The following is a 56,878-nucleotide window of genomic DNA, read 5'->3' on the forward strand; positions in this document are numbered from 1 at the left end:
AAGATTAAAACTCAAAGGAATTGACGGGGACCCGCACAAGCGGTGGATGATGTGGATTAATTCGATGCAACGCGAAAAACCTTACCTACCCTTGACATGGTCGGAATCCTGCTGAGAGGCGGGAGTGCTCGAAAGAGAACCGATACACAGGTGCTGCATGGCTGTCGTCAGCTCGTGTCGTGAGATGTTGGGTTAAGTCCCGCAACGAGCGCAACCCTTGTCCTTAGTTGCTACGCAAGAGCACTCTAAGGAGACTGCCGGTGACAAACCGGAGGAAGGTGGGGATGACGTCAAGTCCTCATGGCCCTTATGGGTAGGGCTTCACACGTCATACAATGGTCGGAACAGAGGGTTGCCAACCCGCGAGGGGGAGCTAATCCCAGAAAACCGATCGTAGTCCGGATTGCACTCTGCAACTCGAGTGCATGAAGCTGGAATCGCTAGTAATCGCGGATCAGCATGCCGCGGTGAATACGTTCCCGGGTCTTGTACACACCGCCCGTCACACCATGGGAGTGGGTTTTACCAGAAGTGGCTAGTCTAACCGCAAGGAGGACGGTCACCACGGTAGGATTCATGACTGGGGTGAAGTCGTAACAAGGTAGCCGTATCGGAAGGTGCGGCTGGATCACCTCCTTTCCAGAGCTATCTCGCGAAGTTGAGCGCTCACGCTTATCGGCTGTAAATTAAAGACAGACTCAGGGGTCTGTAGCTCAGTCGGTTAGAGCACCGTCTTGATAAGGCGGGGGTCGTTGGTTCGAATCCAACCAGACCCACCATTGTCTGACGTGTCGGTGATCGTTAGCGCTTTAGCGCTTACGCGTACCCCAAGCCGACAGGCTAACACCTGAGATTCTCTGTACATGGGGGCATAGCTCAGCTGGGAGAGCACCTGCTTTGCAAGCAGGGGGTCGTCGGTTCGATCCCGTCTGCCTCCACCAATCTTCAATGGGAAGCGTTTGGATCACACGAAAGTGACGTGTGAGACGAGCATTTGCCATTGGCGATTGAGCCAGTCAGAGTGATATGAGTAACACCATATCGGCTGTCGTTCTTTAACAATCTGGAAGAAGCAAGTAATTTGGATAGCGGAAGCGTCTTGAGATGGACGTGAAAGTTATCCGGGTTGTGATTGTATCGATGTATCTCAAGATGATTCGAACTTCATGTTCGACTCGATTTTGGAATACGGCACAACGCGAGAACTCAACCTGTAACGAGACAGACTCGTTATAGGGTCAAGCGAACAAGTGCATGTGGTGGATGCCTTGGCGATCACAGGCGATGAAGGACGCGGTAGCCTGCGAAAAGCTACGGGGAGCTGGCAAACGAGCTTTGATCCGTAGATGTCCGAATGGGGAAACCCGGCCCTTTTGGGTCATCCTGGACTGAATACATAGGTCCAGTGAAGCGAACGCGGTGAACTGAAACATCTAAGTAACCGCAGGAAAAGAAATCAACCGAGATTCCCAAAGTAGTGGCGAGCGAAATGGGATGAGCCTTGTACTCTTTATTTGTATTGTTAGCCGAACGCTCTGGAAAGTGCGGCCATAGCAGGTGATAGCCCTGTAGGCGAAAACAGTATGAAAGAACTAGGTGTACGACAAGTAGGGCGGGACACGTGAAATCCTGTCTGAAGATGGGGGGACCATCCTCCAAGGCTAAATACTCGTGATCGACCGATAGTGAACCAGTACCGTGAGGGAAAGGCGAAAAGAACCCCGGGAGGGGAGTGAAATAGATCCTGAAACCGCATGCATACAAACAGTCGGAGCCTCGCAAGGGGTGACGGCGTACCTTTTGTATAATGGGTCAGCGACTTACGTTCAGTAGCAAGCTTAACCGTATAGGGCAGGCGTAGCGAAAGCGAGTCCGAATAGGGCGTTCAGTTGCTGGGCGTAGACCCGAAACCAAGTGATCTATCCATGGCCAGGATGAAGGTGCGGTAACACGTACTGGAGGTCCGAACCCACTAACGTTGAAAAGTTAGGGGATGAGCTGTGGATAGGGGTGAAAGGCTAAACAAACTTGGAAATAGCTGGTTCTCTCCGAAAACTATTTAGGTAGTGCCTCGTGTCTCACCTTCGGGGGTAGAGCACTGTCATGGTTGGGGGGTCTATTGCAGATTACCCCGCCATAGCAAACTCCGAATACCGAAGAGTGCAATCACGGGAGACAGACATCGGGTGCTAACGTCCGGTGTCAAGAGGGAAACAACCCAGACCGCCAGCTAAGGTCCCCAAATATAGCTAAGTGGGAAACGAAGTGGGAAGGCTAAAACAGTCAGGAGGTTGGCTTAGAAGCAGCCACCCTTTAAAGAAAGCGTAATAGCTCACTGATCGAGTCGTCCTGCGCGGAAGATGTAACGGGGCTAAGCTATATACCGAAGCTGCGGATGCGAGCTTTGCTCGCATGGTAGGAGAGCGTTCCGTAAGCCTGCGAAGGTGCGTTGAAAAGCGTGCTGGAGGTATCGGAAGTGCGAATGCTGACATGAGTAGCGATAAAGGGGGTGAAAGGCCCCCTCGCCGTAAGCCCAAGGTTTCCTACGCAACGTTCATCGGCGTAGGGTGAGTCGGCCCCTAAGGCGAGGCAGAAATGCGTAGCTGATGGGAAGCAGGTCAATATTCCTGCACCATTGTTAGATGCGATGGGGGGACGGATCGCGGAAGGTTGTCCGGGTGTTGGAAGTCCCGGTCGCTGCATTGGAGAAGGCGCTTAGGCAAATCCGGGCGCGGAATTCAAGGGTGTGGCGCGAGCTTCTTAGGAAGCGAAGCAATTGGAAGTGGTTCCAAGAAAAGCCTCTAAGCTTCAGTCTAACGATGACCGTACCGCAAACCGACACAGGTGGGCGAGATGAGTATTCTAAGGCGCTTGAGAGAACTCGGGAGAAGGAACTCGGCAAATTGGTACCGTAACTTCGGGATAAGGTACGCCCTTGTAGCTTGATGCCCCTGCGGGCAAAGGGTGAAGGGGTTGCAATAAACTGGTGGCTGCGACTGTTTAATAAAAACACAGCACTCTGCAAACACGAAAGTGGACGTATAGGGTGTGACGCCTGCCCGGTGCCGGAAGATTAAATGATGGGGTGCAAGCTCTTGATTGAAGTCCCGGTAAACGGCGGCCGTAACTATAACGGTCCTAAGGTAGCGAAATTCCTTGTCGGGTAAGTTCCGACCTGCACGAATGGCGTAACGATGGCCACACTGTCTCCTCCCGAGACTCAGCGAAGTTGAAGTGTTTGTGATGATGCAATCTACCCGCGGCTAGACGGAAAGACCCCATGAACCTTTACTGTAGCTTTGCATTGGACTTTGAACCGATCTGTGTAGGATAGGTGGGAGGCTATGAAACCGGAACGCTAGTTTCGGTGGAGCCGTCCTTGAAATACCACCCTGGTTTGTTTGAGGTTCTAACCTTGGCCCGTGATCCGGGTCGGGGACAGTGCATGGTAGGCAGTTTGACTGGGGCGGTCTCCTCCCAAAGCGTAACGGAGGAGTACGAAGGTACGCTAGGTACGGTCGGAAATCGTGCTGATAGTGCAATGGCATAAGCGTGCTTAACTGCGAGACCGACAAGTCGAGCAGGTGCGAAAGCAGGTCATAGTGATCCGGTGGTTCTGTATGGAAGGGCCATCGCTCAACGGATAAAAGGTACTCTGGGGATAACAGGCTGATACCGCCCAAGAGTTCATATCGACGGCGGTGTTTGGCACCTCGATGTCGGCTCATCTCATCCTGGGGCTGTAGCCGGTCCCAAGGGTATGGCTGTTCGCCATTTAAAGAGGTACGTGAGCTGGGTTTAAAACGTCGTGAGACAGTTTGGTCCCTATCTGCCGTGGGCGTTGGATATTTGAAGGGGGCTGCTCCTAGTACGAGAGGACCGGAGTGGACGAACCTCTGGTGTACCGGTTGTCACGCCAGTGGCATCGCCGGGTAGCTATGTTCGGAAGAGATAACCGCTGAAAGCATCTAAGCGGGAAACTCGCCTTAAGATGAGATATCCCTGGGGACTGGATCCCCTTGAAGGGTCGTTCGAGACCAGGACGTTGATAGGTCAGGTGTGTAAGCGCAGTAATGCGTTCAGCTAACTGATACTAATTGCCCGTAAGGCTTGATCCTATAACAAGTCTGTCTCGCGCTGATTACAGCGCGTCGGACGGGTTGGATTCTCGTGTGTGATACACACAACCTAAATTACTGCTTCTTCCCAGATTGGTTCTGTTGGCCACGCCAGCAGAACAACCCTCTTTGCCTGATGACCATAGCGAGTCGGTCCCACCCCTTCCCATCCCGAACAGGACCGTGAAACGACTCTACGCCGATGATAGTGCGGATTCCCGTGTGAAAGTAGGTAATCGTCAGGCTCCCTAAGCCAGAAACCCCCGCCCGTAAAGGCGGGGGTTTTTGCATTGGCGCGGCCAAAATGCAGGCCGGCCGAGCAAGGGGCAGCGTGGTCGGAGCGGGCGTGCCGAAGGTGTCATCAGGTCGACAGTCGGCCCGATCAAACACCTGGCCACTCTCCGCTGCATCCTCACTCGCAACCGTCGGTCGCTTCGGTTCTCTCGAGCGCAACGCGGTGCCCCATACCGCCTCCTTCTTCCTCACCCGTCAGAATCAGATCGTGATCCGCAAGATCGGGAAGAACCTCCCCGGGACGACGCTCGATTCCTTTTCACCGATTTTTTCAGCCCCGAGCGTCAGATAGAACGGAACAGCATTGGGATCCGCTTCGATCACGAAGCTTCTGATCCCTCTCGCAGCGGCTTCCCTTCGGATCTCCACCCACAGCGCACGCGCGACACCCCGGCCCATGTGATCGGGATGGACGAATAGCCATCCGGGCGTCGGTCGATCCGAATCCGATGACACCCTGACCCAGAACCCGATGATCGCCTTTCCGGATTCCGCGACGTAGCCGATCGACGCTTCGATCGTCCCGGGCGAAATCGTGAGATCGCTTTGCCACAAGTCGAGCCATTCGTTCGGATAGCCCCAATGAGCCTTTGAAAGACGGGCCAATCTCGTGAGTTCGTCCGCATCTGCGGGACGGGCAGTACGTACGGTAAATGGATGGCGCATCGGGTTTCCCAACGTTGCAATCCTTCGGCCAGCATCGTTGTTGGTGCCTGGTCCGGATCGCATCGGCTCACCTTCCGGCTTCGCCGCTTGCTCGCTCATCCGGATGGCGAGCGACACCGTTCAAAGGTATCCGCTCGGCCAGAACTACATAACCTGCGACGCATGCCCGGCGACGACGCGCCAGCCGCTGCCCGATCGACGCCACAGGCGCGTATAGGCAAACGTGCCGTCGAACGCCGCGTCATCGAAACGGCCGGCAAGTGTCGCCTTCGTCGTGGTCAGGATCATCTCGCCGATCGCGCGCGCATGCGTTTCATCGAAATCGAGTCTGTCGAGACGCAGAAGTTTCGCGCGATGCGCGGACAGATCGTCCTCCTTCGAGATGACCTGTCCGGTCGGGACGGTGAACACCAGATCCTCGTCCAGCAACGCATCGAGCGCTTCGACATCGTTGGCCAGCATCGCAGCCCGAAGCGCAGTTTCGTAGGGTTCGATGACTGTCCGGATTGCATCCATATCAGGGCCTCTCATCATCTTTGAAGGTTTGTGGTTCCGCTCATCGGCGGCGACCCGTAGCAGCACGCAACGCGTTCCGGATACAGCGGCGACGGAAAGTGCCTACCGCGCGTTCGACAGCGATTGACGCCGGACCAGCATCACGAGGCAGATACCGATCGATGCGATGATGTTGACGGCCGGATAGAACGCGACCGCGATACTCCACGTGCTCAGTGCCAGCAACGCCAGCGCGTACTTGAGCACGCACAGCGCGAAATAGGCGAGGCTCTCGCTCCACGGATCGCGGAGCGTCTTGCGGACGGTCGGGCCGAGACCGGCAAGTTCGATCAGCGTGACCAGGCAGATCGAGACCGTCGGATCGTCGGTCAGCATCCACAGCGGAATGGCCGAAAGGGCTGCGCACAGAAAAAACCAGTCGATGCCGGTCCAGCCGCGTTCGCCGCGAAAAATGCTGGCGACCAACGTCAGGAAGCACGTGACGGCGATCGCAGCTGTGCACCACGCGGACGGCCCCGCACCCGCGACGAACTGGCCGGCGGCCGCGATCGCCGTGACGACCGACCACACGAGCCACGTGAACAGATGCGGACGAACGGTGCGCCGGTAGATCGCGAGCGCGTACGGAATCGCTGCCAGCAAAGACACGGCAGTTCCGATAACGCCAAAGAACGAAGCGGCACCCTGATCGACACTCACCATCGACGCAACCTTGTTCGTACAGGCCGACCAGTATGTGGTCGGAAGGGCCGGGGCGCAATGTCGCGCCGGGCAGCGCCGCGGGCAGTCGCGCGGCGCATCGCACCGGAATGCCGATGCCGGCGACCGATGCGGTCAAACGCAAACAAACGCAAACAAACGGCACAGGGATCGTGACGCAGCTGGAGCACCCATTGCACGACGGCCGAATGAATGGAAATAACCTTGCATCGGAGCAGGGGCGGTGGTGGTTTGTCGGTCGCTTGCCGTCATGCATCGGTCAGGGACAGCCGCGCCGGAGCTTCGCATCGTTATCAGCGTCGTGTGACGGGCGCTCTGCATCCGCTGCGTACGACCTGCATCATCCGCGTGCGATTCAGGGATCCGGATTCGCCGCATGCACGTCGCGCCGGAACGCGCCGGGGCTCGTGCCCGTCCATTTCCGGAACGCGCGATGAAATGCGCTCGGCTCGGTGAAGCCGAGCTCGGCCGCGACCTCCGCGACGCTGAGCACGTGCCCGCGCAGCAGCGACTGGGCCAGCGCGCCGCGCAGTTCGTCCTTGATTGCCGCGAAGCTTTGCCCCTCGCTGCGCAGACGCCGCCGCAGTGTCGCGGGCGTCGTGCCGAGGCGGACGGCCAGCGTGTCGAAGTCGGGCCACTCGGCGGCCGGCAGCACCTTCAGGTGCGTGCGGGCCTTCGCGACCCAGCCCGTGTCGTGCCGGTAGCGGACCAGCAGGTTGCCGGGCGCGCCGCGCAGGAAGGTCTTCAGCGCCTGTGCGGAGCGGATCGTCGGCAACGCGAGATAGGCGGCGTTGAATGCGAGCCGGCTGTCAGGGCGGTCGAAATGCACGGGCACGCCGAAGAACTGGTGATAGTCGCTGCGCTGGTCGGGGCTCGGGCACGCGAAATCGATGCGCTGCAACGGGATGCGCCGGCCGGTCAGCCAGCACGCGACACCGAGCAGGATCAGCCAGAAGGTCCGGTACGCGAATGCAGGATACGGCGTGCCCGACTGCGTCAGCACGATCTGCGCCTGCCCGTCGGCTACGACGAGCTCGCCGTGCGGCTCGTCCAGCACCACGCGCAGGAACTGCAGCGCCCGCCGCAGCGCCTTTTCGAGCGTGCCGGCGTGCAGCACCGCGTGGCACAGCAGCGTGAAGCTGCCTTGCCGCATCGGGCGGGCGGCGAGCCCGAAGAATTCGTCGTCGATCGTGCCGGCGATCGCGAGCCACAGGCGGCCGTACTGTTGCGGCGTGACGGGGTCGCGCACGGCGGCCGGCAGGCCGGCGGCGCGCAGCACGGGCGCGGTCGGGATGCGCTGCCGGCGCAGGCACGCGAGCGCGTCGTCGACGAAATCCGGCGAAATCATCTGCGGCCCCATTTTCCTGCGTCCTCCAGACATGGCAAAAACGATCACGATTCTAGATTCTGTTTGTCATTGATTGCAATGTGACGGCTGTCTACTATCGATGTATCCCCCGTCGCGCCCCTGGCTCGCCGGCGGTCATAACGCACAGGAGACACGCATGCCTGATGGAGCAACCGCCCGGGCGGTGCCGGCTTACGCCGACGCCGCGGCCCGGTTCAGTATCGAGACCGCCGCCGCGCATCTGCACGGCGACCTGGAGCGCGGCCTGAACGCGTGCGTCGAATGCTGCGACCGGCACGCATCGGCGGACGCGATCGCGCTCGACTGGATCGACGCCGGCGGGCAGCACCGCCGCTTCACGTTCGCGCAGATGCAGGCGCTGTCGGCACGCGTCGCGAACCTGCTGGTCGCGCAGGGCGTGAAGCCGGGCGACGTGGTGGCCGGCCTGTTGCCGCGCACACCCGAGCTCGTCGCGACGATCCTCGGCACGTGGCGCGCGGGCGCCGTCTACCAGCCGCTGTTTACCGCGTTCGGCCCGAAGGCGATCGAGCATCGTTTGCGGATGAGCGACGCGCGCCTGGTCGTGACCAACGTCGCGAATCGCGCGAAGCTCGACGAGATCGCCGATTGCCCGCCGGTCGCGACGGTGCGCGAGCCGGGCGACGCGCTGCCGGAACGCGACATCGATTTCCGCGCGGCGCTCGACGCGCAGTCCGACTCGTTCGAACCGGTGCTGCGCAAGGGCACGGACCTGTTCATGATGATGTCGACGTCGGGCACGACGGGCCTGCCGAAGGGCGTGCCGGTGCCGCTGCGTGCGCTGCTCGCGTTCGGCGCGTACATGCGCGACGCGGTCGACCTGCGCGAAGGCGACCGGTTCTGGAACATCGCCGATCCGGGCTGGGCGTACGGCCTCTATTACGCGATCACGGGCCCGCTGCTGCTCGGTCACGCGACGACGCTCTACGAGGGCGGCTTCACGGTCGACAGCACGTATGACGTGATTGAACGGCTCGGCATCACGAGCCTCGCCGGCTCGCCGACCGCGTACCGGATGCTGATGGCGGCCGGTCCGGAAGCGGCGGTGCGCGTGAAGGGCAGGCTGCGCGTGGTCAGCAGCGCGGGCGAACCGCTGAATCCGGAAGTCGTGCGCTGGTTCGACGCGGCGCTCGGCGCGCCGATCTACGATCACTACGGCCAGACCGAACTCGGGATGGTCGTGAACAATCATCACGGGCTCGCGCACGTCGTGCACGCCGGTTCGGCCGGCTTCGCGATGCCCGGTTATCGCGTCGCGGTGCTCGACGAAGCGAGCCGCGAGCTCGGCCCAGGCGAGCCCGGCAACCTCGCGATCGACATCGCGCGCTCGCCGTTGCTGTGGTTCCACGGCTACTGGCAGCAGGACACGCCGGCGATCGCAGGCGGCTACTACCGGACCGGCGACAACGTCGAGCTCGAGCCGGACGGCACCGTGAGTTTCATCGGCCGCGCGGACGACGTGATCACGTCGTCCGGCTACCGGATCGGCCCGTTCGACGTGGAAAGCGCGCTGATCGAGCATCCGGCCGTCAGCGAAGCTGCCGTGATCGGCGTGCCCGATCCGGAGCGCACGGAGATCGTCAAGGCGTTCGTCGTGCTGTCGAAGGGCTTCGACGGCACGCCGGCGCTGGCCGAGGAATTGAGCCTGCACGTGAAGCGGCGGCTGTCCGCCCACGCCTATCCTCGCGCGATCGACTTCGTCGACGCGCTGCCGAAAACCCCGAGCGGCAAGATCCAGCGCTTCGTACTGCGCAAGATGGAAGCCGAGAAGGCCGCTCAACCCTGAATACGGATTGCTAATGAATATCAAGGATCGCGTTTTTCTGATTACGGGCGCCAGTTCGGGCCTCGGCGCCGCGGTGGCGCGCATGGTCGTTGCGGAAGGCGGCAAGGCCGTGCTGCTGGATGTCAATGACGATGCCGGCGCGGGCCTCGCGCACGAACTTGGCGCGGCCGCGCGCTTCGTGAAGACCGACGTAACGAGCGAAGCCGACGGGCAGGCGGCCGTCGCCGCCGCGCGCGACGCGTTCGGCCGCATCGACGCGCTCGTCAACTGCGCGGGCGTCGCGCCGGGCGAGAAGGTCGTCGGCCGCGACGGTCCGCACTCGCTGGACCGCTTCGCGCGCGCGGTGTCGATCAATCTCGTCGGCACGTTCAACATGATCCGGCTGGCCGCCGAAGCGATGTCGAAGCAGGACGCCGACGCGGAAGGCGAGCGCGGCGTGATCGTCAACACCGCGTCGGTCGCGGCGTTCGACGGGCAGATCGGGCAGGCCGCGTATGCGGCGTCGAAGAGCGGCGTGGTGGGCATGACGCTGCCGATCGCGCGCGAACTCGCACGGTTCGGCATTCGTGTCGTGACGGTCGCGCCCGGCATCTTCGCGACGCCGATGATGGCCGGCATGCCGCAGGACGTGCAGGACGCGCTCGGCAAGAGCGTGCCATTCCCGCCGCGGCTCGGCCGCCCGGAAGAATTTGCGGCGCTGGTGCGCCACATCGCCGAGAACACGATGCTGAACGGCGAAGTCATCCGTCTCGATGGCGCGTTGCGCATGGCACCGCGCTGACACTGGAGGAAGCGAATCATGACGACTCAGGATCCGATCGTAATCGTTGGCACGGCGCGTACGCCGATGGGTGGTTTTCAGGGCGACCTGGCGGCGGCCAGCGCGAGCGATCTCGGCGCGGTGGCGATTCGCGCGGCGCTCGAGCGCGCGAACGTGCCGGCCGAGCGCATCGATGAAATCGTGTTCGGTTGTGTGCTGCCGGCCGGACAGGGCCAGGCGCCGGCGCGGCAGGCCGCGCTGAAGGCCGGGCTGCCGCTTGCGGCGGGTGCAACCACGGTCAACAAGATGTGCGGCTCCGGGATGAAGGCCGCGATGTTCGCGCACGATCTGCTGCTGGCGGGTTCGGCGGGCGTGGCCGTCGCGGGCGGGATGGAAAGCATGACGAATGCGCCGTACCTGCTGCCGAAAGCGCGCGCGGGGATGCGGATGGGCCACGGCCAGGTGCTCGACCACATGTTCCTCGACGGGCTCGAGGACGCGTATGAAAAAGGCCGCCTGATGGGCACGTTCGCCGAAGATTGCGCGCAGGCGTACCAGTTCACGCGCGAGGCGCAGGATGCGTTCGCGATCGCGTCGCTGACGCGTGCGCAACGCGCGATCGCCGAAGGGCATTTCGTGTCGGAGATCGCACCGGTGACCGTGAAGGCCGGCAAGACCGAAGCGGTCGTGTCGATCGACGAGCAGCCGGGCAACGCGAAGCTCGACAAGATCCCGACGCTGAAGCCGGCGTTCCGCGACGGCGGTACGGTGACGGCCGCGAACGCGTCGTCGATCTCGGACGGTGCTGCCGCGCTCGTGATGATGCGCCGCTCGGAAGCGGAACGCCTCGGCCTCACGCCGAAGGCCGTGATCGTCGGGCATTCGACTTATGCGGACAAGCCGGGCCTGTTCGCGACCGCGCCGATCGGTGCGCTGCGCAAGCTGTCGGAGAAAACCGGCTGGAACCTGCGCGACGTCGATCTGTTCGAGATCAACGAAGCGTTCGCGGTGGTGCCGATGGCCGCGATGCGCGATCTCGACCTGCCGCACGAGAAGGTCAACGTGCACGGCGGCGCGTGCGCGCTCGGGCATCCGATCGGCGCATCGGGTGCGCGCGTGATGGTGACGCTGCTGGCCGCGCTCGAAACGTATGGCCTGAAGCGCGGCATCGCATCGCTGTGCATCGGCGGCGGCGAGGCGACGGCCATCGCGATCGAGCGCATCGCGTAACGCATCGCACGCACGCTGCGACGCGGGCGACGGGTATTGCGCAGGGAGCACCTGCGCGTTACCCGTCGCCCGTTTTTCATTCGGCGGATCGCGCGGTCGCGCTACGGCTTCGCGTTCGGCGATACCGCGGCGCACGCGCGAATCACGAGCTGCACGACCTGTTCGGTCTTCTCGTCGAAGGCCTTCCGCGTGAACGCACGCTTGCCGCTCAACGCGCGGATCTGCGCATCGAAATCCGCATAGTGCTGCGTGGTGGCCCAGATCAGGTACATCAGCGCATGCGCATCGATCGGCGCGAGCAGCCCGCGCGCGATCCAGCCGTCGATCACCTTCACGCGCGTGTCGAACCACGGCTTCACGCGTTCCGACAGGATGTCCTGCATGTGGGCCGCACCGTGGATGATCTCGTTGGCCCAGACCTTCGAGCCGAGCGGGCGCCGCCGCGACAGATCCATCTTCGCACGCACGTAGCCGCCGATCGCTTCCACCGGATCGTCGCCGGCCTCGAACGTGCCGGCCGCGCGATGCCAGTCCTCGAACAGGTCGTCGAGCACGCGGCGGTACAGCGCGAGCTTGGTCGGGAAGTAGTAATGCAGGTTCGCCTTCGGCAGGCCGGCGCGTTCCGCGATCATCGCGGTGCTCGCGCCGTCGAGCCCGCGTTCCGCGAATACGGCTTCCGCGCAGGCGAGCAGATGCGCTTCGTTGGACTCGCGGATGTGCGCCTTGCGTCGCCGCAAAGGCGCGGACGTTTCGTCGTTGTCGGTCGCTTCGGCTGCCGCCTCGTCATGTCTCATCGTTGCCCTCGCGCGGCGGGCATGCCGCGTTGGGCTTCATTCTAGCCGCTGATCCACGTCGAACGCACGCGTGCGCACGCCACGCGTCGGCCGCGATGCTGCGTTGCGATGGCACGTTTCTCGCTCTATCGAGTCACGCAAGAAAGACATTGCCTTGGTCATTTTGATCGTCTAAAACCTGTCCAATCGGACAGGATTCGACGAGCGACGGAAGGCGGTTCCGGCGATTCGTCGGACGAACTTCGCGCACGACCGGGACATGCACCGCGTATGGGCGCGTATGCCCCGAAACAGGCATTGCATGCACCGGCATCGACCGGGCTGACGACATCACCGACCCCACAGGAGCGATGCGAATGAACGCGGTATCGGAAGCAGTGAAGCGGCCGGTCTTCGACCCGTCGATCAAGGTTGACGGCAAGCGGTTGTGGGACAGCCTGATGGAAGTCGCGAAGATCGGCGCGACGCCGAAGGGCGGTGTGTGCCGTCTCGCGCTGACCGATCTCGACAAGGCCGGCCGCGACCTGATCGTCGGCTGGGCGAAGGCCACCGGCTGCACGGTGACGGTCGATACGATGGGCAACGTGTTCATGCGCCGCGCGGGCCGCGTGGCCGACGCGGCGCCGGTCGTCACCGGCTCGCACGCGGATTCGCAGCCGACGGGCGGCCGCTTCGACGGCATCTACGGCGTGCTCGGCGGCCTCGAGGTGATTCGCAGCCTCAACGATCACGGGATCGAGACCGAGCATCCGGTCGAGGTCGTGATCTGGACCAACGAGGAGGGCTCGCGCTTCGCGCCCGCGATGGTCGCGTCCGGCGTGTTCGCGGGTGTGTTCCCGCTCGAATACGGGCTGTCGCGCAAGGACGTCGACGGCAAGACGATCGGCGAGGAACTGGCGCGCATCGGCTACGCGGGCGACGTGCCGTGCGGCGGGCGCAAGCTGCACGCGGCGTTCGAACTGCATATCGAGCAGGGGCCGATACTCGAAGCGGAATGCAAGACGATCGGTGTCGTGACCGATGCGCAGGGGCAGCGCTGGTACGAGATCACGTTCACCGGGCAGGAAGCGCATGCGGGGCCGACACCGATGCCGCGTCGTCGCGACGCGCTGCTCGGCGCGTCGCGCGTGGTCGATCTCGTCAACCGGATCGGCCTCGAGCATGCGCCGTTCGGCTGCGCGACGGTCGGCATGATGCAGGTCTACCCGAACTCGCGCAACGTGATTCCCGGCCGCGTGTTCTTCACCGTCGATTTCCGTCATCCGGACGACGCCGTGCTCGCGAAGATGGATGCCGCGCTGCGTGATGGCGTCGCGCGCATCGCGGCCGGCATCGGGCTCGAAACGGAACTCGAGCAGATTTTCTACTACAAGCCCGTCGCGTTCGATCCGGCATGCGTGGAGGCCGTGCGCGGCGCGGCCGATCGCTTCGGCTACTCGCACCGCGACATCGTGTCGGGCGCGGGGCACGACGCATGCTATCTGGCGCAGGTCGCGCCGACGTCGATGGTGTTCGTGCCGTGTGTCGACGGCATCAGCCACAACGAGATCGAGGACGCGACGCCCGCGTGGATCGAGGCCGGCGCGAACGTGCTGCTGCACGCGATGCTGTCGCGCGCATGCGAGCCGGCTTCATGACGAATCGACCTTAGCAGCCGGCAGGCTGCGCATCGCCTGACCGAAGGATTCCTCAGCGTGACCGCCCCGACTGTGCATTCGCAGCCGGCGGGGACGGCTTTGTCTCCACCCAGTCGAAGGAACGCGTATGACCACCAAGCCAACTGGCGATATCGCCGCGCATCGCCTGTCGTCCACGCAACTCTCGTGCGAATTCGCCGATATCGCGCCGCTGCTCGATCCGACTGCCGCGGCGGCCGCTGCCAGCCGCTGCCACTACTGCTACGACGCGCCGTGCGTGCAGGCATGCCCGACGCAGATCGATATCCCGAGCTTCATCCGCAAGATCGGCAACGGCAACCTGAAAGGCGCCGCGACCGACATCCTTTCCGCGAACCCGCTCGGCGGGATGTGTGCGCGGGTATGCCCGACCGAGATCCTGTGCGAAGGCGCATGCGTGCGTAACCACCAGGATGCGCAGCCGGTCGCGATCGGCGCGCTGCAGCGGCACGCGACCGACTGGGCGATGGCAACCGGTGCGGTGCGCTTCACGCGCGCGCCCGATACGGGTCGCCAGGTTGCGGTGGTCGGCGCGGGGCCGGCCGGGCTCGCGTGCGCGCACCGGCTCGCACTGGCCGGGCACCGCGTGACGCTGTTCGACGCGCGCCCGAAAGCCGGTGGTCTGAACGAATACGGGATCGCCGCGTACAAGACCGTTGACGATTTCGCGCAGCGCGAAGTCGAGTGGCTGCTGTCGGTCGGTGGCATCACGCTGAAGACGGGCGTCGCGCTTGGACGCGACATGACGCTCGACACGCTGCGCGAGCAGCACGACGCGGTGTTTCTCGCGATGGGCCTCGGCGGCGTGCGCGCGCTCGCGATCGATGGCGAGCAACTGGCCGGCGTGATGAACGCGGTCGACTTCATCGAGCAGGTGCGGCAGGCCGACGGGCTGGAGAACGTGCCGGTCGGGCGGCGCGTGGTCGTGATCGGCGGTGGCAATACGGCCATCGATGCGGCCGTGCAGAGCCGCAAGCTCGGCGCCGGGCGCGTGACGATGGTCTACCGGCGCGGCGTGGACGCGATGAGTGCGACGTGGGCCGAACGCGAGTTCGCGCAGAAGAGCGGCGTCACGCTCGTCACGCACGCGAAGCCCGTGCGCATGGCGGGCGCGAACGGGCAGGTGACGGGCGTCGAGTTCGAAGCGGCATCGGGCGAGCGCTTTACCGTCGATGCGGACATGGTGCTGAAGGCGATCGGCCAGACGCTGGTGCCCGACGGCATCGCCGCCGCATTGCTGACGGCCGACGGCACGCGCATCGCGGTGGACGCGGACGGGCGCACCGCACTGCCCGACGTGTGGGCCGGCGGCGATTGCGCGGCAACGGGCGGCATCGACCTCACGGTGCAGGCCGTGCAGGACGGCAAGCGTGCGGCCGCATCGATCGACGCGGCGCTCGCATTGCGCGACGCGAAGGCGGCCTGAACGCACGGCGCACGCAACGCACCACGAGCACAACGATAGCGACCCCACTCTCACGGAGCCGAACATGGCCGACCTTCGCTGCACCATCGCGGGCATCACTTCGCCGAATCCCTTCTGGCTCGCGTCCGCGCCGCCGACCGACAAGGCCTACAACGTCAACCGCGCGTTCGAGGCGGGCTGGGGCGGCGTCGTCTGGAAGACGCTCGGGCTCGATCCGCACGTCGTCAACGTCAGTTCGCGCTACGGCGCCGTGCAGTGGAACGGCCAGCGCATCGCGGGGCTGAACAACATCGAGCTGATCACCGACCGCCCGCTCGACGTGAACCTGAGAGAGATCGCGCAGGTAAAGCGCGACTGGCCGGACCGCGCGCTGATCGTGTCGCTGATGGTGCCGTGCAACGAGCGCGACTGGAAATGGATCCTGCCGCTCGTCGAGGATACGGGCGCCGACGCGGTCGAGCTGAACTTCGGCTGCCCGCACGGGATGAGCGAACGCGGGATGGGCGCGGCCGTCGGGCAAGTGCCCGAATACGTCGAGATGGTCACGCGCTGGGTCAAGGAGGGCACGAAGCTGCCGTGCCTCGTGAAGCTCACGCCGAACATCAGCGACATCCGGATGGGGTCGCGCGCCGCATACAAGGGCGGTGCGGACGGCGTGTCGCTGATCAACACGATCAATTCGATCGTCGCGGTCGATCTCGATCACATGGCGCCGATGCCGACCGTCGACGGCAAGGGCACGCACGGCGGCTATTGCGGCCCGGCGGTCAAGCCGATCGCGCTGAACATGGTCGCGGAGATCGCGCGCGATCCGGAAACGCCGAACCTGCCGATCTCGGGCATCGGCGGGATCTCGACGTGGCGCGATGCGGCCGAGTTCATGGTGCTCGGCGCCGGCAGCGTGCAGGTGTGCACCGCCGCGATGCATTACGGCTTCCGGATCGTGTCGGATCTCGCCGACGGGCTGTCGAACTGGATGGACGAGAAGGGTTATGCGACGCTAGACGACGTGCGCGGCCGCGCGGTACCGAACGTGACCGACTGGAAATACCTGAACCTGAAGTACGACATCAAGGCGCGCATCGACCAGGACCGCTGCATCCAGTGCGGGCTGTGCCATATCGCGTGCGAGGACACGTCGCACCAGGCGATCACGCGCGAGAAGGACGGCATGCGGCACTTCGAAGTAATCGATTCGGCGTGCGTCGGGTGCAATCTTTGCATGCATGTGTGTCCGGTCGAGCAATGCATCACGATGGAGCGCGTCGACTCGGGCGACTACGCGAACTGGACCACGCATCCGAACAACCCGGCGAGTGCCGAAGCGGGGGCGAGTGCGGGCCCGGCGGCGGCATCCGAGAAGCACGCGAAGGCGGCTTGACCTGCATCCGGCGGCGCGGGAGATCCGGCGCCGCCGTTTTTCGTTCCCGTGGGCCGGCATCGCGCGATGCCGGCGCTGACGTTTACGTGGAGTGCGTTCGATGAAATCCGCAGCGAATCCCGCCGATCCCGCCGGTCCCGACAGCGCCGCGGCGCAGGGCGGCAGCCTGTACAACGACGACCTCGCGCCGACGACGCCGGCGCAGCGCACGTGGAAGTGGTATCACTTCGCGGCGCTGTGGGTCGGGATGGTGATGAACATCGCGTCGTACATGCTCGCGGCCGGGCTGATCCAGGAAGGCATGTCGCCGTGGCAGGCGGTGATGACCGTACTGCTCGGCAACCTGATCGTGCTCGTGCCGATGCTGCTGATCGGCCATGCGGGCGCGAAGCACGGGATTCCGTATGCGGTGCTGGTGCGCGCGTCGTTCGGCACGCAGGGCGCGAAGCTGCCGGCGCTGCTGCGCGCGATCGTCGCGTGCGGCTGGTACGGCATCCAGACCTGGCTCGGCGGCAGCGCGATCTACACGCTGCTGAACATCCTGACCGGCAACGCGCTGCACGGCGCGGCGCTGCCGATCGTCGACATCTCGCTCGGGCAGCTCGCGTGCTTCCTCGTGTTCTGGGTGCTGCAGCTCTACTTCATCCTGCACGGTACCGATTCGATTCGCTGGCTCGAGAGCTGGTCCGCGCCGATCAAGGTCGTGATGTGCGTGGCGCTCGTGTGGTGGGCGACGTCGAAGGCGGGCGGGTTCGGCACGATGCTGTCGGCGCCGTCGCAGTTCGCGGCGGGCGGCAAGAAGGCGGGGCTGTTCTGGGCGACCTTCTGGCCGGGCCTGACCGCGATGGTCGGCTTCTGGGCGACGCTCGCGTTGAACATTCCCGATTTCACGCGTTTCGCGCATTCGCAGCGCGACCAGATGATCGGGCAGTCGATCGGGCTGCCGCTGCCGATGGCGCTGTTGTCGGTGGTGTCGGTCGTCGTGACGTCGGCGACCGTCGTGATCTACGGCAACGCGATCTGGGATCCGATCGACCTGACGAGCCGGATGACGGGCATCGGCGTCGGCATCGCGCTCGTGATCCTCACGCTCGACACGATGTGCTGCAACCTTGCCGCGAATCTCGTCGGCCCCGCATACGACTTCTCGAGCCTGTGGCCGAAGGCCATCTCGTACCGCACGGGCGGGCTGATCACCGCGACGATCGCGATCGTGATGATGCCGTGGAAGATCCTCGCGACGACGGACGGCTATATCTTCACCTGGCTCGTCGGTTATTCGGCGCTGCTCGGGCCCGTCGCGGGCATCCTGATGGTCGACTACTTCCTGATTCGCGGCACGCAGCTCGACACGCGCGCGCTGTTCGACGAGCGCGGCGGCTTCAGCTACGCGCGCGGCTGGAACCCGGCCGCGCTGGCCGCGCTCGCGGTCGGCGTGCTGCCGAACCTGCCCGGCTTCCTGCACACGGCATTTCCGGCGTCGTTCCCGAACGTGCCGGCGTTCTTCAACACGCTTTACACGTACGCGTGGTTCGTCGGCCTCGTGCTGGCGTCGGGCGTGTACGGCACCTGGATGAAGTGGCGCGCCGGACAGCGCGCGCAGATCGCGAGCGCATGACGCGCGGCGCGGCATGCGGCACCCGACAGTCAACGAGGAGGCAACGAAATGGCAATCCTGATTCGCGGCGGCACCGTGGTCGATGCGGACCGCTCCTATCGCGCGGACGTGCTCTGCGCCGACCCCCAGGACGGCGGCACGATCCTGCAGATCGCGGAGAAGATCGACGCGCCGGCCGGCGCGACCGTCGTCGACGCGCACGACCAGTACGTGATGCCGGGCGGCATCGATCCGCATACGCACATGGAACTGCCGTTCATGGGCACGACCGCGAGCGACGATTTCTACTCGGGCACGGCCGCCGGGCTGTCGGGCGGCACGACGAGCATCATCGACTTCGTGATCCCGAGCCCGAAGCAGCCGCTGATGGACGCGTTCCGCGAATGGCGCGGCTGGGCCGAGAAAGCGGCGGCCGACTACGGCTTCCACGTGGCGGTGACGTGGTGGGACGAGAGCGTGCATCGCGACATGGGCACGCTCGTGCGCGAGCATGGCGTGTCGAGCTTCAAGCACTTCATGGCGTACAAGAACGCGATCATGGCCGACGACGAGATTCTCGTGAACAGCTTCTCGCGTTCGCTCGAACTCGGCGCGCTGCCGACCGTGCACGCGGAGAACGGCGAACTCGTGTTCCGGCTGCAGCAGGCGCTGCTCGCGCGCGGGATCACGGGACCGGAGGCGCATCCGCTGTCGCGCCCGCCGGAGGTCGAGGGCGAGGCCGCGAACCGCGCGATCCGCATCGCGCAGGTGCTCGGCGTGCCCGTGTATATCGTGCATGTGTCGTCGAAGGATGCGGTCGATGCGATCACGCGCGCGCGCAGCGAAGGGCTGCGCGTGTTCGGCGAAGTGCTGCCGGGCCACCTGGTGATCGACGAGGCCGTTTATCGCGACCCCGACTGGACGCGTGCGGCCGCGCATGTGATGAGCCCGCCGTTCCGCTCGGCCGAGCATCGCGAGGCGCTGTGGCGCGGGCTGCAGTCGGGGCAACTGCATACGACGGCGACTGACCACTGCGTGTTCTGCGCGTCGCAGAAGGCGATGGGCCGCGACGATTTCACGAAGATCCCGAACGGCTGCGGCGGCGTCGAGGATCGCATGTCGGTGCTGTGGCATCACGGCGTGAATCACGGCCGCATCACGCCGAACGAGTTCGTGCGAATCACGTCGACGAACGCCGCGCAGATCTTCAACCTGTATCCGCGCAAGGGCGCCGTGCAGGTGGGTGCCGATGCCGACCTCGTCGTGTGGGACCCGGCCGCGACGAAGACGATCTCGGTGAAGACCCATCACCAGCAGGTCGACTTCAACGTGTTCGAGGGGATGACCGTGCAGGGCGTTGCGACGCACACGCTCACGCGCGGTGCGCTCGCGTGGGCCGACGGCGACCTGCGCGCGGTGCGCGGCGCCGGCCGCTATCTGAAGCGACCGCCGGCGGCCGGCTACTACGAGGCCGCACGCATCGCGAACCGGCTGCGCGAACCGCATCCGGTCGAGCGGGGCCGTTGAGCGGAACGTATCGCGCGGGGTGTCCGTTTGTGCGGCGCCCCCCGCGCGCGTCCGGACATCCCGTCGCGTTCATGGCGGCGGACGATCGGTGCGGGACGGCCTGTCCCGCCGGCGTCGGCCGCGCTCCGGTCCCGTATCGTCCTCGCATCCTGTCCATCCGGTCAATATATGGCATGGCTTGTGCTTTATCACCTCCGTTTTATCCGCGGAACGGTCTGAATGCTGACTGACCGGTCAAGTTCGGAGCGCACGCGCACCTGAAGCAGGCGGCGCGCCCGAATCTGGGGCAACGGCCGGCCGCGGCGATCCGGGTCCGACGGGAAGCGTCGGGATATCGACAAGAGCAACGATCGGAAGGCAGGGTCAAGCGCATGTATGTAGAAGAACTGAATAAATTGTCAAGGGATGCGACGAAGACAGCGCATGCGGCGGCGCGGACGGGGGCCATGCTGCTTGCGCTGTCGGTGGGCATGCCGGCGGTCGCAATCGCGCAGGAGAAGGGGACCGTCGCGCCGGCGGGCGGTATACAGGTCGCCGAGAGCGGCACGGTCACGCCGAATGCGCCGCCGGCACCCGCGCCGTCGCCGTATCTGTCGACGTGGTTTCACCAGAGCCTCGGCGTGATCGGGTCGAAGGACATCCGCTTCGGGCCGCACACGACCAACGACGTGTACCTCGAATACGAATACTTCGGCCGGAAGGGGCCGTTCGACCTGTACGGCTATGTCGACCTGCCGCGTGCGATCGGCGTCGGCAACGGCTACGACTCGGGCTATACGAACAAGGGCTCGCCGCTGTTCAGCGAGCAGGAGCCGCGCGTGTCGATCGACGATCTCGTCGGTCGGCATCTCGGATTCGGGCCGTTCAAGGAATGGTATGTCGCGTTCGACTGGATCTACGACCAGGGGCACAACACGGCCGGGCGGCAGAACACGCTGTATGCGGGCTTCGGCACCGACATCGACACGCATACGAAGCTGATGCTGTCCGCGAACCTGTACGTGCGCCGGCAATGGGAGAACTACGGCGCGGCCAACCAGAACACGTGGGACGGTTATCGCGCGCAGATGAAATACATCTACCCGATCGGTACGTTCCACGGCGGCAACCTGACCTACGTCGGGTTCTTCAACTACGACTTCGGTTCGAAGCTGCGCGAGGAGACGGGCGGCAATACGCGCACCGACACCGCGTTCGTGTCGACCAACGTGCTGGTCTATTCGTTCAAGCACTGGCGCTTCTGGACCGCGGCCCGCTATTTCCACAACGGCGGCCAATGGGGCGGCACCGAGCTGAACTTCGGCGACGGGCCGTTCCAGAACCGGTCGACCGGCTGGGGCTATTACGCGAGCGTCGGCTATCAGTTCTGACGGGCCCGCGCCCGCGACACGATCATGAATCTCACACGAACGAGGCAAGCAATGTTGAAGGGGAACGTACTGAAGTTGGCGGCGATCGTCGCGCTGGTCGCGACGATGACGGCCGGCGCGCACGCGGCAGGCGAACGCGCGCAGCGGCCGCGTGCGATCAAGGTGCTGATCGTCACGATGTTCGGGCCGGAAGGCAAGGCGTGGCTCGACCGGATCGGGCCGGTGCAGAAGATCGCGGTGCCGGGCCTGTCGCCCGACTACCCGGACATCAGTTGCACGCGCAACGACGTGTGCGTGCTGACGACCGGCATGGGCCACGCGAACGCGGCTGCGTCGATGGCGGCGCTGGTCTATTCGCGCCGGTTCGACCTGCGCAAGACCTACTTCGTCGTGACCGGCATCGCCGGCATCGATCCGGCGCAGGGCACGCTCGGCTCGGCCGCGTGGGCGCGCTACCTGGTCGACTTCGGGATCCAGTGGGAGCTGGATGCGCGCGAGATCCCGGCCGGCTGGAAGTCGGGCTATCTCGGCATCAACACGAAGAACGGGGATGAGAAACCGCCGCTCGACTACCGCACCGAGGTGTTCCAGTTGAACGAGGCACTGCTCCGGAAAGCCGTCGCGCTGTCGCGCGACGTGACGCTGCACGACAGCAAGGAAGCGGCCGCGTATCGCGCGAAGTATCCGGACGCGCCCGCGAACCGGCCGCCGACCGTGATCCAGTGCGATACGCTCGCGGGCGACACGTGGTTCTCGGGCACGAAGCTCGGCGAGCGCGCCAGCGAATGGACGCGCCTGCTGACCGACGGCAAGGGGGTGTACTGCACGACGCAGCAAGAAGACAATGCGACGTTCGAAGTGATCAAGCGGGCGGCCGCGGCAGGGCTGGCCGATACGCAGCGCGTGGCCGTGCTGCGCTCGGGTTCGGACTTCGACCGGCCGCCGCCGGGCGGATCGGACGTCGACAACCTGCTCGAGTACCAGAGCCAGGGCGGGTTCGTGCCGGCCCTCGACAATCTGTACCTCGCCGGTTCGCCGCTCGTGAGCGCGATCGTGAAGGATTGGACGCACTGGAAGGACGGCGTACCGGCCGAGTGACGGCCGCCGTCGGCGGGACACGGGCGCGCTTCGGGCGCGCCCCGGCAGTTCAATAACATCGAGAGAAAGGAGCACAAGGTGGATATTCTGCGCAGTCTCCTGGGTATGCTGTTCCTGCTGCTGGTGGCCTATCTGCTGTCGAACAACCGCCGCGCGGTGAGCGGCCGGACCATGATCGCCGCGCTGTTCACGCAGTTCGCGATCGGCGCGCTGGTGCTGTTCGTGCCGTCCGGCCGTGCGGTGCTGGCAGCGGCCGCGAACAGCGTGAATCGCGTGCTCGACATGGGCAATCACGGCATCGCGTTCGTGTTCGGCGGGCTGGTCGACAGCCGGATGTTCCAGTTGTTCGGCGACGGCGGGTTCGTGTTCGGCCTGCGCGTGCTGCCGATGATCATCTTCGTCACCGCGCTGATCGCGGTGCTGTACTACATCGGCGTGATGAAGTGGCTCGTCGCGATCCTCGGCGCCGGGCTCGCGAAAGTGCTCGGCGTGAGCCGTATCGAGGCGTGCTCGGCCGTCGCGACGATCTTTCTCGGGCAGAGCGAGATGCCCGCGCTCGTGAAGCCGTTCGTGCGGAACATGACGAGCGCCGAGATTTTCACGGTGATGGCGAGCGGCATGGCGTCGGTCGCGGGCTCGGTGCTGGTCGGCTACGCCGGCCTCGGCGTGAAGATGGAGTATCTGCTCGCCGCGTCGTTCATGGCGGTGCCGGGCGGGCTGCTGTTCGGCAAGCTGCTGTTTCCGACCGTCGAGCCGAGCCGCGTCGTGGTCGACGGTCTCGATTTCGACGACAAGCGGGCCGCCAACGTGATCGAGGCGGCGGCGTCCGGCGCGTCGGTCGGCCTGCGGATCGCGATCAACGTCGGCGCGATGCTGATCGCGTTCGTGGGGCTCATCGCGCTGATGAACCTCATCGTCGGCGGCGTGGCCGCGTTCGCGGGCTTTCCGCAGGTTACGCTGCTGGGCATGCTCGGTCACCTGTTCGCGCCGCTTGCGTGGATCATCGGCGTGCCGTGGCACGATGCGACGCTGGCCGGCAACTTCATCGGCGAGAAACTGATCTTCAACGAGTTCGTCGCGTACGGCGACCTGTCGCCGTACCTGAAGGGCAGCGAGCACGTCGCGGCGGCCGGCCTGCAAGTGCTCGATCCGAAGACGCTCGCGATCGTGTCGTTCGCGCTGTGCGGCTTCGCGAACTTCTCGTCGATCGCCATTCTCGCGGGCGGCTTCAGCGCGGTCGCGCCAGAGCGTCGCTCGGAAGTCGCACGTCACGGCTTGCGCGCGCTGACGGCCGCGACACTGTCGAACCTGATGAGTGCCGCGATTGCCGGCCTGTTCTTCTCCCTGCACTGAACCGTGCAGCGGCCACTGATCGATCGAGGAGATACAACGATGTTTCTACCGCAGGAATTCATCCGCAAGAAGCGCGATCGGCAGCCGCTCGATCGCGACGGGATTGCCGCGTTCGTGCGCGGCGTGACCGACGGCAGCGTGACCGAGGGCCAGGTCGCGGCGTTCGCGATGGCCGTGTACTTCAACGACCTGAGCATCGACGAGCGTGTCGCGCTGACGATCGCGCAGCGCGACTCGGGCGACGTGCTCGACTGGCGCGCGCTCGATCTCGACGGACCGGTGATCGACAAGCATTCGACCGGTGGCGTCGGCGATGTCGTGTCGCTGATGCTCGGGCCGATGGTGGCCGCATGCGGCGGCTACGTGCCGATGATCTCGGGGCGCGGGCTCGGCCATACCGGCGGCACGCTCGACAAGCTCAGCGCGATCCCCGGCTACGACGTGACGCCCGATACGGATGCGTTTCGCCGCACGGTGCGCGACGTCGGCGTCGCGATCATCGGGCAGACCGCGCGGCTGGCGCCGGCCGACATGCGCATCTATGCGATTCGCGACGTGACGGCGACCGTCGAGTCGGTCGCGATGATCACCGCGTCGATCCTGTCGAAGAAACTCGCGGCGGGGCTCGACGGGCTCGTGATGGACGTCAAGGTCGGCTCCGGTGCGTTCATGCCGACCGTCGAGAAATCGATCGAACTGGCCCGCAGCATCGTCGACGTCGGCAACGGCGCCGGCATGAAGACGACCGCGATCCTCACCGACATGAACCAGTCGCTCGCACCGTGCGCGGGCAACGCGCTCGAAGTGGCGTGCGCGATCGATTACCTGACGGGCAAGTCGCGTCCGGCCCGCCTGCATGAAGTCACGATGGCGCTCGCGGCGCAGTTGCTCGTCACCGGCGGGCTGGCAGGCGCCGCCGCACAGGCACACGCGATGCTGCAGCGGGCACTCGATTCGGGCGCCGCGGCGGAACGGTTCGCGAGAATGGTCGCGGCGCTCGGCGGCCCCGCGGACCTGATCGATGCGCCCGGGCGTCATCTTGCGCGGGCGCCGGTGATCGTGCCGGTGCCGTCGCGCGCGAGCGGCGTCGTGCAGCGTGTCGATTGCCGCGCGCTCGGGCTGGCGGTCGTCGCGCTCGGCGGCGGCCGCACGCGCGCGGCGGATGCGATCGACACCCGTGTCGGCCTGTCGGCGCTGGCGGAGATCGGGCAGCGCGTCGAGGCCGGGCAGCCGTTAGGCCAGGTACACGCCCGCGACACCGCCGCCGCGGCCCGCGCGGTGGACGCGGTCCAGCGCAGCTACGTGCTGGGCGAAACGGGCGATGCGCCGCCGACCATCCACCAGCAGATCGGCTGACCGATTGCCGGTGCCGGCACGGCGGGAACGTGCGGACGTCGGCGGCCGCTTCACAGCACGGGAGTATCGTACCGGCCGGGATGCGGTTGCGTCGATGCATCCCGGCATTTCACCGGAGGCACTATCGCGATGGAACGAGACGAACTGATCGAACAGGCGAAGGCGGCGCGCGAACGCGCGTATGCGCCGTATTCGCGCTTCAAGGTCGGCGCGGCGCTGCAGGCGCGCGACGGGACGATTTTTCACGGCTGCAACGTCGAGAACGCGTCCTACGGACTGTGCAATTGCGCGGAACGCACCGCGATGTTTTCGGCCATCGCCGCCGGTTATCGTCCGGGGGACTTCGCGCGGCTCGCGGTCGTCGGCGACACGGACGGCCCGATCGCGCCGTGCGGCGCGTGCCGCCAGGTGATCATCGAGGTCGGCATGCCCGACCTCGAAGTGATCCTGGGCAACCTGAAAGGGGATCTCGAGGTCACGACGGCACACGCGTTGCTGCCGGGCGCGTTCCGGTTGTAACGGAGCGCGTCGCGGCGAGCCGGCGGCGTCGTGCGGCGTGTCGCATGTATCACGCGTCGTCGCGCGCTTCGCGGATCGGAATCACGGTGCGCGCGCCGCACTGGCGCAGCAGGTCGCGCAGTTCGTTGATGACCGGAAACACCTCGTGGTTCCAGTCGGCGCCCTGGCGATCGTGTGCTTCCTGCTCGCGCTCGACGATCCAGCGATCCTCGCGGAAGATGCGCTCGGTGAACCACACGAGCAGCGGCCACGCGAGATCGAGCGCGAACGGTATGCCGGGCTTGTGGATCGACAGCACTCCGAACGTGCGGTTGGTGCGTTGTTCGGCATCGAGCGGCACGTAGACGATCCACAGGTCCATCACGAGCGTGCCTTCGCTCGAACGGATCTGCAGCGTCTGGTACGGGTAGCCGGTGCGTACCGTCATCACGCTCTTGTCGGACTGGTCGGCCGGCTTCTTGCTCGCGCCGAACACGAGCGCCTCGCCGACCGGCTGCTTGCCCTCCATCCGCGTGAACGTGTAGTCGACCTCGACCCAGTCGTCGCCGCGGCGACGGCCCACCGAGCGCGCGCGCATCTGCCCCATCTGCTTGCGGTGCAGGAACTGATGGTTCATGTCCATCAGGTTCTCGTGCATGAACGAGTAGTGGCACTTGACCTCGCGGCCGAAGCGGCGGGTCTTGTATGCGCGGTTGTCCGCCGAGTCGAGCGCGGGGAACGGCCGTGTGTCGGCGAGCGTCGCGTCGCCGGGGAACACGAAGATCAGCCCGTGCGCTTCGCGGCACGGATACGCTCGCACGCCGTTCGGCAAACGATCGCGGCCGAGGTAGGGCACGTCGACGCAGCGGCCGCTGTCGCACGCGTAGGTCCAGCCGTGATAGCAGCAGCGCAGCGTTTCGCCGCTCACGACGCCCGCATGCAGCGGCACCTGGCGGTGCGCGCAACGATCTTCGAGCGCATACACGGCGCCCGATTCGGTGCGCACGAGCACGATCGGCTCGCCGGCGAAGCGCACGCCGAGCGTCTTGCCGCGCTTGAGCTCGCGCGACCACGCGAGCGGATACCATTGATCGGGATGAATGGGCACGCGGCGCAGGTCGCGCACGCCGGCACCGGTGGACGATTCTTCGAGGGTGCTGCTGTCAGGCAAAGGCACTGCGCGCATGCGTGACGCCTCCTGGCTGGGCGGGTGTTCCGAGCGCCGCAAGACGCGGCGGGGATCAGGAGAAGTCTACGCGAAGTTGCCCGCTGCGGCGGACGCGATGCGGGTTTGCCCCGGCACGGCGGACGGTGTTTCGTTGATGCGGCGCAAACCGGGCCGAAGGCGGCGCGCGCGGGCCACGCGCGGCCGCCCTGGCCGCGGCCGCGCGGCGGGCGGCATCCCGTCACGCGACCGGTTGCCGGTCACGAGCGGGCATCGCGCCACAGCACCGGGTCGGCGCGGTACAGCGCCGGGAAGTACTGCTTCAGCCCGGCGACCTTCGGCAGGTCGTTGAACGCGATATACGGCGCGTCGGGATGCAGTTCGAGGTAGTTCTGGTGATAGGCCTCGGCCGGATAGAACCCCTTGTACGCCTCGACGCGCGTCACGACGGGCGCCGGAAACACGTGCGCGGTGCCGAGCTGCGCGATGTACGCGGTCGCGACCGCGCGTTGCTGCGCGGTGGTCGGAAAGATCGCGGACCGGTACTGCGTTCCTTCGTCGGGGCCCTGCCGGTTGAGTTCGGTCGGGTCGTGCGCGACCGAGAAGAACACCTGCAGCAGCCGGCCGTAGGTGATCTGCGTCGGGTCGTAGACGATGCGAACCGATTCCGCGTGCCCTGTCAGCCCCGAGCCGACGAGCGCATAGTGCGCGGTTTCGGACGCACCGCCCGCATAGCCGGCCGTGACCTGCTTCACGCCCTTCACGTGCTCGAACACGCCCTGCACGCCCCAGAAGCAGCCGCCGGCGAGCACGGCCGTCTCGTCGTGCGCCGCGCCGGGCGTTTCGTCGAGCGTCGGCGCGGGCACGGTGCGCATCGGCTCGGCGGAATTGACGATGCGCTGGTAGCCGAACACGGCGGCGGCCGCGATGGCGATGGCGCCGATGCGGCGCAGCATCGCTGCGCGCCGTCGCGGCGCGGAATCTCGGGTGGGTGTCGGGTTCATCGTGTGCTCCTTCTGAATGCGTTGGCGAAGACGGCGGCCGGGTGACGGCGGCGCCTGCGTTCAACCGAATGTGAATGCGTACGCATCGACGCCGGGATCGAGAAACTCGATCGCGAACGTGCGATCTGCGATCGCGCCGGGCTGCCGGACGAGCTGGTACAGGCGCTGCCCGGTAACGGTGCCGTAGCCCTGCGCGTCGACGTCGGCGCCGTGCGCGGCACCGGGCGCCGCGCCGTCGAGCGTCACGCGAAAGCGCACGGGCTGGCCGTTCGCGCCCGGGCCGAGCACGAGGTGCAGGTCGCGCGCATGGAAGCGGTAGACGATCCGGCCGGCCGGCGCGGCGAGCGATGCGCGCTCGGCGCCGACCTGCCAGGTGCCGGCGAGGCCCCAGTCGTTGAGATCGGGGCGGGCCGGCGCGTCGTAGCGGTGTGCCGTGTCGCGCACGACGCCGCCCGGCGACGTGAAGTCCTCGGCACGCGCATAGCCGACATAGGTTTCGGGCGAGCGGACGTCAGCGGTGTCCGCTGCCGCGAGCGCGCCCTTCGCGGGCGCACCGGCCAGCCCGAGCGGCACGTTCAGCGCTTCCGGATGGCCGGCCTCGGCGAGCAGCGACTGGATCGCGCGTTCCGACTGCGCGTACTCGCCTTCGCCGAAGTGGTGATGGCGGATGCGCCCCTGCGCGTCGATGAAGTAGTGCGCGGGCCAGTATTCGTTGCCGAACGCGCGCCAGATCGAATAACCGTTGTCGATCGCGACCGGGTAGTCGATGCCGAGGTCGTGCACGGCCTTCTTCACGTTGCCGATGTCGCGCTCGAACGCGAACTCCGGCGCGTGCACGCCGATCACGACGAGCCCGTACGGCGCGTACTTGCGCGCCCACGCGTTCGTGTACGGCAGCGTGCGCAGGCAGTTGATGCACGAATACGTCCAGAAATCGACGAGCACGACCTTGCCGCGCAGGCCGGCCGCCGTCAGCGGCGGCGAGTTCAGCCACTGCACGGCACCGGCGAGCGACGGCAGCGTGCCTTCGACGGGCAGCGCGGACGGCGTCGTGCCGGCCGCGCGCATCATCGCGCCGCCGCCGGCCGGTGCGCCGTCGGCAGTCGCGGCCATCATCGCGCCGCCGCTTGTGTTGCCGGTCGTGTTGCCGGCAGCGTCGCCCGTGGCGGCCGTCGTTGCCGGCGCACCGTTCGAGCGTCCGCCGAGCCGGTCGATGAGCTTCGTCTCGAGCCCGCCCGTGGTGATGGTCGACAGTTGTGCGAGCGCACCCGTATCGAGGCCGAGCGCGATCGCGCCGACGCCGGCCAGCAGCGCCGCGCCGATCCCGCGCCGGATCCATTCGCCGGCGCCGAGCGAGCGCTTCATCGCGGCGAACACCTTGCCGCCGATCACGAGCGCGACGGCGAGGGACGTCGCCGCGCCAGCCGCATACGCGACGAGCAGCAGCGTCGTGCCGACGCTCGCGCCGCGCAGCGCGGCGCCGGTCAGCACGAGCCCGAGGATCGGGCCGGCGCACGGCGCCCACAGCAGGCCCGTCGCGACGCCGAGCAGCAGCGACGACGCGGGGCCGGCCGGGCGGCCGTCGCGCTGCGCGAATCCGGTGAGCCGGTTGCCGGCGGCGACGAGCGGGCGCGTCAGGTGTTCCGCGAAGCGCGGCATCAGCAGTGTCAGGCCGAACACCGCAAGCAGCACGATGGCGATCCAGCGGCCGGCCTGGTTGGCCTGCGCGACCCAGCCGCCGCCGACGGCGGCGAGCGTCGCGACCACGGCGAACGTGAGCGCCATGCCGGCCAGCAGCGGCAGGCCGGTGCGCACGAACGGCTGGTCGGCGCGCGCGAACACGAACGGCAGCACGGGCAGGATGCACGGGCTCAGGATCGTGAGCACGCCGCCGAGATAGGCGAGGGCGATGAGCAGCATGGTGCGTTCTCCAGTCGGTCGGGAGCGGGGCCGGATCAGGCGGCGGCCGGGTGGAAGGTGAGCGCGAGCCCGTTCATGCAGTAGCGCAGGCCGGTCGGCGGCGGGCCGTCGTCGAACACGTGGCCGAGATGGCCGCCGCAGCGGCGGCAGTGCACTTCGGTGCGGACCATCCCGAACGACGCGTCGGCGTTGCTGCCGACCGCGTGGTCGAGCGGCTTCCAGAAGCTCGGCCAGCCCGTATGGCTGTCGAACTTGGTGGCCGACGAGAACAGCGCGAGGTCGCAGCCCGCGCATGCGAACGTGCCGGGGCGGTGCTCGTCGTTCAGCGGGCTGCTGTACGGCCGTTCGGTGCCGGCGTCGCGCAGGATCGCGTACTGGGCGGGCGTGAGCCGGCGATGCCATTCGGCGTCGCTGAGGGTGAGTTCGAACGGGGCGGCCATCCGTGGGGCGGCCATCCCCGGGGCGACCGGCTGCGGGGTGGCCGGCGGCGCGGCGAACGCGCGGCCGACCAGCGCGCGGCGGCCGGTGGACGACAGCGCCGCGAGCGTGGCGAGGCCGGTGGCGCCGGCGAACAGCAGCAGATGTCTGCGGGTTGGCATGATGGGCTCCTGGAAGCAGGTCCTGAAAACATGCGCCCATCGTAGGCGGCGGCCGGTGTCGAAGTCCTCACGGAAAGTTAAATGATTTGTGATGTCTGGGTGTCGTTACGGGGGACGCTGGAGTCGGTCCAAGTCCCGGCTGACAGGGGCTCCCGGGGGATGCGCCGCAGATATTTGTTGAAATCCCGGATGAGCCGCGACTTTTTAGTGTTTTTTTCGTGTTCGCGGGGGGCAGGTCACATATGCTCCAGTGACTGCGCCCGGGCCGGACGCGGTCGCCTGTAATGTGTATAGTCGAAGTGATCTATACACATAGCGAGGTATGCCATGCGTACCAACATTGAAATCGACGACAAGTTGATGGCCGAGGCACTTGCCGCAACCGGTATCAAAACCAAGCGGGAAGTTGTCGAGCTCGGCCTGAAGACGATCATCAGGCTCAAACAGCAAGAGCAGATTCGCCAGTTTCGCGGAAAACTCCACTGGGAAGGTGATCTAGACGCCATGAGGACGGATCGATGACGCTCGTGGATTCGAGCGTCTGGATCGACTATTTCCGCGGCAAGGTTTCGCCGGAAACCGACAAGCTTGACGGTTTGCTCGGCAACGAGGCGCTGTTCTCGGGCGACCTGATCGTGGCAGAGGTGTTGCAGGGTTTCTCGGCTGAATCCGAATTCAATGTGGCCCGCCAGTTGTTGACGACGCGCTTGAATGTCGTGTCGCTGGTCGGTACCGATAACGCTGTCCAGGCCGCACGAAATTATCGTGACTTGAGAGCGCGAGGCGTGACGGTCCGCAAGACCATCGACACGCTGATCGCGACTTACTGTATTGAGAACGGCGTTTCGCTACTGTACAGCGATCGGGGCTTTGATCCATTCGTTCAATATCTGGGTCTTCGATCAGCGCTTTCAGATGATTGATCGAAGCCAGGCTAGCTAGTCGGATCGCATGCGTCGCAACGGCTTCCGTCACAACAGGCAGACCCGGCGCAGGGTGACCGTTCTCAGATAGACGGATTTATCGAGCCACGGCACAAACACATACTCGTCGTATGCGTCGCAACCGATCAGAATCCAGTGGGACAGAACGTTGGACATGATGGTCTCCCTGACTTCGCTTGCTTCGATGTGACGGGTGCCGATGCGTTGCGATTGTCATCCGTCGTGCTCACACACCGTATACCCGCCGAGCATGGCGTCTATTCCCGAAGCCGCGCAATGCACTTCGTGCGCGGGATGTCGCGCATCGTTGGAATAAACGGGCCCGCTCCGCGGTATGCGGATCAAGCAGCGGACGCATCGAGGGGGAGGCGCCAATGAACGGCAAGGTGAGGCAAACCCGGGCCATGCCGGGCCGATCGCAGCGCGATCGCGAGGGTGCTTCGAAGGTGAACGAGGCACCACGGTCATCGTTGTTTCAGGATCGCATCGGCATGCGTCCACCGTGGCGCAACCGCGTGCCGCGTCCCGCGCAGCACGCGAATGGCCTCGATGCGGGGAAGCCGGTGTCGGCGCATGACGGGATGCGCAAGGCCGCGCAAAGGCTGCAGCTCGGTTCCGGCATCCTGCTGTGGGTCTATATTTCCATTCATATGGTCAATCACGCGCTCGGCATCTGGTCGATCGATATCGCCGAGCGTGGACTGCACCTGGCAATCGGGCTCTGGCAAAGCGCGCCCGGAACGATCCTGCTGTATGGCGCGGCCGGCCTGCATTTCGCGCTCGCGATCCGCACCATTTACAGCCGCCGACACTGGGCGCTGCCGCCCGCCGAATGGCTCCGTCTCTGGGCGGGACTCAGCCTGCCGATGCTGTTGATCCGCCACGTCGTCGGGACCCGGGTTGCGACATCGTTTTACGGCTTCGAGCCGAACTACGAACGGGTCATCGTGTCGCTCCTCACGAGCGGCACGCAGGGCTTGCAGATCGCGCTGCTCGCGCCGGGTTGGGTACACGGCAGCCTCGGGCTGTGGTTTCATTTGCGCCGGCATGCGTTTTTTCGGCATGCGAAGTTTGTGCTGCTGGCCATGCTCGTCCTGCTGCCCGTGCTGTCGGCGGCGGGATTCGTGCAGATGACGCGCGCGATCGTGCCGGGCAGTCTCGCCGTACCGGCACCCGACGCGGCGCTGGTTGCGCACCGCGCCGCGCTCGACAGTTGGCGACATCTCCTCGTCGTCGGCTATCTGTCGCTGATTGCGGTTGCGTTCGCCGGCGGTCAGTTGCGAAACCGGCTCTCCAGCGGCGATTCGCATGACCCATCCCGCGAGCAGCGGCGAACGGACGCATGAGCACACCATGCCCGCTTGCGGCTCGCTGTCCGCGCGCATCGACTGCGTCCCGCGCGTACGCGTGCCGGCCGGGCAAAGACTCCTGACAGGCATGGGCAGGGGCTTCGGCGATACTGTGCGCTTTCGCACCCGTCGATCCGCGGCGCACGTCGGATTTCCACGCCATGACAACCATTCAAGTTCCCGTCCCGCTGAAGGAATCGCTGGGCGAGCGGCAGTTCCACATGCTGGCCGACGTGCTGCATTCGATCGCGCCTGCCTTCGACCGGGCGGCATTTCTTGCGACGGCGCTCGACGGCCTTGACGGCTTGACGCTGATGGCGCGCGTCAGGCGCGCCAGCGCGGCGATCGACACCGGTGCGCGGTCGCTACCCGGCGGATACGATGCCGTGCTGGCGTTGTTGCAGGAGGCCGCGCCTCGATTGGGCCGGGGTTTTGTCTCGCTCGTCGCGCCCGACTATGTCGGGCAGTACGGTCGGCACACCTTCGACCGTTCGATGGACGCGCTGAAATATTTCACGCCGTTCGGCACGTCGGAATTCGCGGTACGTGAATTCCTGCGCCTCGACCGGGCGCTCGCGCTCGCAGTGATGGAAACCTGGACGCACGATGCGGACGATGCAGTGCGCCGGCTGGCAAGCGAGGGAAGTCGCCCGCGCCTGCCGTGGTCGTTCCGGCTCCGCGAGATCGAGGCCGACCCGGCGCTGGCAGCGCGGATACTCGACAATCTTCGCGCGGACTCGAGCGCTTATGTACGCCGCTCGGTCGCGAATCACCTGAACGACGTGGCGAAGACGCATCCGGCATGGGTGCTCGATCGGGCCGAACGATGGGGCGGCGACAATCCGCATACGCGATGGATCGTCCGTCATGCGCTTCGTACGCTCGTGAAGCAGGGCGATGCGCGCGCGCTCGCGATACTCGGTGCCGACAGTGCGCCTCGCGTGGCAGTCGGCCCGTTTGGCGTGACGCCCGCGCAGGTGGTGCTCGGCGAATCGATCGCGCTCGCCTGCGAGTTGCATTCGACGGCCAAGACGGCACAGCGACTCGTCGTCGATTACCGTATAGGCTATGTAAAGCAAAATGGCGAGGCGTCGCCGAAGGTGTTCAAGCTGAAGGTACTGACGCTCGAACCCGGCGAGCGCATCACGCTCCGGCACAGTCGGTCGATCCGCGATTTCACTACGCGCCGACACCATGCGGGCCGGCATGAGGTCGAGTTGATCGTCAACGGCCGGGTCGTTGCGCGATCTTTCTTCGAGCTTGCCGTGTGAGTGGCTGTTTGCCGGTCCGACGTCGTCGTGTGAAGCGGCGTGGAGGCGAGGTTCGTCGGCTGACGAGGCGGGCGATCGGCGGTCGATGATACCCGGCGGCTCTGGAAGACACTCCGGCGATTGCGCGCCGAACACGGGATTCGTTATCTGCGCGCCGCAGCGAAGCATCGCAGCATTCGGTATTTTGCGCGCGGTCCAGGTTGACTAAGATCGAACCCTCGGGCGGACGCCTGTATCGTCAACCGGTCCGCCCGCGCCCGAATCATGGACAACCGCACAGATTCCCCTCCACGCATCTCGCTGCCGGAACGCGCGCAGCGCCCACGCTCGGTGTGCGCGAAGGCGCTCGTGTTCGCGGACCCGGCGTCGCGCGTCGCGCTCGCGAATACGAATACGACGGCTGGAGATCGCGAGCGCCGCATCTTCCTGCGCGGCGATCAGGCGCTGCCGTACGGCAACGCGATCGCGCCGATGGGCGAGATCGGCGGCGCTGGCTACGGGAAGGTCGCGCGGGTATCCGGGGTGCCGAAGCAACGATGACGCAGGCGGCCGAACGCGTGCGCATCACGCAGATCAGCTTTCTGACGCCGGGCAACTATGCCGCGGACGATCCGTTGCCGGGCCTCGAGCAGACGCTCGACCTGTTCCGGATCGGCGAGGCACTCGGCTACGACTGTGCATGGGTGCGTCAACGCCATCTCGAGCGGGCCGTGTCGTCGGCGGCCACGTTTCTCGCGGCGGCGAGCCAGCACACGACGCGGATCGGGCTCGGGGCGGCCGTGATCCAGATGGGTTACGAGAATCCGTTCCGCCTGGCCGAGGATCTGGCGACCGTCGACATCCTGTCGCGCGGCCGCCTGAACGTCGGGCTCAGCGCAGGCGTGCCGCCTCACGGCGCATTGCTCGGCGACAGGCTGTTCGATGGTGCACCGGAGCAAATCGACTTTTCGCACGCACGCGTCGCACGGTTGCGCGCGAACCTGACGGGCGATCTGCTCGGCGACGAACAGTGTTTCGTCGAATCGCCGGCCGGGCGCGAGCGGCCACGCGTGATGCCGTACGCGCCCGGACTGACGCAGCGGCTCTGGTATGGCGGCGGCTCGCTCCGCTCGGCCGAATGGGCCGGTCGCCACGGCTTCAACCTGCTGATCGGCAATCTGAACGTCGGCGAGCACACGGACGACTTCTTCGACACGCAGCGCAGCCACATCGACGCGTTTCGTTCGCACTGGTGCGGCATGCATCCGCCGCGCATCGCGCTCGGGCGCGTGATCGTGCCGACCGACAGTGCCGATCACGTCAGCCGCCGGCGCTATCGCGCGTTCGCCGCGCAACGCGTCGAGCGCACGCGCGGCCCGCAAGGCCCGCGTCGCACCCTCTATGCGGAAGACCTGGTCGGCAGTGCCGCGGAAATCGCCGAGCATCTGCTCGCGGATCCGATCGTGCGGCAGGTCGGCGAGTTACGCCTGGAATTGCCGTACGATTTCGCGCCCGACGAGTACGAACAGATCCTGACCGATTTCGTGCTGCATGTCGCGCCGTGTCTCGGCGGACAGACGAGCAGGACCGCGACGTAGTCGGGGAATCCGGACCGCGGGGCGCGCGCGAACGACGGTCCGCGCTGGCGCGGCGTGCACGTCCCGCGGCTCGAAGCCGTCCGGCCGGACCGGCCGCCGCTCACGCCGCGCGCGCGTGCCGGTTCAGCGGATACGGCAGCCCGAGATGATCGCGCCGAGATGGATTTTGCGAGGCGTAGCGTGAGTCGATTGGCTCATGGCTGGAGCAGGGCAGGGGCGACGGACATCATGCGAGCGCGACTTGCACCCGCGCCGCGTGTGCGTCGGGCAAGGTCGGCAGCGCGTCGAGGAGCGATGCGGTGTACGGGTGCGACGGCGCGCCGAACACCTGGTCGACCGCGCCGCTTTCGACGACGCGGCCGCGGCGCATCACGAGAATCCGGTCGGCGACGTGATGCACGACGCCGAGATCGTGCGAAATGAACAGCATCGCGGTGCCGTGCTCGGCCTGCAGGTCGGCCAGCAGGTCGAGCACCTGCGCCTGGATCGACACGTCGAGCGCGCTGACGGGCTCGTCCGCGACGAGCAGCGCCGGATTCGGCGCGAACGCGCGGGCAATCGCGACGCGCTGCCGCTGGCCGCCGGACAACTCGCGCGGATAGCGGTCGATGCAACCGGCGCCGAGCCGCACTTCGTCGAGCAGATGCAGCACGCGGCGGCGGCGCGCGTCGCCGCGGATGCCGACTGCGTCGAGGCTTTCGCCGATGATCTGGCCGACCGAATAGCGCGGGTCGAACGAGCTGTACGGATCCTGCGCGATCAGTTGCAGCCGTGCACGACGGGCACGCCGCGCGGACTCCGGCACGCCGCTCCACGGCGCTCCGTCGAGCGCGACGGCGCCGCTGTCCGGCTCGACGAGGCCCAGCACGATCCGGGCGACCGTCGATTTTCCGGAACCGGATTCGCCGACGATGCCGAGCGTTTCGCCGCGCGCCAACGCGAACGTGACGCCGTCGACCGCGGCCGGCGCGTCGCCGCCGCCGTAGCGCTTCGTGACCGCTGCGACGGCCAGCACCTGCGCGCGGGCGTCGATCCGCTTGGGCGGCAGCGGGATTCGCCCGGCGGCAACGGCCGGGGCTGGATCGTCCGTCCGCGGCTCGGCCGCGAGCCGGAAACCGCGCGATGCGGGCGTGGGAATCGCCGCGAGCAGTTGACGCGTGTACGGATGCGCGGGCGCGGTCAGCACGTCGCGCGCCGGCCCCTGCTCGACGACGCGGCCGGCGCGCATCACGAGCACGCGATCGGCCAGTTCGGCGACAACCGCGAGGTCGTGGCTGATCAGCAGCAGCGCATCGCCGGCGTCGCGGCGCGCGCGCAGCAGCGACAGGATCTGCCGCTGCACGGTCATGTCGAGCGCGGTGGTCGGCTCGTCGGCGATCAGCAGCGACGCGCCGCCGGCGATCGCGGTACCGATCAGCACGCGCTGGCGCAAGCCGCCCGACAACTGGTGCGGATACTGCGGGAGCCGCCGTTCGGGTTCGTCGATACCGACCGAGCGCAGCAGGTCGGTGCTGCGCGCATGAAGGTCGCGCCGCCGGGTGTCGTGCAGCGCCTCGGCGACGAGGTCGCGCACGCGCCACAGCGGGTCGAGCGACACCAGCGCGTCCTGCAGCACGTAGCCGATCCGGCGGCCGCGAACGGCGCGCCAGTCGCGTTCGCGATGGCGGCGCGCGTCGGCGCCGGCGATGTCGAACCGCGCGGCGTCGATCACGGCATGCGGGCCGTTCAGCCCGACGAGACTGCGCGCGGTGACCGACTTGCCGGAGCCCGACTCGCCGACCAGCGCGACGCATTCGCCGGCATGCACGGCGAGGTCGAGCGGTCCGACGACGGCCGTCGTGCCGCGTGGGCCGCGGAACCCGATCGTCAGATGCTCGATGCTGACCAGCGGCACGGCGGATGCGACAGTGGGTGCAATAGCGGTCATGCCGCCTCCCGGCGTTCGAAGCGCGCCTGCCAGTAGCCGCCGAGCGCATTCACGGCGACGACGGCTGCGGTGATCGCGAGGCCGGGCCAGACCGCGATCCACCACGCGTTGTACAGGTAGTTGCGGCCTTCGGCGAGCATCAGCCCCCATTCGGCGGCGGGCGGCTGCGGCCCCATGCCGAGGAAGCTCAGTCCCGACGTGCCGATGATCGCGGTGCCGAGCCCGATGGTCGCGAGCACCGGCACTTGCGCGATCGCGTGCGGCAGCACGTGCCGCCAGACCAGCACGGCTGACGCTAGGCCGAGCGTGCGCGCCTGCTCGACATAGCCGGACCCGGCGACGACGAAGGTCTGCGCGCGCACCACGCGCGCGAAACGCGGCACCGACGCGACGCCCAGCGCGAAGACGAGGTTCACCGCGCCCGGGCCGGTAAACGAGATCAGCATCAGCGCGAGCAGCAGGTCGGGGAACGCGGACACGACGTCGAGAAAGCGCGTGATCAGCTCGTCGAGCCAGCCGCGCGCGAGGCCGGCGAACAGGCCGAGCGCGGTGCCGAACAGCGTCGCGACGCCAATCGCGGCCACGCTGATCGACAGCGAGTAGCGTGCGCCGTAGACGACGCGCGAGAAGATGTCGCGGCCGAGCTGGTCGGTGCCGAACCAGTGCTCGGCGCTGCTGCCGAGCTGCGCGGCGAGCGGGTCGGCGGCAAGCGGGTCGTAGTGCGCGAGCCACGCTGGCGCGATGACGGCGACTGCGTTCAGCAGCAGATAGGCGGCGGCGAGCGCGAGTCCCGGATGGCGGCGCAGCCAGCCGGGCTCGGCGAATTTCGTGCGCGGGTGCAACGCGAGATCGACGGGAGTGGACATCGGAGCCTCCGGTTCAATGCCGTGCGCGCTGGTCGCGCAGGCGGGGATCGATCAGCAGGTAGAGCAGATCGACGGCGGTGCTGAGCGCGACGTAGATCGCGGCGGACAGGATCGCGATCGCGAGGATCACCGGCATGTCTTTCGACAGCACCGCGTCGACCGTCACCTTGCCGAGGCCCGGCCGGCCGAACACCTGTTCGGTGATCACCGCGCCGCTCAGCAATCCGCCGACGAGCCAGCCGGCGAGCGTGACGGCCGGCAGCGCGGCGTGGCGCAGCGCATGGCGCACGCGCAGCGCGAGTCCGCCGATGCCCCACGAGCGGACCGTCAACGCGTACGGCTCGTCGAGCGCGCGCTCGATGCCTTGCCGCAGCACGCGGCCGATCACCGCGCCCTGCGCGAGCCCGAGCGACAGCGCCGGCAGCACGAGCGACGCGAAGCCGCGATCGCCGGCGACCGGGAACAGCTTCAGCGTGAAGCTGAACACGAACAGCAGCAGGATCCCGAGCCAGAACGACGGCGTCGACGCGAGCAGCAATTCGACGCCGGACGCGGCGCGCCCGGCCCAGCGGCGGCCGGCCGTCAGCACCGCGAGACCGACCGCGAACGCGATCGTCACGACGAGCGCCGCGCCCGTCAGCTTCAGCGTGGGCCACAACTGGCCGAGCACGAGCGGCGCGACGTCGGTGTTCAGGATGTACGATCGCCCGAAGTCGCCGTGCAGCACGCGCCACAGGTAATGCAGGTACTGCAGCGCCAACGGTTCGTCGAGCCCCCATTCCTGGCGGATCGCGGCTTCGATCTCGGGCGTGTTCAGTTGCTCGCCGATCAGGATGCTGACGATATCGCCCGGTGCGAGATGCACGGCCGCTAACGACAGCGTGACTGCTGCCCACAGCACGAGCGCGCCGGTCGCGAGCCGCGTTGCGACCGGCGAATGCAGCCAGCGGCGCCATGCGGCCGGCGACGGGGCGGGCGGCGCGGCATCGGGGACGGAAACGGGAGCAGCGCTCGGGTGGTTCATGCGGATTCTCCTGTCGGCGCCGCGCGAGGCGGGCCGGCGTCGCCTACTTCTTCACCCACACGTCATACGGGTTTTCCGGCATCTGCGCGAACGGGCGGAAGCGCAGGCCCTGGACCGCCTTCGCGGCCGCGATCTGGTCCTCCGGCTCGTACAGCGGCACCGCATACGCCTGTTCGTTGATCGCGAAGTGCTGCAGCTCGCCGTACAGCTTCTTGCGCTCGGCGGTGTTCTGCGTGCGCGCGGCCGCCTGCAGCCAGCGGGTCAGCTCCGGTGCCGCCGCGCGACTGTAGTTCAATGCGCCGCCGCGATCGACGGGCAGGTAGTGGCCTTCGATGTCGATCCCGTCCGGCGGCGTGTTCGAGTTCGCGATCGAGCCGAACTTGCCGCTCTTGCGCGCCTCGACGTACGTGCCGTCGTCGACGTACTGGATCTTCAGGTCGACGCCGAGCCGCTGCCGCGCCTGTGCCTGCAGCGCCTGCAGCAGCACGTCGCGCTGGTCGCGCACGGTCGCCTGTGCCTGGATCACCGCGATCGTCAGCCGCTCGCCGTTTTTCGTCCGGTAGCCGCCGGCTTCGCGCGCGGTCCAGCCGGCTTCGTCGAGCAACTGGTTCGCGCGCTTCGGGTTGTTGCCGTAGGTTTTCTCGACGGCGGCATCGTAGAACGGATCGATCGGCGACGTGATCCCCCACGCGCGCGTGCGCTCGCCGCGGTAGATCGACTGCACGATGCCGGTTGCGTCGAGTCCTTCGAGCAGCGCGCGGCGCACTTTCACGTCTTGCGTGGGGCCGTACGCGACGTTCAGGAACAGCGAGTACGGCGTGCCGGTGTTCAGCGCGCGGCGGTAGGTGAAGTCGGCGTTCTTGCGGATCAGCGCCGCGTCGTTGCCGGACACGCCCTCGATCACGTCGACCTGGCCGGACAACAGCGCGCCCGTGCGCACCGACGATTCCGGCAGGAACCGGTAGACGACCCGGTCGAGATACGCGGGGCCCTGGTGGCCAGCCGTCGGCGGTGCCCAGCGATAGTCCGGATTCCTCGCGAATTCGATTTCCTGCCCCTTTACGTAGCGGCGCAGGATGAACGGGCCGGTGCCGGCGATGTCGGTGCCGCCCGACTTCAGGCTCGGCCGGTCGAATGCGTTCGGCGACAGCAGCGGCAGCCGGCCGGCGAACGTCAGGAACGGCGCATACGGCGCGTCGAGCGTGATCACGACCGTGCGCGCGTCCGGCGTCTTCACGTCCGCCACGTGCGAGATCAAGCGCGCGAGCTGGCTGCCGGCCGAGTACGACAGCTCGCGCGCATTCAGGAAGTTGCGTGCGACGGCCTTCGCGTCGAACGGCGCGCCGTCGGTGAACTTCACGCCGTCGCGCAGCGTGAACGTATGGGTCTTGCCGTCGGCAGATACCTTGTAGCCGGTCGCGAGCCACGGCACGTAGCTGCCGTCCGGCTTCTGCGCGAGCAGGCTCTCGTACGCGTTGCGCAGCAGCAGTTCGACCTTGTCCTGGCCGTTCAGTTGCGGGTTCAGCGTGCGCGGCTCGGTTTCGACGCCCCAGGTCAGCGTGCCGCCGGTGACGGGCGCGTCCTGAGCGAACGCCGGGTGCGACAACGCGAGCGCAAGCAGGAGCGCGGCCGACGCAGTGCGGCGCGTGGAATCCGGAAAGGCGAATGTCATGCGTGGAAGTCCTTCATCAGAGGCGTAGCGGGTGGAATACGGCGCGGCGAAGCGGAGCACGTCGAGCGTCACGCGCTCGCGCGCCGACGTTCGCCGTCCGGCGCGGCATCGGCCGCCGCCGGATCCTGGTAGAGATCCGGGATCAGGATTTTTCTCAGCCAGACGAGCGGTGTGCCGAGCGCATTCGTCGAGCGGTCGAACGGCACGTAGCCGCCGCGCTCGTAATACGACTGCAACCACGGATGATTGGCCGCGGTCGCGAGGTACGTCGCGGGCGCCTTGACCTGCTGCGTCAGGAACTGCGTTTCGACGTAGTCGAGCAGGGCGTGCCCGAGCCCCTGCCGCTTGAATGCGGGCGCAACCGCGAACCAGTGCAGGAACGGATGGGGCGTGCGATGGCGTTCGCCGGGCACCCACGGGAACCGCACGGTCAGCGTGGCTGCGAGCGCTGTGCGGCCGTCGGCGGCCGCGCGTTCGAGCACGAACGTCGTCTCGCGCGCAACGGTCTGCACGACGCGCTCGATCGGCGAGCGCGTGATGGTGAAATGCACGCCCTGCGGCACGAGCGGCGCGTACGCGTCCTGCAGCAACGCATAGAGGGCCGGCACGTCGTCGGCGCCGGCGATGCGGATCGTATCGGTCATCGCGCCGCGCCCTCGAAGTCCGGTTGGCGCGCGGCAGTGCGAGCGCCCGACCCTTGCGCGTCCGGGTTGTCGCGCGACGACACGTCGTCGTGGTCGTCGGCAGGCGCTCCGGCCAGCAGCCGCAACGACGCAATCCGCGGCGCGGCATCGGCAAGCGGCGTGTCGACGACGAATTCGGCAATCCCGTAGCGACGATGCAGTGCGTCGAGCTCGCGCAGCACGGCGTCGCGCGTGCCGTGCACGATCCGCGTCTCGCGCGGGTCGATCCGGTGCGGGCCGCCGCCCGCCTGACGGATGTACGCGTGCGCCTGTTCGAGGCTGCCGACGTTGACCGCGGGGGTGTCGCCGACCTGTACGCGAAAGCCTTGATGCCCGCTTGCCAGTTGCGCGGCCGCGTCGCGCGTCGCGGCGACGATCGCGGAGACCGCGAGCAGCGGCGTGCGGCCGCCGGATGCGTGGCGGTACGCGTCGAACGCCCGTTCCAGGTCCACGGTCGATGCGTTCAGATGCGACGCATAGACGAACGTCCAGCCGAGCCGAGCGGCGAGCGCGGCGCTTTCCGCACTTGCGCCGAGCAGGAACGGTTGCGCGGGCACGGACGGTAGCGGCGTCGCGTGCAGCGCGGTGGCGTTGTCGTCGTCGGGCGCGTCCGGCCGCGTGCCGGCGCGCTGGAGATGGCGATCCAGTTCGTCGGCCAGTTCGGCGAACGATGCGCGACGAGCCGGATCGTAACCGGCCTGCAGCGCGCGCGTCGACAGCGGCAGGCCGCCCGGCGCCTTGCCGACGCCGAGATCGACGCGGCCGGGCGCGAGCGACGCGAGCAGGTTGAAGTTTTCCGCGATCTTGTACGGACTGTAGTGCTGCAGCATCACGCCACCCGACCCCACGCGGATTCGTCGTGTCTGCGCCAGCACATGCGCGATCAGGACCTCCGGGGACGGGCACGCGAGCGCGGCCGTGTTGTGATGCTCGGCGAGCCAGTAGCGGTGATAACCGGCGGCGTCGGCGAAGCGCGCGAGCGACACGCTGCGCGCCAGTGCGTCGGCGGCGGTTTCTCCCGGCGCGACGGGGCTCTTGTCGAGCACGCTCAAGCGGAATGGCAACGCGGCCAGGGCGGAATCGGAATGGTTGGCGTCGAACGTCATGATGATGCGATCGGCGCGGGTCGAAGCGGCCTGATCAACGGGTTAGGCATGCAGAATTATTTTTCGCCTGCGTTCGCACGGTCAAACAATCAAGAAGAATATGGAAAGCCGAAAATATTCGTTCCGGCCGACCGGGGGGGCTGCGTTATGGTCGTTGGCTGCGCGCCTCGCGGCGTGCGCCTGTGGGCCATGCCGGACGACCCGACGCGAGCGCCGTCGGCAACGCGATGCCGGCATGCGTCCTCCGATCGAACCGAATCACGAGGAACGCGGATGAACGACAGAAGCGGACGAGGCGCGGCACGCGCCGCAAGCGACGATGCGTTGGCCGGAGTCGCGTCATGAGCCGCGCACGCAGACGACTGAAGACGCTCGTCGGTGCGGCGAGTGTGCTTTACGCGCCCGGCGACCCGGACATCGTACAGGGCGTGCGACGCGCGGCGTCGCTCGCGCGCAAGGCGGAAACCGAGAAGATCACCGGCCTCTTCACGGCCGACCTGTTGCAGGCCGATCCGGCCGGTCTCGCCGGCAGCACGGGCAGCCAGGAGCCGATCGTTGCGCTGGCCGCGCTGAGCCAGGCGACGTCGGCCATCGGGCTCGTCGCGACGGTGTCGACGACGTATCACCACCCTTACAACCTTGCGCGGCTGATCGGCACGCTCGATCACGTGAGCGGCGGCCGCGCCGCATGGAACGCGGTGACGTCGTCGGTCGGCGAGGAAAACTTCGGCGATGCCGCACTGCCCGACCCGGAACAGCGCTACGCGCGTGCGAGCGAATTCGTCGAGGTCGTCAACGCGCTGTTCGACGCGAACGATCCGGCCGCGACGCGGCGCGGGCCGGCCGGCAGCATCTCGGTCGACCCGCGCAAGCTCGGTGCGATCGACTACCGCGGCGCGCACTTCCAGGTGCAGGGGCCGCTGAACGTGCCGCCGTCGCCGCAGCGGCGGCCCGTGCTGTTCCAGGCCGGGCAGTCGGCAAGCGGCGTGGCACTCGGCGCGCGGTACGCGGAAGTCGTCTACACATCGCAGCCGACGCTCGACGATGCGCGCGCGTTCGTCGCCGAACTGCATCGGCAGGCTGGCGAGTTCGGTCGCGGCGGCCGTCTGCCGTTCGTGATGAACTCGTTTCATTCGGTGATCGGCGAATCCGACGCCGACGTCGCGCGGCGGCTGCGCGACAAACACGAACGAATCGATTACGAACAAGGCAGGCTGAAACTCGCCGACATGCTCGGCGGCGGCGTCGACCTTCGCGATCTGCCGCTCGACCAGCCGCTGCCGCAATCGCTGCTGCCGGCGATCGACAGCGTGCAGCGCCGGCGCGGACGCGTCGCGATCTTCGTCGGCTATGCGCGGCAGCGGTTGACGCTGCGCGAGCTGATCGTCCGCGCGCAGGAGACCGGCCACTGGTTCGTCGCCGGCACACCGGAGCAACTCGCCGATGCGATCGAAACGCGCTATCGCGCGGGACTCGTCGACGTGCTGTCGCTGCACGGGCTCGGCCAGCCGGATCAGGAGGATCTGCTGCTGAACGGATTGCTGCCCGAGTTGCGCCGGCGCGATCTGCTCGATACCGATTATCTCGGCGAGGATTTCCGCGCGAATCTCGAACTTCCTGCGGTGCAGCGCGAGCGCGTGCTGGCGTGAACCGGCGACGATCGGACGGGGCCCGTGTCGATCGTCGATCCGCGCACGATTACGCAAAACATCGGCAGGGCCGGGCGGTCGAGTCGAACAGCCGGTCTATCGGCCTGCAGCGAGAGCGGCAGGCGCAGCGTGCGTCCGTCCGGCGGCACGACGAACATTGGAGTGGCCTGATATGAACCGCGAGGTGCCGTTTCAGCCGGAAGCAAGGTGTGCCGACTCGAAGCATTGCGGCGAATGTTTCGTATCCGCGTACGGGAGCGCGATCGAAGGGTCGCTCGCGAGCGATGCCGAACGCTTCTGCGAACGCGAACGGCCGACCGGACGGTACGGCTCGCCGAAGCGGCATGCAAGCCGGCGGACGGGATCGTGAGCGCAGCACTCGCACATCGACCGCATCGATCGGCGTCGCCGGCCGTCCTGAGCGCCGCCGGCATCGCGAAACGGTTCGACGCGACCGTCGCGCTGGCGTCGCTCGACCTGTCGATCGCCGCCGGTGAAGTCGTCGCGCTGATGGGCGCGAACGGCGCGGGCAAATCGACCTTCGTGAAGATCCTGAGCGGCGTGATCCGGCCCGACGGCGGCACGCTGACGCTGCGCGGCGCACCCTATCGGCCGGCTTCGCCGTACGCGGCGAAGCGGCTCGGCGTCGCCACCGTGCACCAGTCGGTCGCCGACGCCGTCGTGCCGACACTGTCGATCGCCGACAACCTGTTGCTCGACCGGCTGTGCGATCCGGCCTCGCCGTGGCGCGCACCGCCGGCCGCACGGCACACCGCGGCGCGACCGCTCGCCGAGCGCGTCGGGCTCGACGCCGACCTGTCGGCGCCGCTCGCGTCGCTGTCGCTGGCCGATCAGCAGCGCGTGACCTTGGCGCGCTCGCTCGCCGGGCAGCCCGGCCTGCTGATCCTCGACGAGCCGACCGCGAGCCTGTCCGCGCCGGAAGCGGAGCGGCTCTTCGCGCTGCTGGACGCGTTGCGCAACGATGGCGTCGCGATCCTGCTGGTGTCGCACCGGCTCGGCGACTTGCGCCGCATCGCCGATCGTGTGGCGATCGTCCGCGACGGCCGGATCGTCGCCGACCTGGCCGCGCCGGTCGACTTCGATGCCGCGGTGGAAACGATGATCGGACGGCCGTTGCCGAAGGCGCGCGCAGCGGACGCGGGCCGCGCCACGTCGTCGTCCGAAGCCGGCTTCAGCCTGCGGAACCTCCGGCTCGCGCCGGCCAGCGTGCCGTTCGACCTCGACGTCCGGCGCGGCGAGATCGTCGCGATCGCGGGCCCGGTCGGCGGCGGCAAGTCGCGCCTCGCCAGCGTGATCTTCGGCGCCGCGCGCCCGGCCGCCGGCGAGATGACGCTCGACGGCCGGCCGTGGCGGCCGCGCTCGCCGGTCGACGCCATTCGCGCCGGCGTGTTCCTGGCCGGCGAGGACCGCTGGCGCACGTCGCTGTTTCCCGACAGCGTGCCGTTCGCGTCGATCGCCGGCACGATCAGCTTTCCGTTCCTGTCGCGCTGGTTCACGGGCGGCGCGGTGCGGCCGGCCCGCGAACGCGCTGCCGCCGCGGCCGCGATCGCCGCCTTCGGCATCCGCTGCACGGGCCCGGACGACCGGCTCGTGCGCCTGTCCGGCGGCAACCAGCAGAAAGTCGTGCTCGCGCGCTGGCATGCGGAACGCGCGCGGATGTTGCTGCTCGACGAACCGTTTCAAGGCATCGATGCCGGCGCGCGCGCCGATATCGTCGATACGCTGCGGCGCCACGCGCACGAGCGCGCGACGCTCGTGTTCGTCAGCGATCTCGAAGAAGCGGCCGAGATCGCCGATCGCATCGTGCGGTTCGATCGCGCCACACTCGACCATCCGCTTCCGCCTTCCTCCTGAGTGACAGTGCCTCCCATGAAACCCGTTTCCTCTTCCCTCGCGCACGATGCATTGCCCGGCCAACGGGCGCGCCGCCCCGCGCCGGCTCGCATTCGCGCGGCGCTCGAACGCACGGGCATCCTGCTCGTGCTGGCCGCTCTCGTCGTCGTGTTCGCGGTCAGGGAGCCCGCGTTCCTGAACCTCGACAACTTGTTCAGCATTCTTCAGGCGGTGTCGATCGTCGCGCTGCTCGGCATCGGCGTGACGATCACGCTCGCGGCGGGCGGCTTCGACCTGTCGGTGGGCAGCGTGGCCGCGTCCGCGCAGATGGCCGCCAGCTATGTGCTGGTCGTCTGGCACGGCGGCACGCTTGCGGCGGTGGCCGCCTGCGTCGCGCTCGGCGTGGCCGCCGGGTTGTTCAACGGCCTGCTGATTACGCGGCTGCGCGTGCCCGACCAGCTTGCGACGCTCGGCACGCTGTTCCTGCTGGCGGGCCTGCAGCTGATCCCGACCGGCGGCCGGTCGCTCGCGACCGGTTCGGTGCTGCCCGACGGCACGGACGCGACGGGCGTGTTTCCCGCCGCGTTTCTCGCGCTCGGGCGTTTGCGCGTGTTCGACGTCGTGCCGTTGCCGGTGCTGCTGCTTGCGGCAGTGACGGTGCTGGCCTGCGTCGCGATGGAAGCGACGCGCTGGGGCCGCGTGATCTACGCGATCGGCGGCAACGAAACGGCCGCACGACTCGCCGGCGCGCCGGCCGCGCGCTACCGGGTTGCCGCGTATGTCGTGTCGGGCGCGATCGCGTCGCTGGGCGGCGTGCTGATCGCCGCACGGGTCGGACGCGGCGACGTGAGCGCCGGGCACTCGCTGCTGCTCGACGCGGTGGCCGCCGCGCTGGTGGGTTACGCCGTGTGGGGCGCCAAGCGGCCGAACGTGTTCGGCACGGTCGTGGGCGCGGTATTCGTCGGCGTGTTGCTCAACGGGCTGACGATGCTGAACGCGCCGTACTACATGCAGGACTTCATCAAGGGCGTGTTGCTGGTGCTCGCGCTGGCGTTCACGTTCGGCATCGGTCGCCGTGCGGACGCGCGTGCGTGACGGGGCAGGGCGCGCGGCGCCGCCTCAAGCGGCGCGGCTGCGCCGTGTCGCGGCGACTGCAGTCAACCCCGGGCACGCTCCCCGACCATCGATTCCTGCGACGGTTATCACGCGCGCGCTCGATTGCTTGTTCCCGGATCGACGCGACGCGGCCGCCGTCGGTTTGCGATCCGAAGGAATATCCATTTCCGAATCGCTCGGTTTGAGCGTGCCTGTCGCGCTGGTAGATTGTGCGGATATCGTCCCCCACGGAGACAGGCAGACCATGCGATCGTCGCTTCGCCGCAAGTCACGCATCGACCGGAGGGTCGGTGTGCTCACGCTGTTTTTCGCGGCTGCATTGGCCGCGCTTGCACCCGCGGCGCACGCCGGCCCGCTCAAGGGCGCGCCCGCGCCGTTCGACAAGGGCGGCGTGAAGATCGCGCTCGTCAACTATCTGTCGACCGGCGACTTCTTCCAGGCCTACGAGGCCGGCGCGCAGAAGCAGGCGAAGGCGCTCGGCGTCGATCTGCGCATCTACGAGGGCCGGCAGGATGCGGCCGAACAGCGCGAGCAGATCCAGCAGGCGATCAGCATCGGCGTGTCCGCGATCATCGTCAACCACGGATTGCCCGAATCGTTGAAGGACGTCGTCCAGCGCGCGTTGGACAAGGGGATCAAGGTCGTCGCGTTCGACGTCGATCTCGGCAATCCGAAGGTGCCGCAAATCGAGCAGAGCGATCGCGACCTGGCCAACCTGCTGCTCGGTCAGGCGGTCAAGGACAACGGCGACGCATTCGCGGCCGGTTATGTGTATGTCGCCGGCTTTGCACCGCTCGACCGGCGCGATGCCGCATGGCGCGACTTCAAGCGCGCGCACCCGAAGGTGCAGGAAAAGGCGCGCTGGGGCACCGTCGACAATCCGATCGCGCAATCGGTCGCGAATCAGGCCGCGGCGGCCTATCGCGCGAATCCCGACATCCGCGTCGTGTTCGCGCCTTACGACGAGTTCGCGCGCGGCGCGAAGCTCGCTGCGGACGAAGCGAAACTGTCGTCGAAGATCCGCATCTACAGCGCGGATATCTCGACCGCCGACATCGAAGCCATCCGCGCGTCGAACAGCGCGTGGGTCGCGACGGCCGCGACCAATCCCGCGATCGTCGGCGCCGTGTCGGTGCGGGCCGCCGCGCTGCTCGTCGCCGGCCAGGACCCGGGAGCGCGCATCGTCGTCAAGCCGACGCTGATCACGCGCGACGATCTCGTGAAAAACGACATCCGGACCGTGGCCGAACTCGGCGCGAAGTTCCCGGCGTTCCGCGCGAGCGACGCGGCGACCGCCGCATGGATTCCGAAGGCGGACTGACCGCCGCCGACAGCGGGCGGCTGACGCCGCCCTGCGCGAAGCACAACCGACTGACGCACCGACGACCCGGCCATGACGACCCTGAACGACTATCTCGCCCAAAAACGCGACGCCTGGCGCGCGAAGCAGGAAGCGGCACGCAACGATCCCGAATTCAAGGCGACGCCGCTGAAGGCGACCGTGCGCGCGCTCGGCCGCAGCGGCGTGCGCGAGATCCGCATTCGCGACTTCCAGGTGATCAGCGACAGTCCGCCCGACTTCGCGGGCTACAACCTCGGGCCCGCGTCGCCGGAGCTGCAGCTCGGCGTGCTGGGCAGCTGCCTCACGCACATCACGCTGATCCAGGCCGCCGAGCGCGGCCTGAAGATCGATGCGATCGAGGTGGAGGTGACCGGCGACCAGCATCCGCTTGCGCAGCAGCCGGGTTTCGAGCACGTGCCCGTGTTCCCGCACAACCTCCGCTATACGCTCGATATCTCGTCGCCCGAGCCGCCCGACGCGATTCGCGCGCTGCATCAGGCGGTCGAAGCGGTCTGCCCGATCTTCAACCTGCTGAGGTTGCCGCAGACCATCGACGGCGAACTGCGGCACACCCGTGCATAACGCGTCGGGGCCGCACGCTCGGCAGGACTTGCCGGCATGCGTCGACATCGACTCATGCCGAGGAGCTTCAAGCCCCCCGGATTTCGGATCGGGATGTCCGATGGTCGTGAGGCGGGTGCGCCGTGCCGTCCGCACGATCGTGAAAGCGCTGGAACGCGTCCAGCAGCCGCGCGCGCTGCGCGGCCAGCGACGGGTCGCGCCGATCGCGCGGCCGCGCGACCGCGCGACCGCGATGTGGATCTCGTCGGCGATCCGGTAACGAAGAAATCCGCGATTGAACATACGTGCTGCTGCTAAGCGCGCATGACGAGCGACTTTATGACGCACACCGAATAATTTATCGCTTTATATCGCTTGGGATAACCGGATCGCGAGAACAGAATCTCCGCTGCCAGCGCTCGACGACAGTGCGTGTCGACGGTCCCGCATGCGCGCCGCGCGATGCGGGCGCCTGGCTCCAGGTAAATATCGCCGGACGCTCGGCGGAACAAGGGAGTGCGATGAGTTCGATCGATCTGAACGCTGTCACGCCGGTATCTGCGCCTATTCGCTCCGCAAGCGACGTGGCGCGCCTGATCAATACGACGGACAGTTCCGTCAGCCATGCGCGGATGATCGTTCTGCTGGCGCTCGGCGGCGTGTTTCTCGATGCATACGACCTGACGACGTTGTCTTACGGCATCGACGACGTGGCGCGCGAGTTCGGCCTGACGCCTGCGCTGACCGGGCTGGTCGGGTCGGCGATCATGATCGGTACGATCTTCGGCAGCCTGATCGGCGGATGGCTGACCGACAGGATCGGTCGCTATCAGGTGTTCATGGCCGACATGCTGTTTTTCGTGATCGCGGCGATCGCGGCCGGGCTCGCGCCGAACGTCTGGGTACTGATCGGTGCGCGCTTCGTGATGGGGCTCGGTGTCGGCATCGACCTGCCCGTCGCGATGGCCTTTCTCGCGGAGTTCTCGAAGTTCAGCGGCCGCGGCAACAAGGCGTCGCGGCTCGCCGCCTGGTGCCCGATGTGGTACGTGGCGTCGTCGGTCTGTTTCCTGCTGATCTTCGGCCTGTATTTCCTGCTGCCGGCCCAGCATGCGGGATGGCTTTGGCGCGCGTCGCTGATCTTCGGTGCGGTGCCTGCGCTCGTCATCATTCTGTTCAGGAATCGCTTCATGAACGAATCGCCGCTGTGGGCCGCGAACCAGGGCGACCTGGCCAATGCCGCGCGCATTCTTCGCGAGTCCTACGGCATTCACGCGCACGAAGCGGAGGATGCGCAACGCGAGCCGAGCCCGCCGCCCGTGCGGATTCGCGTGCTGTTCCAGCGTCCGTATCTCGGGCGCACGATCGTCGCCAGCGTGATGAACCTGTGCATCCCGTTCGAATACACGGCGATTGCGTTCTTTCTGCCGTCGATCCTGTCGCAGTTCCTCGGCGCGGGCGTGTTCGAGACGATCGCGGCATCGCTCGCGTTGAACGTTCTGTTCGCGTTTACCGGCGGCTTGCTGGGCATGCGTCTCGCATATCGATATCCGTCGCGTCATGTTGCGATCGCGGGTTTCGCGCTGCAGTTCGTCGCGCTTGTCGCGCTTGCGCTGGCCGGGCACCCGCACGGCGCGCTCGCGGTCGGTCTGGTGCTGCTGATGCTCGGCACCTGGCTGTTCGCCGAAGGCTTCGGGCCGGGCGCGCAGATGATGATCTATCCCACCTTGTCTTATCCGGCGGCGATCCGCGGCACCGGTGTCGGCTTCGGGCGTTCGCTGTGCGGCATCGGCCAGGCGCTTGCGCTGTTCGTGCTGCCGATCCTGCAGGCCCGTCTCGGTACGGACATGTTCTGGGTCGTCGCGATCAGTGCGGTCACGCCGATCGTGTTTCTGTTGATCGTGCGTTACGAGCCGACGGCGCGCGACGTCGACGACGAGGGCGTCGCGTGAACGCTGCGGGGATCGTTCGGCCTCCGGGATGATCCGGATCAAGCGTCCCGGTTGCCGCGAAGCGCGCGCATGGCGATTCAGGCTGCGTTACCGCGAATTTCACGCTTGACGAACCGGCATTGACGACGACGAGCGCGGGCGCAGGCATCGGCCGGCTCAGTGCGACATCAGCACCGGCAGCGTCATCGACGCCAGCACCGTGCGCGTGGCGCCGCCCATGATCGGTTCATACCAGCGCGGCGAGCCGTTCGTCGCGCCGTTCGCGATGCGCGCGGAAATAATCGGCGGAACCGGCCATTACGTAGAACGAATGCGGTTCCGAACGGGCGATGGAAATCAGGGATGACCGCATCTCTTGTCAGGTCGGGCGCGAACCACGACCAGACCGTTGCTTCTCCGGGTTGACGGCAATCAACTCCCGGGCCGGAATGCGGCACGATAGTGATCGTGTGCGCGAATGCGTTGCCATGACCCCGTTATCCGCGCATGCCGCGCACGCAGTGCGTCGCGACATCACGACGCTTTCGGGACGAACCCATCATGACGCTGATCGCAAACCTGGACGGTGCCCGGACCGGCTATCGGCTGTGCTTCGTCCGCACGCCGTGGGCGTGGTTTACCTGCTGGCCGCTCGATCGGCAATGCGGCGAAAGCTGGGCGGAGGTGCCCTACCAGGACTTCGCGAAACCGCCAGCGATTCACGCTCGCAGCTGCTCAGGGTTGCGTTCGACGCGCCGCGCCTGTTGCCGCCCGAGGCCGGGCGACACGGGCATGCGTGGAGCGTCGAACAGATCAACGGCGGCGCGGCGCCGTGGCTGCGCAGCGAGGATTTCGTCCATGCAATGACGCTGACCGTTCCGGCCGGCGCGACGCTCGGCGCGTTCGTCAAGGCGATCGAGGCCGCCGGCGGCACCGTCTACGGCCCGCTCGGCTGGGCGGAGCTGCCGCCGTGGCAGCGGTCCGACATCGTCGCGCAAACGGGCTGAACGCCCGCGCCGCAACGTCACCGCATCGGCTGCGGCGCGATCTCCCGTTCCAGCCGCCCGAGCCGCACGACCGTCACGCCGGGCCGCAACTGCCGCAGCGACGGCATGACCAGCACGCAGTCCGGATACGGCGTCACGACCGGCACGTCGTTCGACCAGCCGATCACGGTGCCCGCGTCCGCGAAGTGTTCGAGGCCCGTATAGTCGCCGGCGAAGCGGAACGCGTGGCTTGTCGCGACGACAGGCTCCGTCACCTGCACGACGCGCATCGTGTCCGGCAGCGGCAGGAACCAGTCCGGCGGCAGGTCGGCGGCATCGACGGCGCCCGACGCGACGAGGAAGCGCGCGGTGCAGTCGCGCGCGACGTCCACCGCGCGGGCCTCCCAATGCTGCCCGCATTCGACGAGGATCGCGCATGCCGGGCTCGCGGCATCGCCGAAGGCAGCGTAGTCGCGCATCCGCGTGCCTTCCGGGTGCCCGGCATCGCGGATCACCGTGGCCGGCGCGCCGACCCGGCGTGCCAGCTCGATGCCCTTGTCGAGCGGACCCGCGACGATCAGCGGCGCACTGCGTTCGTGCATCGAGTGCAGGTCGAGCAGCCAGTCGGCCGCATCGACGAACGGGCGCAGCGCGCGGGCGCGCTCGAGCTCGCTCGAGCGGACCGACAGGTCGTCGAGCACGGCGGGCGTCCATACGCGATTGAAGTCCTGGTCGACGAAGCGCGCGGCGTCCGGGCAGGCCGGATCGAAGCGCGCATACGCGGCGACGTTCGCGAACGACAGCGTCAGCGTGCCGCGCCGCGGCCGCACGCCGAGCGCCAGCAGCGCGTCGACGACGATCGCGCCGCACACCTCGTTGCCGTGCGTGAGCGCGTTGACCATCACGTGCGGGCCCGGCTGCCCGGACTCGAAACGGTAGACGTAGTCGACGCCCGTGTTGCCCGCACGATGCGGAGCCAGGTCGGGAAACGCGACTTCGATCGGGTAAGGCGTGAAAGCGGTCATGACGGCATACCGGGTAACGAGAACGTAAGGAAGGGGCGCGCGATCAGTCGAGCCCGCCCTCGCACAGGTACTTGATCGACAGGTAGTCGTCGAGGCCATAGCGCGAACCTTCGCGGCCATAGCCCGATTCCTTCACGCCGCCGAACGGCGCGGCTTCGCACGCGAGCGCGCCCTCGTTGATGCCGACGATGCCTGTTTCGAGCCGCGCCGAGACGCGCGCGATCCGCCGGACGTCCTGCGTGTAGAAATACGCGGCGAGCCCGAACGGCGTGTCGTTCGCGGCGCCGACGGCTTCGTCCTCGGTATCGAACGGAAACAGCGCGGCGACCGGCCCGAACGTCTCCTCGCCACCGAGCTGCATGCCGGGGGCTGCATCGGCGAGCACGGTCGGCGCGTAATAGTTCGGCCCCAGTTCGGGCAGGCGCCTGCCGCCCGTCAGCACGCGGGCACCGCGCTCGAGCGCATCGTCGACATGGCGCGCGATCTTGTCGACCGCGCGTGCGTTGATCATCGGGCCGATCTGCGCGGCAGGGTCGGTCGCAGGCGCGACTTTCAGCGCACCGACCCGCGCGGCGAGCTTCGCGGCGAATGCGTCGTAGATTCGGGCCTGCACGTACACGCGATTCGGGGACACGCATGTCTGGCCGCCGTTACGGAACTTGGCTGCCATCAGCCCGTCGACGGCGGCGTCGAGATCGGCATCGTCGAACACGATGAACGGCGCATTGCCGCCGAGCTCGAGCGACAGCTTTTTCAACGTCGCGGCCGATTCGCGCGCGAGCAGCTTGCCGACGAGCGTCGATCCGGTGAACGTGATCTTGCGCACGCGGCTGTCGGCGAGCCAGTCGGCCACCGCATCGATGCCGCGTTCGCGCGACGCGGCGATCAGGTTCAGCACGCCGGGCGGCACGCCCGCTTCCTGCGCGAGGAAGGCCAGCGCGAGCGCGGTGAGCGGCGTGTCCTCCGCCGGCTTCGCGACGACCGTGCAGCCGGCCGCGAGCGCGGGCGCGATCTTGCGCGCGATCATCGCGAGCGGGAAATTCCACGGCGTGATCGCGGCGACGACGCCGATCGGCTCCTTGATCGCACTCAGCCGCTTGCCGCGCTGCTGTTGCGGAATCAGGTCGCCGTACGTGCGGGTCGCTTCCTCGGCGAACCACAGCACATACGACGCGCCGTACGCGACCTCGCCGCGCGCTTCGGCGAGCGGCTTGCCCTGTTCGCGCGACATCAGTTTCGCGAGATCGTCGGTGTGCGCAACGATCGCCGCATGCCACGCGCGCAGGATCGCCGCGCGTTCGCGGGCCGGCGTCGCGCGCCACGCGGGCAGCGCGCGCACGGCCGCGTCGGTCGCGGCACGCGCGTCGGCCGCACCGCTGTCGGGCGCGTCGGCCACGCGCTCGAGCGTCGCCGGATCGGTGACCGCGAAGCGACCGCCGTCGAGCGCATCGCGCCACGTTCCGTCGATCAGATTCGCACTGCGAACGAGTTCGGTGCGGGTGAGGGTAAGTGACATGGCAGATCCTTGGATGAGGGTGGCTCGACGGCGGCCGGCGCTCACGGCGCGCCGCCGCGCTCGAGGTGGCCGCCGTTGCTCGTCAGTGCCGCTCGCCGAACAGAGACTCGAGCGGGTAGTGTCGCTTGACGAACGGCGACTTGATGATCACGTAGCTGAAATACTTCTCGATGCCGATGTTCTGCTCGAGCAGCCCTTCGACGATCGTCTGGTAGTGGCTCACGCTGCGCGTGACGAACTTGAGCAGATAGTCGTAGCCGCCGCTCGCGAGATGGCACTCGACGATCTCGTCGACATCGCGGATCGCCGCAACGAACCGGTCGAAGTCTTCGCGCCGGTGATCGGCCAGCGTGACTTCGGTAAACACCACCTGCACGTCGCCGAGCTTCTCGAGCTGGATGTGCGCGCCGTACCCGGCGATGTAGCCGGCTTTCTCGAGCCGCTTCACGCGGATCAGGCACGGGCTCGGCGACAGTCCGACCGCATCGGCCAGTTCGACGTTGGTCATGCGCCCACGCTTTTGTAACTGGGAAAGAATGCGCAGGTCGATCCGGTCTAGCTTGCTGTCCGTCATGTTCGCGTGAGAAGGCAGTAATGGAATGTCCGGTTACTTTAGAGTCGAACGGTAGCCGCCACAAGCCCGGCTTTCCCTCGCCCGGTTCACGCCGGCAGCGCGTGGGAGGCGTCGAGCGCGCGCCGCACGCCCGCGTCGGCCAGCACGTCGTCGAGCGTCTTGCGCACGCGATCGAACATCAGGTCGAACTCGCCGGCCGTAAAGCTGAGCGCCGGCGCGAAACCGAGCACGCCGTCGCCGAACGCGCGGAACACGATGCCGTTCGCGTACGCGGCCGCCGTGATCCGGTCAGGCAGGTTCAGCGCCGGGTCGAAGCGCGTCTTGCGCCCCTTGTCGGCCACCAGTTCGAGCGCGCCGAGCAGGCCCGCCGAACGCGCATCGCCGACCAGCGGATGGTCGCGCAGCGCGGCAAGGCCCGCCGCGAAGCGCGGCGCCATCGCCTGGCCGTTCGCGAGCAGCCCGCCGTCGTGATAGAGCCTCAGCACCTCGAGGCCGATCGCGGCGCTGACCGGATGCGCGGAATACGTGTGGCCGTGCCCGACCACCGCGGAATCGGTGCGACTGCCCGCGATTCCGTCATAGATTTCGTCGGACATCAGTACCGCGCCCATCGGCGCATAGCCGGCCGTCAACCCCTTCGCGACGGTCATCAGGTCCGGCTCGACGCGTTCGGTCTCGCACGCGAACAGCGGGCCCGTGCGGCCGAAGCCGGTGATCACCTCGTCGGCCACGAACAGGATGCCGAGGCGCCGGCACGCGTCGCGCATCGCCTTCAGCCAGCCCGCGGGCGGCACGATCACGCCGCCGGAGCCCTGCACCGGTTCGCAGAAGAACGCGGCGACGTTGTCCGCGCCGAGTTCCGCGACCTTCGCTTCGAGCGCGGCGACGGACGCGGCGATCAGCGCCTGCGGATCATCGCCGAGCGGGTGGCGATACGGGTACGGCGACGGAATGTGGTGCTGGTCGGCGCGCGGCAGGTCGAAATGGCGATGGAACGCGGGCAACGCGGTGAGCCCGGCGCCGATCGACGACGAGCCGTGATAGCCGCGCTCGAGCGCGATCATGTGCTTCTTCGTCGGGCGGCCGGTCGCGTTGAAATAGTGCGTGATGAAGCGCACCGCGGAATCGACGGCGTCCGAGCCGCCGAGCGTGAAGTACACGCGGTTCAGCGACGCGGGCGCGAGTGCGGCGAGCCGCTCGGCAAGCTCGATCGCGGGCTGCGATCCGAAATGGAAATAGCCGGTTGCGTACGGCAGCTTCGCCATCTGGTCGGCCGCCGCCTTCACGATGCTGTCGCGGCCGTAGCCGACGTTCACGCACCACAGGCCGGAAAACGCGTCGAGCAGCGTGTGGCCTTGCGCATCGCGCAGGAAGACGCCGTCGGCCGAGTCGAGCACGGTGACGCCGCGCGCCTCGTGCATACGGTAATTGACGACCGGATGAATCAGGTGTTGGCGATCGGCTTCGATCAGCGCGGAGTAGGTCATGGCAGGGCGGGACTCTCGTCGGGTGTCAGCGATGGAGTCATGCTAACGAGCGAGAAATTCCCGCGTGCCTTCAATTTGCCGCCCGAAACGTACGGGCGCGGCGTTTGCACGGCGCGCTTCGGCATTTTCTGCTGCGCCCGTGCGCCGGCGCGCGCGAACGGTTAGTAGCCGCGTGCGCGA

Annotated in this window: 46 protein-coding genes, 2 tRNA genes, 3 rRNA genes and 3 pseudogenes (2 of these 54 cut by a window edge); 31 read left to right on the forward strand and 23 right to left on the reverse strand. The window is 67.1% G+C overall.

Features of this window, described 5'->3' with window-relative positions:
* From JYG32_RS37880 to rrf, 5 genes are all read left to right on the forward strand, one after another.
* A 16S ribosomal RNA gene (locus tag JYG32_RS37880) occupies positions 1–639 on the forward strand (it extends 894 nt beyond the left edge of the window).
* A 63-nt stretch (positions 640–702) separates the two neighbouring features.
* Positions 703–779 (forward strand) — tRNA-Ile (locus tag JYG32_RS37885).
* Positions 780–865: 86 nt separating this feature from the next.
* Positions 866–941 (forward strand) — tRNA-Ala (locus JYG32_RS37890).
* 295 nt (positions 942–1,236) lie between these two features.
* A 23S ribosomal RNA gene (locus tag JYG32_RS37895) occupies positions 1,237–4,118 on the forward strand.
* Between the two features lie 132 nt (positions 4,119–4,250).
* Positions 4,251–4,363 (forward strand): 5S ribosomal RNA (rrf, locus tag JYG32_RS37900).
* Together the 16S, 23S and 5S rRNA genes with 2 tRNA genes alongside form the textbook arrangement of a ribosomal RNA operon.
* A 250-nt stretch (positions 4,364–4,613) precedes the next feature.
* Here rrf and JYG32_RS37905 read toward each other — a convergent pair.
* From JYG32_RS37905 to JYG32_RS37920, 4 genes are all read right to left on the reverse strand, one after another.
* Entirely contained in the window at positions 4,614–5,078 is a 465-nt protein-coding gene (locus tag JYG32_RS37905) for a GNAT family N-acetyltransferase (protein WP_213268331.1), read from the reverse strand.
* Positions 5,079–5,222: 144 nt separating this feature from the next.
* Entirely contained in the window at positions 5,223–5,594 is a 372-nt protein-coding gene (locus JYG32_RS37910; RefSeq protein ID WP_213268332.1) for a nuclear transport factor 2 family protein, read from the reverse strand.
* Positions 5,595–5,696: 102 nt separating this feature from the next.
* Complete coding sequence (locus JYG32_RS37915; protein WP_213267807.1) at positions 5,697–6,296, reverse strand: hypothetical protein; 600 nt, start codon at positions 6,294–6,296, stop codon at positions 5,697–5,699.
* Between the two features lie 373 nt (positions 6,297–6,669).
* Positions 6,670–7,674: an AraC family transcriptional regulator gene (locus JYG32_RS37920; RefSeq protein ID WP_213267808.1), complete on the reverse strand. Its 1,005-nt coding sequence runs from the start codon at positions 7,672–7,674 to the stop codon at positions 6,670–6,672.
* A 145-nt stretch (positions 7,675–7,819) separates the two neighbouring features.
* Between JYG32_RS37920 and JYG32_RS37925 the strand changes: the two genes are divergently transcribed.
* From JYG32_RS37925 to JYG32_RS37935, 3 genes are read left to right on the forward strand one after another with little or no spacing between them, the layout of a single operon-like run.
* Positions 7,820–9,487 carry an acyl-CoA synthetase gene (locus JYG32_RS37925; protein WP_213267809.1) on the forward strand — a complete coding sequence of 556 codons (1,668 nt, stop codon included), beginning with the start codon at positions 7,820–7,822 and terminating at the stop codon, positions 9,485–9,487.
* Positions 9,488–9,500: 13 nt separating this feature from the next.
* Complete coding sequence (locus JYG32_RS37930) at positions 9,501–10,268, forward strand: 3-hydroxyacyl-CoA dehydrogenase (RefSeq protein ID WP_213267810.1); 768 nt, start codon at positions 9,501–9,503, stop codon at positions 10,266–10,268.
* A gap of 18 nt (positions 10,269–10,286) precedes the next feature.
* The gene (locus tag JYG32_RS37935) at positions 10,287–11,477 is read left to right on the forward strand and encodes an acetyl-CoA C-acetyltransferase (protein ID WP_213267811.1); all 1,191 of its coding nucleotides are present in this window, start codon (positions 10,287–10,289) and stop codon (positions 11,475–11,477) included.
* 101 nt (positions 11,478–11,578) lie between these two features.
* Here JYG32_RS37935 and JYG32_RS37940 read toward each other — a convergent pair whose 3' ends face one another.
* Positions 11,579–12,271 carry a TetR/AcrR family transcriptional regulator gene (locus tag JYG32_RS37940; RefSeq protein WP_174382725.1) on the reverse strand — a complete coding sequence of 231 codons (693 nt, stop codon included), beginning with the start codon at positions 12,269–12,271 and terminating at the stop codon, positions 11,579–11,581.
* A 356-nt stretch (positions 12,272–12,627) separates the two neighbouring features.
* Here JYG32_RS37940 and JYG32_RS37945 point away from each other — a divergent pair, with 356 nt between their 5' ends.
* From JYG32_RS37945 to JYG32_RS37990, 10 genes are all read left to right on the forward strand, one after another.
* The gene (locus JYG32_RS37945) at positions 12,628–13,908 is read left to right on the forward strand and encodes a Zn-dependent hydrolase (protein WP_213267812.1); all 1,281 of its coding nucleotides are present in this window, start codon (positions 12,628–12,630) and stop codon (positions 13,906–13,908) included.
* Between the two features lie 127 nt (positions 13,909–14,035).
* Positions 14,036–15,373, forward strand: coding sequence for an NAD(P)-dependent oxidoreductase (locus tag JYG32_RS37950; RefSeq protein WP_174382723.1), 1,338 nt, complete (start codon positions 14,036–14,038; stop codon positions 15,371–15,373).
* A 64-nt stretch (positions 15,374–15,437) separates the two neighbouring features.
* Positions 15,438–16,754: an NAD-dependent dihydropyrimidine dehydrogenase subunit PreA gene (preA, locus tag JYG32_RS37955; protein ID WP_174382722.1), complete on the forward strand. Its 1,317-nt coding sequence runs from the start codon at positions 15,438–15,440 to the stop codon at positions 16,752–16,754.
* Between the two features lie 100 nt (positions 16,755–16,854).
* The gene (locus JYG32_RS37960) at positions 16,855–18,372 is read left to right on the forward strand and encodes an NCS1 family nucleobase:cation symporter-1 (protein ID WP_213267813.1); all 1,518 of its coding nucleotides are present in this window, start codon (positions 16,855–16,857) and stop codon (positions 18,370–18,372) included.
* Between the two features lie 48 nt (positions 18,373–18,420).
* Entirely contained in the window at positions 18,421–19,878 is a 1,458-nt protein-coding gene (gene hydA / locus JYG32_RS37965; RefSeq protein ID WP_213267814.1) for a dihydropyrimidinase, read from the forward strand.
* A gap of 446 nt (positions 19,879–20,324) precedes the next feature.
* Positions 20,325–21,248, forward strand: a complete 924-nt coding sequence (locus JYG32_RS37970) for a nucleoside-specific channel-forming protein Tsx (RefSeq protein WP_174382719.1) — start codon at positions 20,325–20,327, stop codon at positions 21,246–21,248.
* A gap of 51 nt (positions 21,249–21,299) precedes the next feature.
* Positions 21,300–22,346: a purine-nucleoside phosphorylase gene (locus JYG32_RS37975; RefSeq protein WP_213267815.1), complete on the forward strand. Its 1,047-nt coding sequence runs from the start codon at positions 21,300–21,302 to the stop codon at positions 22,344–22,346.
* Between the two features lie 78 nt (positions 22,347–22,424).
* A complete protein-coding gene (locus JYG32_RS37980) occupies positions 22,425–23,699 on the forward strand; it encodes a NupC/NupG family nucleoside CNT transporter (RefSeq protein WP_213267816.1) in 1,275 nt (424 codons plus the stop codon).
* A gap of 39 nt (positions 23,700–23,738) precedes the next feature.
* Entirely contained in the window at positions 23,739–25,055 is a 1,317-nt protein-coding gene (deoA, locus tag JYG32_RS37985; RefSeq protein ID WP_174382716.1) for a thymidine phosphorylase, read from the forward strand.
* Between the two features lie 129 nt (positions 25,056–25,184).
* On the forward strand, positions 25,185–25,574 hold the full coding sequence (locus JYG32_RS37990) for a cytidine deaminase (protein ID WP_213267817.1): 390 nt from the start codon (positions 25,185–25,187) through the stop codon (positions 25,572–25,574).
* Positions 25,575–25,623: 49 nt separating this feature from the next.
* Here the strand turns inward: JYG32_RS37990 and JYG32_RS37995 are convergent, their stop codons facing one another.
* The 4 genes from JYG32_RS37995 to msrB all read right to left on the reverse strand — a co-directional run bounded on the left by JYG32_RS37995 (position 25,624) and on the right by msrB (position 30,241).
* Complete coding sequence (locus tag JYG32_RS37995; RefSeq protein ID WP_174382714.1) at positions 25,624–26,739, reverse strand: aromatic ring-hydroxylating oxygenase subunit alpha; 1,116 nt, start codon at positions 26,737–26,739, stop codon at positions 25,624–25,626.
* A 239-nt stretch (positions 26,740–26,978) separates the two neighbouring features.
* Positions 26,979–27,722: a peptide-methionine (S)-S-oxide reductase MsrA gene (gene msrA / locus JYG32_RS38000; protein ID WP_174382713.1), complete on the reverse strand. Its 744-nt coding sequence runs from the start codon at positions 27,720–27,722 to the stop codon at positions 26,979–26,981.
* Positions 27,723–27,782: 60 nt separating this feature from the next.
* Positions 27,783–29,642, reverse strand: a complete 1,860-nt coding sequence (locus JYG32_RS38005) for a cytochrome c biogenesis protein DipZ (RefSeq protein WP_213267818.1) — start codon at positions 29,640–29,642, stop codon at positions 27,783–27,785.
* A 35-nt stretch (positions 29,643–29,677) separates the two neighbouring features.
* On the reverse strand, positions 29,678–30,241 hold the full coding sequence (gene msrB, locus JYG32_RS38010; RefSeq protein WP_213267819.1) for a peptide-methionine (R)-S-oxide reductase MsrB: 564 nt from the start codon (positions 30,239–30,241) through the stop codon (positions 29,678–29,680).
* Positions 30,242–30,568: 327 nt separating this feature from the next.
* Between msrB and JYG32_RS38015 the strand changes: the two genes are divergently transcribed.
* Together JYG32_RS38015 and vapC are read left to right on the forward strand one after the other, a co-directional pair.
* A complete protein-coding gene (locus JYG32_RS38015) occupies positions 30,569–30,763 on the forward strand; it encodes a type II toxin-antitoxin system VapB family antitoxin (protein ID WP_174383547.1) in 195 nt (64 codons plus the stop codon).
* On the forward strand, positions 30,760–31,164 hold the full coding sequence (gene vapC, locus JYG32_RS38020; RefSeq protein ID WP_213267820.1) for a type II toxin-antitoxin system VapC family toxin: 405 nt from the start codon (positions 30,760–30,762) through the stop codon (positions 31,162–31,164). Before JYG32_RS38015 ends, vapC begins: the two co-directional genes overlap by 4 nt.
* A gap of 48 nt (positions 31,165–31,212) precedes the next feature.
* On the opposite strand, the gene JYG32_RS39545 is transcribed toward vapC, so the two are convergent.
* The gene (locus tag JYG32_RS39545) at positions 31,213–31,341 is read right to left on the reverse strand and encodes a hypothetical protein (RefSeq protein WP_021162513.1); all 129 of its coding nucleotides are present in this window, start codon (positions 31,339–31,341) and stop codon (positions 31,213–31,215) included.
* A gap of 218 nt (positions 31,342–31,559) precedes the next feature.
* On the opposite strand from JYG32_RS39545, the gene JYG32_RS38025 reads away from it, so the two are divergent.
* The 4 genes from JYG32_RS38025 (at position 31,560) to JYG32_RS38040 (ending at position 35,382) form a co-directional block, all read left to right on the forward strand.
* Complete coding sequence (locus JYG32_RS38025; RefSeq protein ID WP_349631823.1) at positions 31,560–32,531, forward strand: hypothetical protein; 972 nt, start codon at positions 31,560–31,562, stop codon at positions 32,529–32,531.
* A gap of 164 nt (positions 32,532–32,695) precedes the next feature.
* Entirely contained in the window at positions 32,696–33,805 is a 1,110-nt protein-coding gene (locus JYG32_RS38030; protein WP_213267821.1) for a DNA alkylation repair protein, read from the forward strand.
* Positions 33,806–34,069: 264 nt separating this feature from the next.
* Positions 34,070–34,345 carry a hypothetical protein gene (locus JYG32_RS38035; protein ID WP_213268356.1) on the forward strand — a complete coding sequence of 92 codons (276 nt, stop codon included), beginning with the start codon at positions 34,070–34,072 and terminating at the stop codon, positions 34,343–34,345.
* On the forward strand, positions 34,342–35,382 hold the full coding sequence (locus JYG32_RS38040; protein ID WP_213267822.1) for an LLM class flavin-dependent oxidoreductase: 1,041 nt from the start codon (positions 34,342–34,344) through the stop codon (positions 35,380–35,382). The genes JYG32_RS38035 and JYG32_RS38040 overlap by 4 nt, the downstream gene beginning before the upstream one ends.
* 226 nt (positions 35,383–35,608) lie before the next feature.
* Here the strand turns inward: JYG32_RS38040 and JYG32_RS38045 are convergent, their stop codons facing one another.
* The 6 genes from JYG32_RS38045 to JYG32_RS38070 all read right to left on the reverse strand — a co-directional run bounded on the left by JYG32_RS38045 (position 35,609) and on the right by JYG32_RS38070 (position 42,660).
* The gene (locus JYG32_RS38045) at positions 35,609–37,309 is read right to left on the reverse strand and encodes a dipeptide ABC transporter ATP-binding protein (protein WP_174383551.1); all 1,701 of its coding nucleotides are present in this window, start codon (positions 37,307–37,309) and stop codon (positions 35,609–35,611) included.
* Positions 37,306–38,175, reverse strand: coding sequence for an ABC transporter permease (locus JYG32_RS38050; protein ID WP_174383552.1), 870 nt, complete (start codon positions 38,173–38,175; stop codon positions 37,306–37,308). The genes JYG32_RS38045 and JYG32_RS38050 overlap by 4 nt, the downstream gene beginning before the upstream one ends.
* Positions 38,176–38,188: 13 nt before the next feature.
* A complete protein-coding gene (locus JYG32_RS38055; protein ID WP_213267823.1) occupies positions 38,189–39,199 on the reverse strand; it encodes an ABC transporter permease in 1,011 nt (336 codons plus the stop codon).
* 43 nt (positions 39,200–39,242) lie between these two features.
* Entirely contained in the window at positions 39,243–40,871 is a 1,629-nt protein-coding gene (locus tag JYG32_RS38060; protein ID WP_213267824.1) for an ABC transporter substrate-binding protein, read from the reverse strand.
* Positions 40,872–40,939: 68 nt separating this feature from the next.
* Positions 40,940–41,515: a GNAT family N-acetyltransferase gene (locus JYG32_RS38065; protein ID WP_213267825.1), complete on the reverse strand. Its 576-nt coding sequence runs from the start codon at positions 41,513–41,515 to the stop codon at positions 40,940–40,942.
* On the reverse strand, positions 41,512–42,660 hold the full coding sequence (locus JYG32_RS38070) for an MsnO8 family LLM class oxidoreductase (RefSeq protein ID WP_213267826.1): 1,149 nt from the start codon (positions 42,658–42,660) through the stop codon (positions 41,512–41,514). The genes JYG32_RS38065 and JYG32_RS38070 overlap by 4 nt, the downstream gene beginning before the upstream one ends.
* A 341-nt stretch (positions 42,661–43,001) precedes the next feature.
* Between JYG32_RS38070 and JYG32_RS38075 the strand changes: the two genes are divergently transcribed.
* The 6 genes from JYG32_RS38075 (at position 43,002) to JYG32_RS38100 (ending at position 51,131) form a co-directional block, all read left to right on the forward strand.
* Complete coding sequence (locus JYG32_RS38075; RefSeq protein ID WP_213267827.1) at positions 43,002–44,309, forward strand: NtaA/DmoA family FMN-dependent monooxygenase; 1,308 nt, start codon at positions 43,002–43,004, stop codon at positions 44,307–44,309.
* Positions 44,310–44,675: 366 nt separating this feature from the next.
* A complete protein-coding gene (locus tag JYG32_RS38080) occupies positions 44,676–46,184 on the forward strand; it encodes a sugar ABC transporter ATP-binding protein (RefSeq protein WP_249744922.1) in 1,509 nt (502 codons plus the stop codon).
* Between the two features lie 15 nt (positions 46,185–46,199).
* The gene (locus JYG32_RS38085; RefSeq protein ID WP_174384006.1) at positions 46,200–47,258 is read left to right on the forward strand and encodes an ABC transporter permease; all 1,059 of its coding nucleotides are present in this window, start codon (positions 46,200–46,202) and stop codon (positions 47,256–47,258) included.
* 265 nt (positions 47,259–47,523) lie between these two features.
* Complete coding sequence (locus JYG32_RS38090) at positions 47,524–48,600, forward strand: substrate-binding domain-containing protein (RefSeq protein ID WP_213267829.1); 1,077 nt, start codon at positions 47,524–47,526, stop codon at positions 48,598–48,600.
* A gap of 72 nt (positions 48,601–48,672) precedes the next feature.
* Entirely contained in the window at positions 48,673–49,203 is a 531-nt protein-coding gene (locus JYG32_RS38095) for an OsmC family protein (RefSeq protein ID WP_174384008.1), read from the forward strand.
* A 500-nt stretch (positions 49,204–49,703) separates the two neighbouring features.
* Positions 49,704–51,131: an MFS transporter gene (locus JYG32_RS38100; RefSeq protein WP_213268335.1), complete on the forward strand. Its 1,428-nt coding sequence runs from the start codon at positions 49,704–49,706 to the stop codon at positions 51,129–51,131.
* A gap of 156 nt (positions 51,132–51,287) precedes the next feature.
* Here JYG32_RS38100 and JYG32_RS39815 read toward each other — a convergent pair.
* Both JYG32_RS39815 and JYG32_RS39640 read right to left on the reverse strand, forming a co-directional pair.
* Positions 51,288–51,377: pseudogene (locus tag JYG32_RS39815) on the reverse strand (universal stress protein); the annotation flags it as partial.
* Positions 51,364–51,453, reverse strand: a pseudogene (locus tag JYG32_RS39640) (universal stress protein); the annotation flags it as partial. The pseudogenes JYG32_RS39640 and JYG32_RS39815, both read right to left, overlap by 14 nt.
* Positions 51,454–51,671: 218 nt before the next feature.
* Between JYG32_RS39640 and JYG32_RS38105 the strand changes: the two are divergent.
* Positions 51,672–52,117 (forward strand): annotated as a pseudogene (locus JYG32_RS38105) (hypothetical protein).
* Between the two features lie 17 nt (positions 52,118–52,134).
* On the opposite strand, the gene JYG32_RS38110 reads toward JYG32_RS38105, so the two are convergent.
* From JYG32_RS38110 to JYG32_RS38130, 5 genes are all read right to left on the reverse strand, one after another.
* A complete protein-coding gene (locus tag JYG32_RS38110; protein WP_174384009.1) occupies positions 52,135–53,121 on the reverse strand; it encodes a M14 family metallopeptidase in 987 nt (328 codons plus the stop codon).
* Between the two features lie 43 nt (positions 53,122–53,164).
* Positions 53,165–54,637: an NAD-dependent succinate-semialdehyde dehydrogenase gene (locus JYG32_RS38115; protein ID WP_213267830.1), complete on the reverse strand. Its 1,473-nt coding sequence runs from the start codon at positions 54,635–54,637 to the stop codon at positions 53,165–53,167.
* A gap of 82 nt (positions 54,638–54,719) precedes the next feature.
* Positions 54,720–55,211, reverse strand: coding sequence for an Lrp/AsnC family transcriptional regulator (locus JYG32_RS38120; protein ID WP_034182400.1), 492 nt, complete (start codon positions 55,209–55,211; stop codon positions 54,720–54,722).
* A gap of 86 nt (positions 55,212–55,297) precedes the next feature.
* On the reverse strand, positions 55,298–56,698 hold the full coding sequence (locus JYG32_RS38125) for an aspartate aminotransferase family protein (RefSeq protein WP_174384011.1): 1,401 nt from the start codon (positions 56,696–56,698) through the stop codon (positions 55,298–55,300).
* A gap of 161 nt (positions 56,699–56,859) precedes the next feature.
* On the reverse strand, positions 56,860–56,878 hold the final stretch of the coding sequence (locus tag JYG32_RS38130; RefSeq protein ID WP_213267831.1) for a 2-hydroxyacid dehydrogenase. The gene runs 908 nt beyond the window's last position; only the last 19 of its 927 coding nucleotides appear in the window; its start codon lies beyond the right edge, outside the window; it ends in the stop codon at positions 56,860–56,862.

This window comes from Burkholderia pyrrocinia (assembly GCF_018417535.1).
GTDB lineage: Bacteria > Pseudomonadota > Gammaproteobacteria > Burkholderiales > Burkholderiaceae > Burkholderia > Burkholderia pyrrocinia_E.

What these genes read in the sequence shown, in the direction of transcription:
- JYG32_RS37905 (WP_213268331.1), bottom strand. Translation starts at nt 5,078, where the DNA reads ATGCGCCATCCATTTACCGTACGTACTGCCCGTCCCGCAGATGCGGAC.
- JYG32_RS37910 (WP_213268332.1), bottom strand. Translation starts at nt 5,594, where the DNA reads ATGGATGCAATCCGGACAGTCATCGAACCCTACGAAACTGCGCTTCGG.
- JYG32_RS37915 (WP_213267807.1), bottom strand. Translation starts at nt 6,296, where the DNA reads ATGGTGAGTGTCGATCAGGGTGCCGCTTCGTTCTTTGGCGTTATCGGA.
- JYG32_RS37920 (WP_213267808.1), bottom strand. Translation starts at nt 7,674, where the DNA reads ATGGGGCCGCAGATGATTTCGCCGGATTTCGTCGACGACGCGCTCGCG.
- JYG32_RS37925 (WP_213267809.1), top strand. Translation starts at nt 7,820, where the DNA reads ATGCCTGATGGAGCAACCGCCCGGGCGGTGCCGGCTTACGCCGACGCC.
- JYG32_RS37930 (WP_213267810.1), top strand. Translation starts at nt 9,501, where the DNA reads ATGAATATCAAGGATCGCGTTTTTCTGATTACGGGCGCCAGTTCGGGC.
- JYG32_RS37935 (WP_213267811.1), top strand. Translation starts at nt 10,287, where the DNA reads ATGACGACTCAGGATCCGATCGTAATCGTTGGCACGGCGCGTACGCCG.
- JYG32_RS37940 (WP_174382725.1), bottom strand. Translation starts at nt 12,271, where the DNA reads ATGAGACATGACGAGGCGGCAGCCGAAGCGACCGACAACGACGAAACG.
- JYG32_RS37945 (WP_213267812.1), top strand. Translation starts at nt 12,628, where the DNA reads ATGAACGCGGTATCGGAAGCAGTGAAGCGGCCGGTCTTCGACCCGTCG.
- JYG32_RS37950 (WP_174382723.1), top strand. Translation starts at nt 14,036, where the DNA reads ATGACCACCAAGCCAACTGGCGATATCGCCGCGCATCGCCTGTCGTCC.
- preA (WP_174382722.1), top strand. Translation starts at nt 15,438, where the DNA reads ATGGCCGACCTTCGCTGCACCATCGCGGGCATCACTTCGCCGAATCCC.
- JYG32_RS37960 (WP_213267813.1), top strand. Translation starts at nt 16,855, where the DNA reads ATGAAATCCGCAGCGAATCCCGCCGATCCCGCCGGTCCCGACAGCGCC.
- hydA (WP_213267814.1), top strand. Translation starts at nt 18,421, where the DNA reads ATGGCAATCCTGATTCGCGGCGGCACCGTGGTCGATGCGGACCGCTCC.
- JYG32_RS37970 (WP_174382719.1), top strand. Translation starts at nt 20,325, where the DNA reads ATGCTGCTTGCGCTGTCGGTGGGCATGCCGGCGGTCGCAATCGCGCAG.
- JYG32_RS37975 (WP_213267815.1), top strand. Translation starts at nt 21,300, where the DNA reads ATGTTGAAGGGGAACGTACTGAAGTTGGCGGCGATCGTCGCGCTGGTC.
- deoA (WP_174382716.1), top strand. Translation starts at nt 23,739, where the DNA reads ATGTTTCTACCGCAGGAATTCATCCGCAAGAAGCGCGATCGGCAGCCG.
- JYG32_RS37990 (WP_213267817.1), top strand. Translation starts at nt 25,185, where the DNA reads ATGGAACGAGACGAACTGATCGAACAGGCGAAGGCGGCGCGCGAACGC.
- JYG32_RS37995 (WP_174382714.1), bottom strand. Translation starts at nt 26,739, where the DNA reads ATGCGCGCAGTGCCTTTGCCTGACAGCAGCACCCTCGAAGAATCGTCC.
- msrA (WP_174382713.1), bottom strand. Translation starts at nt 27,722, where the DNA reads ATGAACCCGACACCCACCCGAGATTCCGCGCCGCGACGGCGCGCAGCG.
- JYG32_RS38005 (WP_213267818.1), bottom strand. Translation starts at nt 29,642, where the DNA reads ATGCTGCTCATCGCCCTCGCCTATCTCGGCGGCGTGCTCACGATCCTG.
- msrB (WP_213267819.1), bottom strand. Translation starts at nt 30,241, where the DNA reads ATGCCAACCCGCAGACATCTGCTGCTGTTCGCCGGCGCCACCGGCCTC.
- JYG32_RS38015 (WP_174383547.1), top strand. Translation starts at nt 30,569, where the DNA reads ATGCGTACCAACATTGAAATCGACGACAAGTTGATGGCCGAGGCACTT.
- vapC (WP_213267820.1), top strand. Translation starts at nt 30,760, where the DNA reads ATGACGCTCGTGGATTCGAGCGTCTGGATCGACTATTTCCGCGGCAAG.
- JYG32_RS39545 (WP_021162513.1), bottom strand. Translation starts at nt 31,341, where the DNA reads ATGTCCAACGTTCTGTCCCACTGGATTCTGATCGGTTGCGACGCATAC.
- JYG32_RS38025 (WP_349631823.1), top strand. Translation starts at nt 31,560, where the DNA reads ATGAACGGCAAGGTGAGGCAAACCCGGGCCATGCCGGGCCGATCGCAG.
- JYG32_RS38030 (WP_213267821.1), top strand. Translation starts at nt 32,696, where the DNA reads ATGACAACCATTCAAGTTCCCGTCCCGCTGAAGGAATCGCTGGGCGAG.
- JYG32_RS38035 (WP_213268356.1), top strand. Translation starts at nt 34,070, where the DNA reads ATGGACAACCGCACAGATTCCCCTCCACGCATCTCGCTGCCGGAACGC.
- JYG32_RS38040 (WP_213267822.1), top strand. Translation starts at nt 34,342, where the DNA reads ATGACGCAGGCGGCCGAACGCGTGCGCATCACGCAGATCAGCTTTCTG.
- JYG32_RS38045 (WP_174383551.1), bottom strand. Translation starts at nt 37,309, where the DNA reads ATGACCGCTATTGCACCCACTGTCGCATCCGCCGTGCCGCTGGTCAGC.
- JYG32_RS38050 (WP_174383552.1), bottom strand. Translation starts at nt 38,175, where the DNA reads ATGTCCACTCCCGTCGATCTCGCGTTGCACCCGCGCACGAAATTCGCC.
- JYG32_RS38055 (WP_213267823.1), bottom strand. Translation starts at nt 39,199, where the DNA reads ATGAACCACCCGAGCGCTGCTCCCGTTTCCGTCCCCGATGCCGCGCCG.
- JYG32_RS38060 (WP_213267824.1), bottom strand. Translation starts at nt 40,871, where the DNA reads ATGACATTCGCCTTTCCGGATTCCACGCGCCGCACTGCGTCGGCCGCG.
- JYG32_RS38065 (WP_213267825.1), bottom strand. Translation starts at nt 41,515, where the DNA reads ATGACCGATACGATCCGCATCGCCGGCGCCGACGACGTGCCGGCCCTC.
- JYG32_RS38070 (WP_213267826.1), bottom strand. Translation starts at nt 42,660, where the DNA reads ATGACGTTCGACGCCAACCATTCCGATTCCGCCCTGGCCGCGTTGCCA.
- JYG32_RS38075 (WP_213267827.1), top strand. Translation starts at nt 43,002, where the DNA reads ATGAGCCGCGCACGCAGACGACTGAAGACGCTCGTCGGTGCGGCGAGT.
- JYG32_RS38085 (WP_174384006.1), top strand. Translation starts at nt 46,200, where the DNA reads ATGAAACCCGTTTCCTCTTCCCTCGCGCACGATGCATTGCCCGGCCAA.
- JYG32_RS38090 (WP_213267829.1), top strand. Translation starts at nt 47,524, where the DNA reads ATGCGATCGTCGCTTCGCCGCAAGTCACGCATCGACCGGAGGGTCGGT.
- JYG32_RS38095 (WP_174384008.1), top strand. Translation starts at nt 48,673, where the DNA reads ATGACGACCCTGAACGACTATCTCGCCCAAAAACGCGACGCCTGGCGC.
- JYG32_RS38100 (WP_213268335.1), top strand. Translation starts at nt 49,704, where the DNA reads ATGAGTTCGATCGATCTGAACGCTGTCACGCCGGTATCTGCGCCTATT.
- JYG32_RS38110 (WP_174384009.1), bottom strand. Translation starts at nt 53,121, where the DNA reads ATGACCGCTTTCACGCCTTACCCGATCGAAGTCGCGTTTCCCGACCTG.
- JYG32_RS38115 (WP_213267830.1), bottom strand. Translation starts at nt 54,637, where the DNA reads ATGTCACTTACCCTCACCCGCACCGAACTCGTTCGCAGTGCGAATCTG.
- JYG32_RS38120 (WP_034182400.1), bottom strand. Translation starts at nt 55,211, where the DNA reads ATGACGGACAGCAAGCTAGACCGGATCGACCTGCGCATTCTTTCCCAG.
- JYG32_RS38125 (WP_174384011.1), bottom strand. Translation starts at nt 56,698, where the DNA reads ATGACCTACTCCGCGCTGATCGAAGCCGATCGCCAACACCTGATTCAT.